The sequence below is a fragment of the Xanthomonas sp. LMG 8993 genome (assembly GCF_009835065.2).
Lineage (GTDB): Bacteria > Pseudomonadota > Gammaproteobacteria > Xanthomonadales > Xanthomonadaceae > Xanthomonas > Xanthomonas arboricola.
The window spans coordinates 688,508-743,984 of the sequence record NZ_QVIF02000001.1 but is presented as its reverse complement, the minus strand read 5'-3'; the positions used below and the strand labels follow the sequence as shown (position 1 = coordinate 743,984).

Sequence of the window (55,477 nt, the reverse complement as noted above, 5' to 3'; positions counted from 1 at the left end):
GGAGCACGCGTTTCCACGATTTCCGCCAGGCGTGCCAACAGGCGCAGATCCGCATCGATGACATCGCCAATGCCGGGGCGGCGGATCTTCAATACCACCGGCGTGCCATCGGCCAGCCAGGCGCGATGCGTCTGCGCCAGCGATGCCGCAGCCAGAGGCTGCTCGTCCAGGCGTGCGAACACGCTTTCCGGCTCCGCGCCCAGGGCTGCGACCAGTTGCGGGCGGATCTGTTCGAACGGCAGCGCAGGCACCGCGTTCTGCAGCTCGCTCAGCTCCTCGATCCACTCCGGCGGCAGCAGGTCCACACGCGTGGCCAGCACCTGCCCCAGCTTGACGAAGGTTGGCCCGAGTTCCTCGAGCGCGCGCCGCACCCGCGTCGCGGCGGACATGCGCAGGCGGCCCTCGGCGTTATGCCAGTGCAGCAGCTTGCCGGCACGTTCGAGCACGTCGGCAAGCCCGATGCGCCGCACCACATCGCCGAATCCGTAACGGATCAGCACCGCGGCGATTTCCTGCAGCCGCCCCAGGTCCCGAACGGTGCCGAGCGCTTCCCACATCAGCACACCGCCTGCGATCGCGCTGCGGCAACAGGACAAATGGCGTTAACGTGCATCGCTGCATGTGTGCCGTCGCTGCGCGCACCCATTGAGCATGCACGACCACGCGCAACCGCCATGGCGGCATGATCGCTTGCGCACACGATGACGCACCGAGCGGCCGCCTCCGGCATCGGTTGCCTGCCGGATGCGCGCAGGCCATCGGGCAACACCGGGACATCGCCAGCAGATCGAGACGGTACGGACAAAAACAACGCATGAGCAAACAGCGGAAGCATCGGCATGCGGGTTGAAGACGGGACCTTGTTTGTAGCCGATCTGCACCAGCCTGTCGCGTCATGAACGTTTGCCGGCTTAGCCGAGGTTGCGCCTACGCTTGCATCCTGGTGGCTTGGCAATGGCGTGCCCAGGTCTTCGAGCCTTCATCCCGTAAGCGCAAGGTCACCCCATACGTGCGCGGCGCGCCCAGACAATCACGACTGCCGGGCAGCAGCGGATCGCGACCAAACGCAGCATCCGTGTAGCTGAGCCCGCCCTTCCGCATCAGGCCGGGGATGACGCCCTGCCGCAGCAGTTCGGTATCGATGCCGCGCGACACCTCGCTGGGAATGGCACCCACCAGAAGCTGGTTGCGAGGAAATGACTGCGCTGAAAGTCGCTGAAGTCCTGGTAGAACAGCGCGGCATTGAGCAGACGGTTGTCACCTAGCCAGCTGGCCCTGGCGCCGAGCTCGTAGCGGTCGACGGATTCGCCGGAATTAGAGTAGTGCGCTCAAGCCCTGCAGCGCGGCAACCACGGTCTGACGCCGCACTGCATCGCGATCGCCAGCGAACTGGAACAACTGCGCAGTGGCATAGCCGCCGCGCCGCTTCCAGCCGATCCATACCGTGCCGACCGGCTTGTCCTCACTGCCGCCACCCGGGCCGGCGATGCCGGTCACCGCCACCGCGATGCTCGCACCGGAATTGACCAGCGCGCCCGACACCATTTCGATCACCGTTTCGCGGCTGACCGCACCATGCACTTCCAGCGTCTGCGGCCGCACGCCCAGCAAGGCCTGCTTGGCCTCGTAGCTGTAGGCGGCCATGCCGCAATCGAACCAGTGCGAGGACCCCGCCACATCGGTGACTGCCTTGGCGATCCAGCCACCGGTGCAGCTCTCGGCAGTGACCAGGCGCTCGCGCGCGGCAAGCAGCTGCTGACCGAGGCGTTCGGCCAGCTGCTGCAGTTCGGATTCGGCGGACATGGACATGGGCACGGCGCATGAAGAAGCAACCGACGTTTTAGCCGAATTCGCCGCGCCTGTCTGCGCTGGCGCCCAATCCGCGCCAGCGACGACGTGGCCAGGGTTCAGTGGCCGTGTGCAGCCGATGGCAACGGGCATCGGCTGCGCTGGTAACCGGATCGCAAGGATATCGGCGGCTGGCGGACATTCTCACGCCTGCACGACTGCTGCAGACACGCATTCGGTCGCCCCAGCAACAGAACCCACCGTCACCCAGCGCGATCGCCACACCGCCGGCAGATATCGGCCTGCCCCGACAACGGCGATCTGCACGGCTGGCACAAGCCGACCGTGCAGCGCCGCTCACGACTCCCAGTCTTCGCGACGATCGGGCAGCATCGCCCGCAGTGGCGCACCGTCGTCGCCGGCAGCCAGGCGCTCGGCCTCGACCATCGGCAGGTCGACCTCCAGCAACCAGCCGTCCTCGTCGGACTGCTCGCCGCGCACCACTTCCAGTTGATGCAACTTCGAGCGCAGACGGCCGGCCGACGGCGGCAACCGCAGTTGCCCGGTCACATGGCGCAGGTCCAGTCGCTGCCCGAGCGCATGCTGCAATTCCTGCAGTCCGCGTCCGTCGCGCGCGGAGACCCACACGCGCTCACGCCGCGCCTGGTCGGGAATGCCGTCCTGCGCATCGTGACGCACCTGCGCGCCTTCGATCTTGTCGATCTTGTTGAATACCAGCAGCTGCGGCAGATCGCCCGCACCCACCGCATGCAACACCTCATCGACCTGCTGGATGCGTTCCTCGCGCAGCGGGTCGGCCGCATCGACGATATGCAACAGCAGATCGGCGTCGCGCGCCTCGGACAAGGTCGAACGGAATGCGGCGACCAGTTGGTGCGGCAGGTCACGCACGAAGCCGACCGTATCGGCCAGGATCGCACTGCCACCGGGCAGCGCGATGCGGCGCACGGTGGGATCGAGCGTGGCGAACAACTGGTCGGCCACGTAGGCCTCCGCACCGGTTAAGGCGTTGAACAGCGTGGATTTGCCGGCATTGGTGTAACCGACCAACGCAATCCGCGGCAGTTCGCTGCGCATGCGCGCACGCCGCATCTGGGTGCGCTGCACCTCGACCTTTTCCAGCCGCTGCTGCAACTGCTCCACCCGCTTCTGCAGCAGGCGACGGTCGGTTTCCAGCTGGGTTTCGCCAGGGCCGCGCAGGCCGATCGAGCCGCCGCGCTGACGTTCCAGGTGGGTCCAGCCGCGGACCAGCCGGGTGGCCATATGCCGCAACTGCGCCAGCTCCACCTGCAGCTTGCCCTCGTGGCTGCGTGCCCGTTGCGCGAAGATGTCCAGGATCAGGCCGGTGCGGTCGATCACGCGCCGCTCCAGATAGCGCTCCAGATTGCGCTCCTGGCCGGGCGACAAGGTGTGATTGACCAACACCAGATCCGCACCGGTGGCCTCGGCGGCGGCCTTGATCTCTTCCAGCTTGCCGCTGCCGATCAAGGTCGACGGGTTCGGTTTGTCGATGCGCGCAGTGAGCGTGGCCGCCACCGTGGCGCCCGCCGACTTGGCAAGGTCGGCGAACTCCTCCAGCACATCTTCTTCGGCAGGCCCACCGGAGTGGGTCTGAATCAACAACGCGTGTTCACCCTTGCGTGAGCGATCAAACACGCACTACTCCATTACTGCTCGACGTCGTCATCTTCCGCCTGGTTGCCTTCATTGGATTGCACATACCCACCACCCGGTCCCACGCGCACATTGCGCGCCGGCACGACCGTGGAGATGGCGTGCTTGTAGACCATCTGACTCACGGTATTGCGCAGCAGGACCACGAACTGGTCGAACGACTCGATCGTGCCCTGCAGCTTGATGCCGTTGACCAGATACACAGAAACCGGCACCCGCTCGCGCCGCAGCGCGTTGAGGAATGGGTCCTGTAAAGATTGCCCCTTAGCCATCGAAAACTCCTCTTCATTATTGTTCTTATAGTCCCGGTCGACACCTGCCATCCCCAGCCGGCCCCGGAAACGGGATGTTACACGCCTGAAGCCTGCCGTACAGCGGGACGTTGGCCGAGGAAGCCGACAAGTGCAGTTTCCAATCGTTGGCGGTCATGCTCCGGGTCGAACCAGCGCGCGTCGAGCTCGCCACGCAGCCAGGTGAGCTGCCGCTTGGCCAGTTGACGGGTGGCCTGCACCGCCTTGTCGCGAAAGTCGGCCAGGCGACCGGCCCCATCCAGGTACTCCCAAGCCTGGCGATACCCCACCGCGCGCACTGCGGGCAGATCCAGCGGCGCGGAGACTGCACGCAGTTGCGGCAGTGCCCGCAGACGTTCCACCTCGGCCAGGAAGTCCTGTGCCAGCATCGTGTCCAGGCGCTGCTCGATGCGTGCATGCAGCACCGCGCGCTCGCGCGGCGCCAGCACCACCTTCAGCACCCGCACCGGCAAACGGGGACCCGACGGCAGCGCCTGCCAGTAGCTGATCGGCCTGCCGCTGATGCGGTAGACCTCCAGGGCGCGCTGGATCCGCTGCGGATCGGTGGCATGGATCCGCGCCGCCGCGACCGGGTCGACGTCCGCCAGTTGTGCGTGCATCCGCGCCCAGCCAAGTTCCCCGGCTTCGGCTGCGATTGCCGCGCGCACCGCCGGATCGGCCTCGGGCAACTGCGACAGCCCTTCCAGCAAGGCGCGGAAGTACAGCCCGGTGCCGCCGGCCAGGATCGGCAGCTTGCCGCGCGCCACGATCTGCTCGATCGCCTGCCGCGCATCGCTGGCGAATTCCGCCGCCGAATAGATCTGCCAGGGCTCGCGCAGATCGATCAGGTGATGCGGCACCGCCGCGCGCATCGCCGCATCCGGCTTGGCCGCGCCGATGTCCAGGCCGCGATACACCAGCGCCGAATCGACACTGACGATCTCGCCGTTCCAGCGCTGCGCGGCGTCCAGTGCCAGCGCGGTCTTGCCGCTGGCGGTCGGCCCCATCAGCGCAATCGCCAGCGGGCGGCGGTCGGCCGGCATCAGTCCTCGTCCGGCCAGCGAATGCTCGGTGCCGCAGGCGCGCTCACGCGCGGCAGCGGAATCGCCGTCATCGCGCTCCACACCTTCAGGGCATCCACGGTGGCGGCCACATCATGCACGCGCAGCAACATCGCTCCGTGTTGGGCGGCGATCAGATGCGCGGCGACCGAGCCGTATACGCGCTCTGCGGCGAGCTGGCGCCCGGTCAACTCACCGATGCTGCGCTTGCGCGACAGCCCCGCCAGCACCGGCAGACCGAATTCCTGCAGGCGCTGCAACTGCGCCAGCACGGTCAGATTGTGCGTGGTGGTCTTGTCGAAGCCGAACCCCGGGTCGAGGATCAAGCGGCGCTTGTCGATCCCGGCCATTTCGGCCGCGAAGATGCGCTCGGCCAGGAAGCGATGCACCTCGGCCACCACGTCGTCATAGTGCGGCGCGTCCTGCATCGCATGCGGCGCGCTGCGTGCATGCATCAACACCACCGGCACCCGCAATTCGGCTGCCGCATCCAACGCACCCGGCGAGCGCAGCGCATGCACGTCGTTGATCATGCCGGCGCCGGCCGCGACCGCCGCGCGCATCACCTCCGGCTTGTAGGTATCCACGCTGATCGGGACAGTGGTCTGCTGCGCCAATGCCTGGATTACCGGGACCACGCGCTGCAGCTCTTCCTCCAGCGATACCGGCGTGGCACCGGGACGGGTGGATTCGCCACCGATATCCAGCACCGCAGCGCCCTGCTCGACCAGCCTCAAACCATGCGCGATGGCGGCGTCGCAGCTGGCGTGCTGGCCGCCGTCGGAAAACGAATCCGGCGTGACATTGACGATTCCCATCACCTGCGGCGCATCCAGTCGCAGCGCGCGACCGGCGCAATCCAGCTTGAGGGCAGTATCGAACATCGGTGGTGTCTCCTTGGATGGTTGCGATCAGCGCCGCCGGGGCGAGGCGTCGCTACAACGCATCAAGGCCGGGAATCGCTTCCCGGCCTTGATGGATGCTGCTGCAGCTGACCGATGCGTCGGTTACAGCTGCTCGGCCGGCCCGGCGATCGGCGGCAACGGACGCGGGCTGCCCTTGTCGTTGTTGTTGCCACCGTCCTTGTCGGACTTGCCCCAACCCGCCGGCGGCGGCGGCTCGCGGCCTTCCATGATGGCGTCGATCTGCGGCACGTCGATGGTCTCGTACTGCAGCAGCAACTGCGACATCGCGTGCAGCTTGTCCAGGTTCTCGGTGAGGATGGCCTTGGTCTTGCTGTAAGCCTTGTCCAGGATCGAGCGCACCACTTCGTCGATCTTGCGCGCGGTCTCGTCGGAAACGTTCTTGTGCTGGGTGACCGAACGCCCCAGGAACACCTCGTCCTCCTCCTCGCCGTAGGCCACCGGGCCGAGCTCGTCGGACAGGCCCCACTTGGTCACCATGTTGCGTGCCATTTTGGTCGCACGCTCGATGTCGTTGGACGCGCCGGTGGTGACCTTGTCGCCACCGAAGATCAGTTCTTCGGCAACGCGGCCGCCGTACAGCGAGCACAGCTGCGACTCGATCGCCACGCGATTCATCGAGTAGCGGTCGCCCTCGGGCAGGTACATGGTCACGCCCAGCGCACGACCACGCGGAATGATGGTGACCTTGTAGACCGGGTCATGCTCGGGCACCAGACGGCCGACGATGGCGTGACCTGCCTCGTGGTACGCGGTGAGCGTCTTCTCGTCCTCGCTCATGGCCATCGAGCGGCGCTCGGCACCCATCAGAATCTTGTCGCGGGCACGATCGAAGTGGTCCATGCGGACTTCCTTCTCGCTGCCGCGTGCGGCAAACAACGCCGCCTCGTTGCACAGGTTGGCCAGGTCGGCACCGGAGAAGCCCGGCGTACCGCGTGCGATGACCATCGGCACCACGTCGTCGGCCAGCGGCAGCTTGCGCATGTGCACACGCAGGATCTGCTCGCGGCCCTTGACGTCCGGCAGGCCGACCACGACCTGACGGTCGAAACGGCCCGGACGCAGCAGCGCCGGATCCAGCACGTCGGGACGGTTGGTCGCCGCGATCACGATCACGCCTTCGCCGCCTTCGAAACCGTCCATCTCGACCAGCAACTGGTTCAGGGTCTGCTCGCGCTCGTCATGCCCGCCGCCGAGACCGGCGCCGCGATGACGGCCCACCGCATCGATTTCGTCGATGAAGATGATGCATGGCGCATGCTTCTTGGCCTGCTCGAACATGTCGCGCACGCGGCTGGCACCTACGCCGACAAACATTTCCACGAAGTCCGAGCCCGAGATGCTGAAGAACGGCACCTTGGCCTCGCCGGCGATGGCCTTGGCGAGCAGCGTCTTGCCGGTACCCGGTGGGCCGACCATCAGCACGCCGCGCGGGATCTTGCCACCCAGCTTGGTGAACTTGGTCGGGTCGCGCAGGAAGTCGACCAGCTCGCCGACTTCTTCCTTGGCCTCGTCGCAGCCGGCGACGTCGGCGAAGGTGATCTTGACCTGGTCCTCGCCCTGCAGCTTGGCGCGCGACTTGCCGAAGCTCATTGCGCCCTTGGCGCCACCGCCACCGCCCTGCATCTGGCGCATGATGAATAGCCAGAAGCCGATGATCAGGATGACCGGAAGGAAATTGAGCACCAACGACCAGAAGCCGGGCCCGGTGGAGGGCTTCTGGCGGGTCATTTCGATGTTCTTGCTATACAGCACGTCGACCAGCTTGTCGTCGCGCGGACCGTAGACGGTGGCTTCGCTGCCGTCGGTGCGCTTGAAGCGGATCGCGTTGACCGCCAGGTTGGTCTCGTCGGTGTAGTCCACCGATTTGACGCGGCCCGAGTCCACTTCCTTCAGGAACTGGGTGTAGGTGATCGAGTCGGGGCCGACACCGCCCGCCATCCGCGGCGAGAAGCTCTGGAAGACGACCATCAGCACAACCGCGACGACCACCCACAGCAGCAGATTCTTGGTCAAGTCGTTCATCCTCATTGGCTCCGGTGCCCTCTACTCTTCAAATTCTTGAAACACGGTGGTCATTGGCAGCTTACTTGATCTGGGCACGCTTGCCCTGACCGAGCGCATAAACTTCCGGGGAGCGCTTGCGCGAGGCCGCCGGCTTGCGAATCGTCACCTTGTCATAGCGGCGGCGAAGCTCACGAATGTAATCGTCGGACCCGACACCCTGGAACAGCTTGATCAGGAACGCCCCGCCCGGTTTGAGGTGGGTATCGGCAAATTCCATCGCCAGTTCCGCCAGGTGCATCATCCGCGGTTGGTCGACCGCATCCATGCCACTCTTATTGGGGGCCATATCGGACAGCACAAGGTCCACCGGCACATCGCCCAGCATCGCCTCGAATTCCGATAGGACGGTTTGCTCCCTGAAGTCGCCGTGAAGGAACTCCACGCCGGCCAGCGGCGGCATCTCCAGGATATCCAGCGCCACCACCCGGCCGCTGTCGCCCATGGACTTGCGCACCTGTTGCGACCAACCGCCTGGCGCCGCGCCCAGGTCGACCACCACCATGCCCGGCTTGAGCAGGCGGTCGCGCTGGAGCAGTTCTTCCAGCTTGTAGGCCGCACGCGAGCGCATGCCTTCGGCCTGCGCCTTCTTGACGAACGGATCGGCGAAGTGTTCCTTGAGCCAGCGCTGGCTGCTTTTACTACGGGAAGGCATCGGCAAAGGGGTCTGAACGGGTCGCCATGATACCCTGAACACCCTTTGCTGCCCTTTGATCCTGCATGTCCATTGTTCTCACCTCCGCCCAGAACCGTTTCCTGCGCGGCCAGGCCCACGATCTCAAGGCACTGCTGCAAACCGGCGGCAAAGGGGTCACGCCGGCATTTCTGGCCGAACTCGAGGAAGTGCTCGAGCGCCACGAACTGATCAAGGTGAAGGTGACATCAGAGGATCGCGAGGCCCGTGACGCCATGATTGCCGAACTGACCGAGCAGACCGGCAGCGCGCTGGTGCAGCGGATCGGCCATGTCGCCATCCTGTACCGCCCCAGCAAGGAAAAGCGTCAGATCGTGCTGCCGCGCGGCTGACCCGACGAGTTCGACATGCCCTTAAGCCAGGAACACCCCGACTACACCTATGCGCTGCGCGCGGCCGATGGCCGCCACGCCAAGGTGAACGATCAGATTCTGCAGCGCAGCTTCATCCTGATGCCCGACGAGCTGGTGGAAGGCTGGCCGGTCTCCGGCCTGGAACAGCTCCAGGTCGCGCATATGGACGCGGTGCTGGCGCTCGCCCCGGCGGTGATCCTGCTCGGCACCGGCGAGCGACAGCAGTTCCCGAAGACGGACGTGCTGGCAGCCTGCCTGACCCGCGGCATCGGCCTGGAAGCGATGACCAATGCGGCCGCGGCGCGCACCTACAACGTGCTGGCCAGCGAAGGCCGCCGGGTAGCATTGGCGATGATTCTGGAAGGCCGGGATTAGGGAGTCGGGATTGGGGATTTGCAACTGCGGGCTGGAGCAGATGTCGCTCTCATGGCAACAGCAGGAGCGACACCTCAAACAATTTCCCAGCCGCTGTCAGCGTCTTGTAAGTAGCGCTGACAGCCCAGCGCCGTTGCCGTCGCGAATCCCAAATCCCGAATCCCGAATCACTTCCTCGGCAGATACAGCAGCGGATCCACCGGCTTGCCGTTGTAGCGGATCTCGAAGTGCAGCATGTCGCGGGCCGCGCCGCTGCGGCCCATCTCGGCGATCTGCTGGCCTGCCTTGACGCTCTGGCCTTCGTTGAGCAGGCGCTTACGGTTGTGCCCGTAGGCGGACAGCCACTGGTCGTTGTGCTTGATGATGATCAGCTCGCCGTAGCCGACCAGGCCGGCGCCGGAGTACACCACCACGCCATCGGCCGCGGCACGCACCGCCTGCCCGCTGGCACCGGCGATGTCCACGCCCTGCTTGGTGGTTTCGCCGCTGACGAAGGTGCCGACCACCACGCCGTCGGCTGGCCAGCGCCACGGAAATCCGCTGCTGACCGGTGCTGCGATCGGGGCACTCGGGCGCGGCGGAACCACCGTACCGGCGCTGGAGCTGCTGCCGCCCGGCCTGCTGGCTCCGGGCGGATAGAGCTTGAGGGTCTGGCCGGGATAGATGGTGTTCGGCGAGGACAGGCCATTCCAGGCCGCCAGATCCGGCGCGGTGATATTGGTGCGGCGCGAGATGGCGTATAGCGTGTCGCCGCGCTGCACGGTGACGGTCGCACCCGGGCGCGGCACCGACGGACGCGGCGCTGTGGACGGACGCGCGGACGCCGAACCACCGCCGGCTCCGGGCGAGCGCACCACCGTGGCGCTGCTGCAGGCGCCCAGCCCGACGGCGACTGCGAGCAGGACTGCTGTCTTACGTACCGAATTCATCTGCAACTTGCTCATCCGTTGGTTGTCTTCCACACCAGCCAGCCTGCTCCCACCGCCAGGACGGCCATGGCCACCCAGCCCAGCGGCTCGATCCAGCGATGCAGCGCGGCCTCGGCACGCGCCCCACCCAGCCGGATCGCGCCGGCCACCAGATACACGCGCTTGCCGCGCCCCACCAGCATGCTGGCAATGAAGGGCAGGATCGGCACGCCGACCACGCCCGAGGCCCAGGTAAAGATCTTCAACGGGATCGGGGTAAAGCCCACCAGCACCAGCGCCCAGAAGGCCTTCCACGGCGAATCGGCGACCAGCGTGCGCAACGTCTCGATCTGCGCCTGGATCTTGGCGCTCCAGCCCAGCCATTCGATCAGCGGCTGCAAGGCGGCGAAGGCGAAATGGCCCAGCAGATAACCGACCAGCGCGCCGCAGACCGAGCCGATCAGGCTCAAGGTGGCGAACCACAGGGCGCGCCTGGGTTCGGCCAGCGACATCGGCGCCAGCATCACCTCCGGCGGTACCGGGAAGATGAAGCCCTCCACGAAACTGAGGCCGGTCAGCAGCGCCGGAGCGCGGCGATTGCGCGACCAGCGAATGGCCACGTCGTACAACGGCCCGAAGATCTTCATCGAAAAACTCTCATGGATTCAATCCAGCATGCCCGACAACAGCGGGACGAACGTGACCGGCGCCAGAACCTGCTGCTCGATCGCGCCGTCGGCAGCGCGCGTGAGTTGCACCAGTGACTGCGACGAGGCGCCACCGACCGGCGCGACCAGCCGCCCGCCGACCGCCAGCTGATCGACCAGCGCGTCGACCAGCGCCGGGGCGGCGGCGGTGACCACGATGGCATCGTAGGGGCCATGTTCGGGCCAGCCGATGCGGCCGTCGTCGTGCTTGCTGCGCACGTTCATGCCCAGATGGCGGAAGCGCTTGCGCGCCTGCCGCAGCAGGTCGCCGATGCGCTCGACGGTGTACACCTCCAGCCCCAGCGCGGCGAGGATCGCGCCCTGGTAGCCGGAGCCGGTGCCCACTTCGAGCACTTTGGTCGGGCCAACCTGCAGCACCGCCTCGGTCATGCGTGCGACCACCCAGGGCTGCGAGATGGTCTGGCCGTGGCCGATCGGCAAGGCGGTGTCTTCATAGGCACGCGAGGCCAGCGCTTCGTCGATGAACAGATGGCGCGGCACGGTGCGCACCGCGTTGAGCGTGGCCTCGTCCTGGATACCGGCCTCGCGCAGGCGCTCGACCAGCCGGTCGCGCACGCGTTGCGAGGTCATGCCGATCCCGACCGATTCCGGTTGCAGCCGCAGCCTCGGCGTCATGCCGGCGTATCCAGCGCGGCGGTCAGGCCGCCCACCCAGCCGGCCACCGTCTCCAGCGCCTGATAGCGGGTCAGGTCGACATGGATCGGGGTGATCGAGATATGCCCGGTGCGCACGGCATGGAAGTCGGTGCCGGCGCCAGCGTCCTGCTCCGGCCCGGCCGGGCCGATCCAGTACACGGTGCGGCCGCGCGGGTCGCGCTGCGGCACGCAGGGCTCGGACCGGTGGCGGTTGCCCAGCCGGGTGACCTCGAAACCGAGCACCTCCGACCAGGCCAGGTCCGGCACGTTGACGTTGAGGATGGTATCGGCGGGCAACGGGTCGGACTTCAGCCGTGCCACGATCTCCACCGCGGCGCGCGCGGCGGTTTCGTAGTGATGCGCTTCGTGATTGTGCGTCACCAGCGAGACCGCCACCGCCGGCAGGCCGAGGAAGCGGCCTTCCATCGCGGCGGACACGGTGCCCGAATAGATCACGTCGTCGCCGAGATTGGCCGAGTTGTTGATGCCGGAGACCACGATATCCGGGTCGTAATCGAGCATGCCGGTCAGCGCCAGATGCACGCAGTCGGTCGGCGTGCCGGCAACCGCGCAGGTCTGCGCGTCGATGCGGCGGGTGCGGATCGGCACATCCAGCGTCAGCGAGTTGCTGGCGCCGGAACGGTCGCGGTCGGGCGCGACCACCATCACTTCATGACCGGCATGGCGCAGCGCCTCGGCCAAAATCTGGATGCCGGGGGCGTCGACACCGTCGTCGTTGCTAACCAGTACGCGCATGGGACTCCTCGGAAAACCGGGTCATGATACCGGATGCGTCCGCGCCCTTCGCGCTTGATCTTCGCTTGCGCCTGAGGTTGGGCAGGTTAGGCTGTGAGCATGTCGCATCCTGAAGACGAAGACGACGGCGCGCTGTTCCGCGCAGCGATCGGCGCGGTGAAGCCGATTCGTGAAGTCGCCCCACCGGCCAATGCCAAGCCGCGCCCCAAGCCGCGCGCACGCATGGCCGAGCGCGACGATGAGGAAGCGCACACCGAATTCGCGCGTCTGCTGCGCGACAGTGCGCCGCTGGAGGCGGGCGATACCGCCAGCTACCGGCGCGAGAATCTTCCCACCCGATTGTTTCAGCGGCTCAAGCGCGGTCAATTCTCGATCCAGGACGAACTGGACCTGCATGGCGCCACCGCCGCGCAGGCGGAATCGCTGCTGCGGCAGTTCCTGCTGGAAGCGCATGCGCACGACCATGGCTGCGTGCGCATCATCCACGGCAAGGGGCTGCAGTCGGACAACGGCGCGCCGGTGTTGAAAAACCTGATGGATCGCCTGCTGCGTCAGCGCAACGACGTGTTGGCGTTTCATTCCGCGCCGGCCACGCAAGGTGGCACCGGAGCATTGCTGGTGTTGCTGGCGCGGCGTTAGCGCCGATTGGGTGACGGGTCGCTGGTGCAGGCATGCGCTTGCGCAAAGGACGTGTTGATGGGCAGGCCTGTCGCGGCCAGGTCCGCTCCTACGGCGGTGACGTGTTTGCCGGGCAGCCGACGACCACTGGATAGACCTAGGCGTCGGGACGCGTGCCGGCGTTGAGACGGCCGGCGTCGCTGACCTCGCCGAGTTCCCACAGCACCGCGGTGGCGTAGCAGCCCGGCGGCAGTGCGAATGCGATCTGCAGGCTGTCCGCATCCAGCCAGCGATACGCCAACTGTTGCGGACGCAAGCGCAGTGCGCGGCGCTCCTGCTTCAAGCCCGCGGCCTCCAGGCCTTGTCGCAGCACCTCCGATTGCGGGTCCGACAACGCGCCCTGCTCCACCGCCGCGGCCTGCGCGGTCGAACGCAGTTCGCCGGCGCCCCATAACGGACCGCTGGGATGGATATCGAAGCGCGCCAGGCGCTCTGCCAGTACATCGGTGAACGGCTCGGGGCCGAACACGCTGCGCGAGCCATCCAGCATCCACGCCTCGCCATCCAGCGCGGCATCCCAATTGCCCTGCTCCACGCGTGCGGTGAGCAGCCGATTGAACAGCGCCGAGCGCGCCGCCGACAGCAGCATCGAGCGTTGATCGTTGCGCAGCCGCCGCCGGGATGCCGGCGCCGCCGACAAGGTGCCGTCGGCATTGGACACATAACCGAACATCGCCAGCGCGGAGGCCACGTTGCCGCCATCGCGGCCGAAGCGCTGTTCGCCAAACCAGTTCGGGATACCGCGCGCGGCGATCGCCTGCAGGCGCTGTTCGATCGCCGCACGCTCGCCGTGCACCTGGCGCAACGTCAACACGAAACGATTGCCCAGCAGTGCGCCGCGTTGCAGCTTGCGGTTGTGCCAGGTACTGGCGATGACCTGCATCTCATCGTCGTCGAGCGCGGCGAGCTCCGGCGCGATGCGCTTGGGCAGATGCACGCTGAAGCGCTGCGTGGTCACCGCATGGCGGTCCTTCAGCCCGGCGTAGCTGACGCCCATCTCGGCGATTCCGGCCCACTGCGCGAGTTTCTTCGCGATATAGGCGGTGTTCTGCCCACGCTTGCGGATGGTGAGCAACAGGTGCTCGCCCTCGCCGGTTGGCTCGAAGGCAGGCAGCTCATCGACCTGAAAATCGTCGGGCGTGCTGCGCATTGCCGCGCCGAGGACCGCAGCGCCATGCGCGCGCGGCAGAACAGAGGTGTCGCTCATGCTGTGATTTACCTTCGCGCCGACAGGTCGTGCGCTATGTGCCGAATGCCTCGGCGCGGTGATGTCGCGGTGCGACGCCAAGACGAGCCCGGCGCAGGTAACCGCGATCTGGAGCGGCTGGAACAGCTAGCCGGCAGTGGCCGGATGCGTGGACGGCAGGCTCAGCACTGCAGGGTATGCGGGATGATCGCCATGCCCGGCACCTTCCATGCCACCGACGGTGCGCAGGCGTCTGTGAGCCGCGGTCAGCCGGCGATCCTGCCGAGCAAGACTGCCGCTTGCGCAGCGATGCCCTCGCTGCGGCCGGTGAAGCCGAGTTTTTCGCTGGTGGTGGCCTTGACGCTGACCGCATCGAGTTCGATCGCCAGCAGGCCGGCGATGCGTTCGCGCATCGCCAGTGCATGCGGGCCGATCTTGGGACGCTCGCAGATCACGGTGACATCGGCATTGCCGACCCGCCAGCCACGCTCGCGCAGCAAGTGATCGCAATGTTGCAGGAACTGCGCGCTGTCGGCGTCCTTCCAGCGCGCGTCGGACGGCGGAAAGTGCTGACCGATATCGCCCAGCGCCAGCGCGCCCAGCATCGCATCGCATAGCGCGTGCAGCACCACGTCGCCATCGCTGTGCGCGAGCACGCCATGGCTGTGCGCGACGCGCACGCCGCCCAGCATCACGTGGTCGCCCGCACCGAACGCGTGCACGTCGTAGCCCTGACCGATTCGAAAATTGAAAGACATGGTAATCCGTGGTGATTAGGGAGCGTCGGCGTCGTGGTGCGCGCCAGCGGACAGCGCATCGGCGTGGCCAACGACCGCCCCGGCGCGCGGGTCGGTTGCAGGCGACTGGGCATCCACTGCAACACCTCGGCGCGCCAGTTCGAATTCGAAGCGCGCCAGATCCGTTGGCGTGGTCACCTTGAAGTTGTCTTCGGCACCTTCCACCAGCAACGGGCGCAATCCCAGCCGCTCCATCGCCATCGCCTCGTCGGTCACGTCCACCCCGGCCGCCGACGCCTCGGTGAGGCCGCGGATCAGTTGATGGCGACGGAACAGCTGCGGGGTCAGCGCACGCCACAGCCGCTCGCGTGGCTCGGTGGCATCGATGCCGCCATCGTCGCCGGCACGCTTGAGCGTGTCGCGCACCGGCGCAGCCAGGATCGCGCCGACCGGATCGCCGCGGCCGATTTCCAGCAGACGCTCCAGATCGGCCAGCGCCAGATTGGGCCGCGCGGCATCGTGCACCAGCACAAAGTCGTCGGCCCGCACGCTCTCCGGCAAGGCCAGCAATCCGGCCAGTACCGATGCCGCACGTGTCCCGCCGCCGACGCAGGTCAGCACCGGCTTGCCCTGCACCGAGCTCCAGCCCGGCCAATCCGCATCGTCGGGCGCGATGGCCACCACGATGCCGGCCACCACCGGATGCGCGGCAAGCGCCGCCAGCGTGTAGGCCATCAGCGGTTGCCCGGCAGCGCACAGATATTGCTTGGGGGTCTGCCCACCAAAACGCGTGCCGCGCCCGGCGGCCGGCACGATCGCCCAGATCGAACCGGTCATGGCTGTTCCGCCGGAGCGTCAGGCTCGACGGGCGCAGCGGACGGCGCGGCCACTGCGGGCGGCAGCGGCGGTGCATCCTCGACCACGCGATAGAACGTCTCGCCCGGTTTGATCATGCCCAGTTCGCTGCGCGCGCGCTCTTCGATTGCCGCCTCGCCGTCCTTCAAATCCTTCACCTCTGCTGCCAACGCCTGGTTGCGTTGGCGCAGACCTTCGTTGTCCTGTGTCTGATGCGCAACCTGGGCTTCCAGCATCATCACTTCGCCGGAATTCCCAGGCCCGAACCAGAAGCGGTACTGCAGCCAAGCCAGCAGCACCGCCAGCACCAGCAGTAGCCAGCGCCAGTTGCGCACGGCTTAGCGCTTGAGCGAAACGAACGCGTCGCGGCCGGCGTAACGCGCGCCGGAGCCCAGCGCCTGCTCGATGCGCAGCAACTGGTTGTACTTGGCGACGCGGTCGCTGCGGCACAGCGAGCCGGTCTTGATCTGCGTGGCGGTGGTGGCCACGGCGATGTCGGCGATGGTGGTGTCTTCGGTTTCGCCCGAGCGGTGCGAGACGATCGAGGCATAGTTGGCCGCATGCGCCATCGCAATGGCTTCCAGCGTCTCGGTCAGCGTGCCGATCTGGTTGACCTTGATCAGGATCGCGTTGGCGGTGCCCGAGTCGATGCCCTGCTTGAAGATCTTCGGGTTGGTGACGAACAGATCGTCGCCGACCAGCTGCACCTTCTTGCCGACGCGGTCGGTGAGCAGCTTCCAGCCGGCCCAGTCGTCCTCGGCCAGGCCGTCTTCGATGCTGATGATCGGGTACTGCGCGACCCAGTCGGCCAGGAAGTCGACGAACTGCTCGCTGGTCAGGCGCTTGTTCTCGCCGACCAGGTTGTACTTGCCGTTGTCGTAGAACTCGCTGGACGCCACGTCCAGGCCCAGCAGCACGTCTTCGCCGGCGGTATAGCCGGCCTTGCCGATCGCCTCGAGGATGGTGTCCAGCGCTTCGACGTTGCTGCGGAAGTCCGGCGCAAAGCCGCCTTCGTCGCCCACCGCCGTGCTCAGGCCGTGACCCTTGAGCACCGACTTGAGCGCGTGGAAGATTTCGGTGCCGGCACGCAGCGCTTCGGAGAACGAGCTGCAGCCGACCGGCAGCACCATGAACTCCTGGAAGTCGACGTTGTTGTCGGCATGCGCGCCGCCGTTGATGATGTTCATCATCGGCACCGGCAGTGCCACGTCGGACTCGGTGATGGTGGACAGGTACTGCCACAGCGGCTGCTTGCGCGAGGCGGCCACCGCATGCGCGGCGGCCAAAGAAACCCCCAGCAGCGCATTCGCGCCCAGGCGGCCCTTGTTCTCGGTGCCGTCCAGGTCGATCAGGCGGCGGTCCAGACCCTGCTGGTCGGCCGCGTCAAAGCCCTTGAGCGTCTCGGCGATGGTGCCGTTGACGTTCTGCACCGCGTGCAGCACGCCCTTGCCCAGGTAGCGGGTCTTGTCGCCATCGCGCAGTTCCACCGCTTCCTTGGTGCCGGTCGAGGCGCCCGAGGGCACGGCGGCGCGGCCGAACGAGCCGTCGTCCAGCGTGACTTCGGCCTCCAGCGTGGGGTTGCCGCGGGAGTCGAGGATTTCGCGGGCGAGGATCTTGGCGATAGTGGTCATAGGTCGATCGGTTACCAGTAAGGGGGAAGTACACCGGAAACAAGCTGCGGGATTATCGCCGCACACCGGCACATTGCCAAATCGCGCGAAGCTGCAACACGCAACAGGCCGGCACACATGCTGCTAGGCCATCAAGCCCAGCAGCGGTAAACCAGACAGCAGCAGCAAGACCGACAGCAACACCAACGCAAAGATCGCTGCGCCGGATTGGCGAGCCAGCCGCAACGCCAGCGGTCCGGCGATCAGGCAACTTGTGATCGCGACTGCGGCCAGCAGCAGCGTGACCAGCATTGGCACCCGCGTGGCCTGCATGGCATGGTCGCCGTCACCCGGCATGCCGATGCTGGCAGCGACCAGAAACACCATCGCGGCCATGCACGCCCACGCGGCGATCGATGCGACCAGCGCGATCCAGCCCCAGGGCCAGTGGCGCCACTGCCGAGGCTGGCGCTGCGAAGCGGCCAGCGCCCAGGGATCGGAACTCATGCGAAGCGCGCGAACCCGTGCTTCTTGGTGACGGCATCCAGTTCCATCAGGGTCTCGAGCAGCTCTTCCATGCGGTCCAGCGGCCAGGCGTTGGGGCCATCCGACAAGGCCTTGGACGGATCCGGATGGGTTTCGGCAAACAGGCCGGAAATGCCCACCGCCACCGCCGCGCGCGCCAGCACCGGCACGAATTCGCGCTGGCCGCCGGAACTGCTGCCCTGCCCGCCCGGCAACTGCACCGAATGGGTAGCATCGAACACCACCGGGCAGCCGGTGTCGCGCATGACGCTCAGCGAGCGCATGTCGCTGACCAGGTTGTTGTAGCCGAACGAGGCGCCACGCTCGCAGACCATGATCTGCTCGTTGCCGGTCGACTTGGCCTTGTCCACCACCGGCTTCATGTCCCACGGCGCCAGGAACTGGCCCTTCTTGATGTTGACCGGCTTGCCGGCGGCGCAGACGTTCCTGATGAAATCGGTCTGGCGCACCAGGAAGGCCGGGGTCTGCAGCACGTCGACGACGGCAGCGACCTCGTTCATCGGGGTGTATTCGTGCACGTCGGTCAGCACCGGCACGCCGATCTGCTGCTTTACCGCAGCCAGCACCTTCAGGCCCTCTTCCAGGCCCGGGCCGCGAAAGCTGGTACCGGAGGTGCGGTTGGCCTTGTCGAAGCTCGACTTGAAGATGAAGTTGATCCCCAGCTTGCCGGTGATCTCCTTGAGCTTGCCGGCCACGTCGAGCTGCAGCTGCATCGACTCGATCACGCAGGGGCCGGCGATCAGGAACAACGGCTGATCCAGGCCAACGTCAAAGTCACACAGTTTCATCAGGTCACCTATTGATTAAAGCCCCTCTCCCGTCGGGAGAGGGGTTGGTGTGCGGGTACGGTTGCGAAGCGCTGCTGACGTGCGATGGTTTGCCCTGAATGACGCGTGGCGACGCGTCCGTCATGGCTGCCAACTTCCGGTGCGTTGCGGCGCCCCTCATCCGGCGCTGCGCGCCAGCTTCTCCCGACGGGAGAAGGAGTGGCTCAGGCACGCGCTTCCTTCAACAACTTCCCGCCCGCCTTCTTCTCGCGCGCAGCGCGCACGAAACCGATGAACAGCGGATGCCCGTCGCGCGGGGTGGACAGGAATTCCGGATGCGCCTGGCAGGCCAGGAACCACGGGTGCGCATCGCGCGGCAGCTCCACCATCTCCACCAGCGTGTCGTCCATCGACTTGCCGGAGATCACCAGGCCGGCGTCTTCCAGCTGGGTGCGGTAGCGGTTGTTGAACTCGTAGCGGTGGCGATGACGCTCGGCGACCACGTCCTTGCCGTACACCTCGCGCGCCAGCGTGCCCGGCTTGAGCCGCTGCTCCTGCAGACCCAGCCGCATGGTGCCGCCCAGGTCGGACTTCTCGTCGCGCTTTTCCACTTCGCCGGTGGCGGTGCGCCATTCGGTGATCAGGCCGATCACCGGGTGTGGCGACTGGCGATCGTTCTCGGTGCTGTTGGCTGCGTCCAGATCGGCCACGTGGCGGGCATAGTCCACCACCGCCGCCTGCATGCCGTAGCAGATGCCGAAGTACGGCACCTTGTGCTCGCGCGCGTACTTGGAGGTGAGCACCTTGCCTTCGAAACCACGGTCGCCGAAGCCGCCCGGCACCAGGATGCCGTCGATATCCTGCAGCGCAGCCATGTCGCTGCCTTCCAGATCCTGCGCTTCCAGCCACTTCAGGTTGACCTTGGTGCGCTGGCGCAGACCGCCGTGACGCAGCGCTTCGGCCACCGACTTGTAGGCGTCCTGGTGATCGACGTACTTGCCGACCACCGCAATGGTGACCTCGTCCAGCGGGTGCTTGACCGCATCCACCACCGCAGCCCATTCGGACAGGTCGGGCGCAGCCACCTTGTCGCGCAGCTTGAACTGATCGATGACCAGTTCGTCCAGGCCCTGGCGACGCAGCTCCAGCGGCATGCCGTACAGCACATCGATATCGGGGCAGCTGATCACTGCGCGCTCGGAGACGTTGGTGAACAACGCGATCTTGCGGCGCTCCGAATCCGGCACCGCCTGCTCGGAACGGCACAGCAGTACGTCCGGCTGGATGCCGATCGAGCGCAGCTCCTTGACCGAATGCTGGGTCGGCTTGGTCTTCAACTCACCGGCGGCGGCGATGTACGGCACCAGGGTGAGGTGCATGAACATGGCCTTTTCGGCACCACGCTCGGTGCGCACCTGGCGGATCGCTTCCAGGAACGGCAGCGACTCGATATCGCCGACGGTGCCGCCGATCTCGATCAGCGCCACGTCGAACCCGGCGGTGGCCTCGTCGATGCAACGGCGGATCTCGTCGGTGATATGCGGGATCACCTGCACGGTGGCGCCCAGGTAATCGCCGCGACGCTCCTTGCGGATCACGTTCTCGTAGATCCGGCCGGTGGTGACCGAGTTCTTGCGCGACAGCCGCGTGCGCACGTAGCGCTCGTAGTGACCCAGATCCAGATCGGTCTCGGCGCCGTCGTCGGTGACGTAGACCTCGCCATGCTGGAACGGGCTCATCGTGCCCGGGTCCACATTGATGTACGGGTCCAGCTTCATCATCGTGACCTTCAGGCCACGCGCTTCCAGAATGGAGGCAAGCGAAGCGGCGGCTATGCCCTTGCCTAGCGAGGACACTACGCCGCCGGTAACAAAAATCAGGGGGGTCATGGGGCTTGAAGCCTCCCGGAAAGCCATAGTTTAGCGGGTGTCGGGCGAATGCCCAAGGGTTGCGTGACGATCATGTCGTCACAGCGGCGAAAAACGCGCTGCGCCTGGCGCTCAAATGCAGACGCCCCGACCAAGGCCGGGGCGTCCGTGTGGCGTTGTGCCGTCGCGCGATGGAATCAGCGCGCCGGCTTTTCTTCTTCCTCTTCCTCGCGCGTGGCGGCGTCGGCCTTGGGCTTGTGTGCAGCGGCGGCGGCGCGGCGCTCGGCCTTGCGCTCGGCTTCGGTCTTGGCCCTGGCGTCGTCGGCCTTCTGCGCGCTGGCACCGGCGCCCTGCCCGGTCTGCTGGGGAGCGGCCTGGGCCATGGCAGGAAGCGCGGCCACTGCGGCAGCACCGAGGGTGAGCATCAGGATGTGCTTGAACTTCATGGTGTCCTCCGGGTTCGGTGACATCCTCAGGTGGGGACGTTTGGTTCCGAATCCAACGCAATGGTATCCAGCCGCACCCCGCCCTGCACTGAACGCCTGTCGCGTGCAAAAAATCGGCTCAGCCCCCACACTTGCGCGTCGTTTCACGTGCCAACGAGATGCATGAACACCCGTTATAACGCCGCCGATATTGAAGTGCTGTCGGGCCTGGACCCGGTCAAACGCCGCCCTGGCATGTATACCGACACTGCGCGCCCGAACCATCTGGCGCAGGAAGTGATCGACAACTCGGTCGACGAGGCGCTGGCCGGTCACGCCAGGCAGGTCGAAGTGACCCTGTACAAGGACGGCAGCTGCGAGGTGTCCGACGACGGTCGCGGCATGCCGGTGGACATGCACCCGGAAGAAAAGATTCCCGGTGTCGAGCTGATCCTGACCCGGCTGCATGCCGGCGGCAAGTTCAGCAACCGCAACTACACCTTCTCCGGCGGCCTGCATGGCGTGGGCGTGAGCGTGGTGAATGCGCTGTCGACCAAGGTCGAGCTGTTCATCAAGCGCGAAGGCAGCGAGCACCGCATGGAGTTCCGCGACGGCCACGCCGCCTCCAAGCTGGAAGTGGTCGGCACCGTCGGCAAGAAGAACACCGGCACGCGGCTGCGCTTCTGGGCCGATCCGAAGTACTTCGACACGCCCAAGTTCAACGTGCGTGCGCTGCGCCATCTGCTGCGCGCCAAAGCCGTGCTGTGCCCGGGCCTGACCGTCAAGCTGCACGACGAGGCCACCGGCGAGCAGGACAGCTGGTACTTCGAGAACGGCCTGCGCGACTACCTCAAGGGCGAGATGGCCGCGCACGAGATGCTGCCGGCCGACCTGTTTGTGGGCAGCCTGAAGAAGGACACCGAGATCGTCGACTGGGCAGCGGCCTGGGTACCGGAAGGCGAACTGGTGCAGGAAAGCTACGTCAACCTGATCCCGACCGCGCAGCACGGCACCCACGTCAACGGCCTGCGTTCGGGCCTGACCGATGCGTTGCGCGAGTTCTGCGACTTCCGCAACCTGCTGCCGCGCGGGGTCAAGCTGGCGCCGGAAGACGTGTGGGACCGGGTCACCTTCGTGCTCAGCCTGAAGATGACCGACCCGCAGTTCTCCGGGCAGACCAAGGAGCGGCTGTCCTCGCGCCAGGCCGCCGGCTTCATCGAAGGCGCCGCGCACGATGCCTTCAGCCTGTATCTGAATCAGAACGTGGAGATCGGCGAGAAGATCGCGCAGATCGCCATCGACCGCGCCAGTGCGCGCCTGAAGACCGAAAAGCAGATCGTCCGCAAGAAGGTCACCCAGGGTCCGGCCCTGCCCGGCAAGCTGGCCGACTGCATCAGCCAGGATCTGTCGCGCACCGAACTGTTCCTGGTCGAGGGCGACTCGGCCGGCGGCTCGGCCAAGCAGGCCCGCGACAAGGACTTCCAGGCGATCCTGCCGCTGCGCGGCAAGATCCTCAACACCTGGGAAGTGGCATCGGGCAGCGTGCTTGCCTCCGAGGAAGTGCACAACCTGGCGATCGCGATCGGCTGCGACCCGGGCAAGGACGACATCACCGGGCTGCGTTACGGCAAGGTAGTGATCCTGGCCGATGCGGACTCCGACGGCCTGCATATCGCCACCTTGCTGACCGCGCTGTTCCTGCAGCATTTCCCCGCGCTGGTCGCGGCCGGCCACGTGTTCGTGGCGATGCCGCCGCTGTTCCGCGTGGACGTGGGCAAGCAGGTGTTCTACGCGCTGGACGAAGAGGAAAAGACCACGCTGCTGGACAAGATCGCGCGCGAGAAGCTCAAGGGCCAGGTCAGCGTCACCCGCTTCAAGGGCCTGGGCGAGATGAATCCGCAACAGCTGCGCGAATCGACCATCCACCCGGATACGCGTCGCCTGGTGCAGCTGACCATCGACGATGGCGAACAGACCCGCTCGCTGATGGACATGCTGCTGGCGAAAAAGCGCGCCGGCGATCGCAAGCAGTGGCTGGAGACTAAGGGCGATCTGGCGTCGCTGGAGGTTTGAGTTCGCTGAAATTCTGAAAACACCAAGCAGCGAAAGCCCCCCCCCCAGCGGGGCGAGAAGGCACTGCTTGCGCAGGTCTCTTCGAGCGCCCGCGCTGCCAGCCCGGGCCGGGGGTGCGAAGCGGAAGTTGGGGTGAGGGTGAAGCCGATCCCCACCCTTCGGCTCAGACGGCCACCTGCAGTGGCACATGCTGCTTCTAGCCAGGCAGGCCACGTCGGCCAACGCGACACACATGCCTTTGTGCACATCCATCCGACGCCATCGGCGGCCTAGCATCGTCGCTCCCTGCCGAATCTCCGATGCTCATGCCCTGCCTCCTCCGTGCCAGCCTGCTGGCCTGCGTCCTGCTCAGCGGAACCGCGCTGGCCGACGCGCCCGACAAGAACGCTGCAAAAACCGACACCAAATCCGATGCCGCGGCCGCCAAACCCGTGCCACTGCCGGCCGATGCCAGCGTGCGGCAAAGCACCCGCGTGGGTGGGCGCACGCTGAGTTACACCGCAACCGTCGGCACGCTGCCGGTGCGCGATGCGCAGGGCAAGACCACCGGCGAGGTGGTGTTCACCGCCTACACCGTCGATGGCAAAGACCGCCCGGTGACCTTCGCGCTGAATGGCGGCCCCGGTGCGTCGTCGGTGTATCTGAACATGGGCGCGATCGGACCCAAGGTGGTCGGTTTCGGCGCCGAAGGCGACAGCGCCTCCGCGCCGGCGGCGCTGCGCGATAACCCCGGCACCTGGCTGGACTTTACCGACCTGGTGTTCATCGACCCGGTCGGCACCGGCTTCAGCCGCGCCCTGATCGGCGACGACGAAGCCAAGAAGCAGTTCTACAACCCGCAGGCCGACGTGGAATATCTCTCGCGTGTGGTCTACGACTGGCTGCTGAAGAACCGCCGCCTGCAGGCACGCAAGTACCTGGTCGGCGAAAGCTACGGCGGCTTCCGCGGCCCGCGCATCACCCAGTACCTGCAGACCCGGTTGGGCGTGGCGATGAACGGCGTGGTGCTGGTGTCGCCGTATCTCAATCCCACCCTGGACGACAACAGCGATGTGTCGCCGCTGGCCTGGATGATGACGCTGCCCTCGATCGCCGCCGCACACCTGGAGCGCCAGGGCCAGCTCAGCGACACGGCGATGCGCCAGGTGATCGATTACACCCGCGGCGACTACGCGGTGGCACTGATGAAGGGCCGCACCGATCCGCAGGCGACCGAGGCGATGCTGCAGCAGGTCACCCGCATGACCGGGCTGGACGCGACCTACGTGCGCCGCTCCGGCGGGCGCCTGGAAACCCAGGCCTACCTGCGCGAGGTGTTCCGCGACAAGGGCGAGCTGGGCAGCCGCTACGACGCCAACGTGACCGCGTTCGACCCCTTCCCCAACGATCCCGAGCAGCGCGCCAACGACCCGCTGCTGGACAGCATCATCGCGCCGACCACCACCGCGATGGTGGACTTCGTCACCCGCGTGGTCGGCTGGAAGGTCGATGCGCGTTATCAGGCGCTCAATTACGACGTCAACACGCTATGGGACTGGAACGACGAACTGCGCAAGGGCGCGGTCACCCAGCTGCGCCAGTCGGTGGCGATCGACCCCAAGCTACGTGTGTTGATCGCACATGGCTGGAACGATCTCTCCTGCCCGTTCATGGGCTCGGTGCTGACGGTGGACCAGATGCCGACGATGGGCAGCGACCCCAAGCGCGTACAGGTGCGCGAATATCCCGGCGGCCACATGTTCTACAACCGCGCCGACAGCCAGGCCGCATTCCGCAACGACGTCAAGACGATGTACGAAACCCGCTGAGCACCACCATCGCCGGCTGCACACGCGGCAGGCGATGCATCACGCCAGCGGCAACTAAATGCGCAACCAGCCGCGCTGCCACCAAGCAGCGCAATCATCCTCCCGACGCCGCGCACACGCATTGCACCGCCAATCCGAAGGGCACCAGGCGCCGCTGAATCAAATCAGCCGCACATATCAGGCAGCGCACCAGCTGCTACGAATCCCGAATCTCGAATCCCGATTCCCCATTCCCGATTCACAACGCCCCAGCCCGAACAGCCTCCACATTCCACCCCAGCCACTCGTAAACCCGATAGCGCGCAATGCCCAGGTACTCGTGCAAGGCGACATCGGCCACGGTGAAGTTGTAGCTCTGCGGCAACCACGCCCAGGACGCGGTCAACCAGTCCGAGCGCACCGGCGTGGCGTCGATGCCGAAGTGGCGGAAGTACAGCTCGGCACGCCGCAGATGTGTGGCCGAGGACACCAGCACGACCCGCTCGGGGCGGTACTGGCGCAGCAAGGGCTGGCTGAACTGTGCGTTCTGCCAGGTGTTCATGCTGGACGGCTCCATGATCAGGTCGGCCTGCGCGATGCCCAGCCCGATCAGCACCTTTCGATACACCACCGCCTCGGACAGGCCCAGCCCGCGCGCGTCGCCGCCGCTGATCTCGATCTTGCAGTCGCCGCCGTGCGCACGGCACTGCCGGTACAGCCGCGCCGACTCGACGATGCGGCCGTAGGCGAACATGTTGGCCTCGGCGGTGGCGTCGGGGCCATCCGGCCGCACCGTGCCCGCGCCCAGCAGTACGATCATGTTGCGTGCGCGCCAGTCGTTGAAATCGTTGACGCCGGTCTGCTGCAGCCCGTGCAGCATCCAGCTCGCCAACGGGCCGCAGCCGACCAGCAGCAGCAACGCCAATGTGGCCGCTGCCAGCGCACGCGCACTGCGCAACCAGCGCCGGCGGCCGATCAGCCAGGACAGCAAGAACAGCACGCACACCAGCGCAAGCATCATCGGCGCGTTTCCTCAGGCAGGACGCGTTGGCACATCAGGGTCGAACAGGGGGCCTGCAGGGCACGCCGCGGTTGGCGCGCATGCTCGCCCACCGAGGTGACCACAGCACGACATCGCTCAGGTCCAGCCGAACCATTCGAAGCAGCGCAGGATCAGATACGCCACTCCGCCGGCGGCCGGGATGGTCAGGATCCAGGCCCAGACGATCCGCTCGATCACACCCAGCCGCAGCGAGCGCGGGTTCTTGGCAAAGCCCACGCCCATGATCGCGGTGGAAATGCTGTGGGTGGTCGACACCGGCATGCCGAAGTGCGCGGCCACGGTCAGCACGGTGGCCGAGCTGGTTTCTGCGGCAAAACCGTGGATGGGATGCAGCTTGACCATCTTGTGGCCGAGCGTCTTGATGATCTTCCAGCCGCCCGAGGCGGTGCCGGCGGCCATCACCACCGCACAGGTCAGCACGATCCACATCGGAATGCCGGCGCCCGCAGCCAGGCCGGTGCCCGGATGCAGGAACGACAGCCAGCTCGGCAGATCGTCCAGCGCACCGGCCGACTGCGCGCCGATCAGGGTCATCGCGATGATGCCCATGGTCTTCTGCGCGTCGTTGTGGCCGTGGGCATAGCCCATGTAGGCGGCCGAGGCGATCTGCGCCTTGCCGAAGAACGCATTGACCCAGCGCGGACGCGCCAGCCGCCCGATCGGCCCGCCCAGCCGAGCCATGCCGGCGATGATCGCCCACAGCAACAGCATCACCACGATGCCGAGCAGGAAGCCGGCGATCGGCGAGGTGATCATCGGCACGAACACCTTCCACAACAGGCCCTTGTTCTTGGCCCAGTTGCCGATGTTTTCCGACCAGATCAAGGCGTTCCAGTTGTTGTGCGCGGCCGCCAGGCCGGCGCCGCACAGCCCGCCGATCAAGGCGTGCGAGGACGACGACGGCAGGCCCTTCCACCAGGTGATCAGGTTCCAGATGATGCCGCCCAGCAGCGCGCACAGGATCACCTGCGGGGTGACCTCGACCACCTCGGTGTTGAGCAGGCCGGAGGCGATCGTCAATGCCACCGCGGTGCCGGTGAGCGCGCCGATCAGGTTCATGCCGGCGGCCAGCATCACCGCCCAGCCCGGCGACAGCACCTTGGTGGCGACCACGGTGGCGATGGAGTTGGCGGTGTCGTGGAAGCCGTTGATGAACTCGAACACCAACGCCGCCAGGATCACCACCAGAACTAAGGTAAGCACGCGGCGACCTCAGCTGTTCTTCAATACGATCTGGTACACCACCACCCCTGCCTCGCGGCAACGGTCGATGGCCTTTTCCAGAATCTCGAAGAATTCCTTGAGCAGGAACATCTGCAGCGTGTCCAGGCGACCGGAATAGATGTCGCGGTACAGCTCGAGCATCAGCCGGTCGGCTTCGTTTTCCAGCATGCGCAGCTTGTCGTTGAGCGCGGTCATGCGATCGATGTTCATCTGCGGCAGGTCGGCCACCATCTCCACCACCACCGCGGCGGCCTGTTCCAGCATCGCCGCGCGCGGGGCGAAGTCGATGTGCTCCAGATGCTTGGTGGCCAGCGAGTAGCGGTCGGCGAACTTCTCGACCTGCTTGGGAATCTTGTACAGCGCCGAGCCCAGCGCTTCGATGTCCTCGCGCTCGATCGGGGTCATGAAGCTGTCCACCAGCGCCTGGCCGATCTTGTCCGAGGCGGCGCGTTCGCGCAGGCGGGCCAGCTTGAAGGCGTCCAGCGCGGGTTGGCGGTCGGACGCGCGCATCATGGCGTGCAAGGCCTTGGTGCTGTCGTAGGCGGCCTGCGCCGCTTCGTTCAGAAGCGCATAGAACTGCTTGCCGGAGCCGAAGATGGTCTGCAACGAGAACATGGGTGGAAAACTTCCTGCCGTCGAGGGAGAGACGGACGCCAAGCGCGAATTATGACCGTTCCATGACCTGTCTGGGTATCTCGGCGGCGCAGGCGGCCTTCACATCGGCATTTCCCGGCTCGAACCACCCTGTGGTTTGCTAACATGCTCCCGCGCCCTCGGGTGCACCCTATGGAAGACGACCCTATATTCCCCCGTTGCCGCCCCGCCCCCGTGCGCGCCGGCCAACCCAGTGCTCGCCCGCCCTCCCCTTCACTGACCGGGGAAGACGCCCGTGGTTGAGTTTCTGATCGTCATCGCGCTGATCCTGTTGAACGGCTTCTTCGCGATGTCGGAAATGTCCCTGATGACCTCGCGCAAGAGCCGGCTGAAGCAGATGGCCGGCTCCAGCAAGCGCGCCGCCCGTGCCCTGGCGCTGGCCGAAAGCCCGGAAAACTTCCTGTCCACGGTGCAGATCGGCATCACCCTGATCGGCATCCTGACCGGCGTGTTCGGTGGCGAGGCGATCGGCGAGGCCATCAGCAGCTGGCTGCAGGGGCTGTTCCCGGCGCTGTCGGCCTCGTTCGAGCTGGTCGGCAAGCCGCGCCCGTATTCGGTGGTGATCGGCAGCACGCTGGCGGTGGCCCTGATCACCTTCCTGACGCTGATCTTCGGCGAGCTGGTGCCCAAGCGGCTGGCGCTGCGCAACTCCGAGGACATCGCCGGGGTGGTGGCGGTGCCGATGGCGTGGCTGGCAAAGATCGCCGCGCCCGGCGTGTGGGTGCTGGCGCGCTCGACCCGGCTGGTGCTGCGCATGCTCGGCATGGGCAAGGACGAATCGGCATCGGTGACCGAAGAGGAGATCCGCATGCTGGTGGCCGAAAGCCACGAGGCCGGCGTGATCGATGCGCACGAGCGCGACATGATGAACCGCGTGATGCGGCTGGGCGACCGCACCGCCGACAGCCTGATGACGCCGCGCAACCGCATCGCCTGGCTGGATGCCAATGCCGAGCCGGAACGCAATCTGCTGGTGATGCGCGAACACGAATTCTCGCGTTACCCGGTCTACCGCGGCAGCGACCAGGACATCGCCGGGGTGCTGGAGGTCAAGTCGCTGGTCACGCGCATGGACGGACACGGCGCGCAGCTGTTCCAGGCGCTGCGCGACACCTTGTTCGTGTCCGAATCCACGCATGCGATGAAGCTGCTGGAGATCTTCCGCGAGGAACAGCAGTCAATGGCGCTGGTGGTGGACGAATACGGCGAAATCCGCGGGCTGGTGACCATCAGCGACCTGATGGGCGCGGTGGTCGGCCGCCTGCAGGCGGTGGAAAACACCGACGAGGATGCGCTGGTGGTCACGCGCGCCGACGGCTCGCTGCTGATCGACGGCTCATTGCCGGTGGAGGAACTGCGCGAAGTGCTGGGCGCCGAACTGCCGGAGGCCGACGAAGGCGACTACCACACGCTCGCCGGCCTGTGCATCTACTACTTCGGGCGCATTCCGCAGGCGGGCGAATTCTTCGATTGGGCCGGCTGGCGCATCGAGATCGTCGATCTGGATGGCGCACGCGTGGACAAGCTGCTGCTGAGCCGCGTCAGCGACGAGGGCAGCGATGACATCGTCGGATAACCGCGTACCGCCATCGGATGGAGCGGACGGCGCGCAGATGCGCTATCGCAACGAAGGCATCCGTAGCCTGCTGGCGGCCTTCAGCGAGGGCGATCCGGAGCATGTGCTGCGGGTGCGCGAGATCCTGGCCGATCTGCAGCAGAGCGCATTCGGGGTGTTCCTGTTCCTGGCGATCCTGCCGTCGTTCATTCCGATTCCCGGCCTGGCCGGCGGCATCAGTGGCCCGCTGACGGTATTGATCGGGCTGCAGATGATGTGCTGCCTGCGCAAGCCGTGGGTGCCGCGTTTCATCGGCGATCGCGGGCCGCGCCGCAGTACCAGCCAGCGTTTCGTCGCGCGGCTTGCGCCGACGTTGCAGCGCCTGGACCGGCTGCTCAAGCCGCGCCTGCACGGCATGCTGGACCGGATGCCGGCGCAGATGGTCACCGGCGCGCTGCTGGTGCTGGTCGGCATCCTGCTGACGCTGCCGATTCCGTTCACCAACTACATCTTCGGGCTGATCCTGCTGCTGTTTGCGCTGGCCCTGCTCGAGCGCGACGGCGCATTGCTGCTGGTCGGCTGGGCCGCTGCGCTGATCTCGGTGGCGGTGTTCGGCGTCACCTCGGACCAGTTGCTGGACCTGATCCGCGGTTGGTGGCCGGCCGCCTGGCGCTGAGCGCGCGACGGCCGGCGCACCTGGAGCGCAGTTACTTCAAATCGACCACGCGGTTGTCCGACAGGCTGCCGGTATCGTCGGTCACGGCCGTCATCACGAAGTACAGCGCCTTGCCGAGCAGCCCGCTCGGGCCATCCCAGTATTCGGCCGACTCGGCGCGCACATGGATCAGGCGCAGGTTCGGGTCGTCCTTGCCGCCGGGGAAGAACACCTTCATCCCCGGCGACCACAGCTGCTCGATCTTGGCGCGGTCATCGACCACGCGTGCGGTACCGGCGACCGAGACGTAGCTGTTCTTCGAGGCCGAGGCATAGGCCACGTTGACGCGCGGATCGGCGGCAATTTCGGCCACCTTCGGGCTGTCGGCGGCGGTGGCGAACCACAGGTCGCCATCGAATTCGACTTCCTGCGTTCCCAACGGCCGGCTCACCAACTTGCCGTCGGCCGACACGGTCGTGAACATCGCGATGTCCACGCCGCGGATCAATTCCGCCAACTGCTTGATGCTCTCGCTGCGTTCCTGAAATTGCATGCTGGTGTTCCCAATGGAGGTGCATGCATCTGAGCGGATCGCCGCGCAAAGCGACGTGAATCACGCAGGAGTCACGTCCAGCTCGCGGCAGGCCATGGCGGCGATTTCGAACGAACGCAAACGCGCGGCATGGTCGTAGATGTTGGCGGTGAAAAGCAGTTCGTCCGGGGTGTGGCGCTCGATGAACTCGGCCACGCCCCGCGCGATCTGCTCGGCATCGCCCAGCACCGTGCATGCCAACGCACGCTCCACGCCGGCACGTTCGTGCGGCTGCCAGAAGCTGTCGATATCGTCGATCGGCGCGGGAATCTTGCCCGGCTTGCCGCGACGCAGGTTGACGAAGCTCTGCTGCTGGGTGGTGAACAGGCGGCGTGCCTGCGCTTCGGTCTCTGCAGCCACCACATTCAAGGCCAGCATCACGTGCGGCTTGGCCAACTGCGCGGACGGACGGAACTCGCGGCGGTAGATCGCCACCGCCTCGTCCATCGCATCGGGCGCAAAATGCGAGGCGAACGCGAACGACAAGCCCATCGCCGCGGCCAGCCGCGCACTGAACAGGCTGGAACCCAGCAGCCACACCGGCACGTCGAGACCGCCCCCCGGCACTGCCTGCACCAGTTGCCCCGGCACCACCGGCGCGAAGTAGCGCAGCAACTCGGCCACGTCCTGCGGGAAATGGTCGGCGCTGTCGAAATAGCGGCGCAGGGCGCGCGCGGTCGGCTGGTCGGTGCCGGGCGCGCGGCCCAGGCCCAGGTCGATGCGCTGCGGGTACAACGAGGCCAGCGTGCCGAACTGTTCGGCCACCTGCAGCGGCGCATGGTTGGGCAGCATGATGCCGCCGGCGCCGACGCGGATGGTCCTGGTGCCGCCGGCGACATGGCCGATCAGCACCGCGGTGGCGGCGCTGGCGATGCCCGGCATGTTGTGGTGCTCGGCCAGCCAGTAACGCTGGTAGCCCCAGCGCTCGGCGTGCTGGGCCAGATCGAGCATGTTGGCGAAGGCGTGGGTGGTGTCGCTGCCTTCGCAGACCGGCGCCAGGTCGAGCACGGAAATGGGCGTCATCGGATGACTCCGGGGAATGAGTGATGTGCAAGAGATGGGGCTGGCCAGGCGGCTTTGCCACCTGCCCAGGTGGCGCTGGGGGGATTACAGCATTCCAGTGGTCAAACAACGGGAGGATCTGCAGCTGGGCACTGCCCCGCTCCGTGCCCAGGCCCGCGCCTCGTTGCACAGGCGCTGCAACGCAGGCGCGGCAATGGCTTGCAAACCATGCATGCGCCCTGGAGAGCGGGCCTTCGGGCCATGCGCGATGGCTGTTGATGTCTGGCGCTCGCCGGATCGCCTGCGAATGCAGTTGCCTGACCGCGAAGCGCGGGCGCCGGGTGACAGGGCTGCTGGCTATGATGGACACCGCACTGGCAGCGCCTGCATGACGATGGCTTCGACCGCTCCGCTCGACCCCGCTTCCGCCACCCTGCACATCGCCGCGCGGATCGACCGGCTGCCGGCCAGCGTCACGCTGTGGCGGCTGGTCGGCCTGCTCGCGCTGGGTGGATTTTTCGAGTTGTACGACCTGTTCCAGACCGCCTACATCAGCCCGGGGCTGATCCGCGACGGCATCTTCGCCAGCGCTGCCGATGGCGCGTTCGGCATGTCCGACCAGGCCGCGTTTGCGGCGGCGACGTTTCTGGGCCTGTTCGTCGGCGCCGCCCTGCTGAGTCCGTTTGCCGACCGCTTCGGGCGCCGTCCGGTGTTCACCTTTGCCCTGATCTGGTACACCGCCGCGACCGTGGCGATGGGCCTGCAGCACACCGCCACCGGGGTCATCGTGCTGCGCTTGGTGGTCGGGATCGGCCTGGGCATCGAGCTGGTCACCATCGACACCTATCTGTCCGAGCTGGTGCCGCGGCATATGCGCAGTGCGGCGTTCGCATTTGCGTTCTTCGTGCAGTTTCTGGCGGTGCCTGCGGTGGCGCTGACTGCCTGGCTGCTGGTGCCGCATGCACCGCTGGGGGTGAGCGGCTGGCGCTGGGTAGTGCTGCTGAGCGGGGTGTTTGCGCTGGCGATCTGGTGGCTGCGCAGCCGGTTGCCCGAATCGGCCCGCTGGCTGGCGGCGCAGGGACGCCATGCCGAAGCAGATGCGGTCGTGACCCAGCTCGAAGCGCGCTGCGTGCGCGATCTGGGTGCGCCCCTGGCCGCACCGCAGCCGCTTGCCCCCTCGCCGGCCGGCGACATGCAGACCGCAATGCTGTGGCGTGCGCCGTATCGCGGGCGCATCGGCATGCTGGTGGTATTCCATATCTTTCAGGCGATCGGCTTCTTCGGCTTCGGCAACTGGTTGCCGGCACTGATCTCGGCGCAAGGCACCGGCGTGACCAGGAGCCTGGGGTATTCCTTTGCGATTTCGCTGGCCTACCCGCTGGCGCCGCTGCTGTTGCTGCGCTTTGCGCAGCGCTGGGAGAACAAATGGCAGATCACCGCATCGGCCCTGGGCGCAGTGCTGTTCGGCGTGCTGTTTTCGCTGCAGCATCAGGCGCTCGGCATGGTGCTGTGCGGGGCGATGATCGCGTTCTGCAATGCCTGGATGAGCTTTGCCTATCACGGCTATCAGGCCGAGCTGTTCCCCACCGGCTTGCGCGCGCGGGCGGTGGGCTTTTGCTATTCCTTCAGCCGCCTTTCCACGGCGGTGAGCAGCGTGCTGATCGGTTGGCTGCTCGCCCAGGTCGGCAGCCATGGCGTGCTGGCCTTTATCGTGATCAGCATGTCGATCGTGGCCAGCGTGATTGCGCTATTGGGCCCGCGCACGCGCAATCGGGCGCTGGAAGAGATTGCCGGCTGATCGCGGCGCCGACGCCACCACGCCACCTGGCATCACGCATCTGAGCGTGCAATCGCATCGGCGTGGGCAGCGGTCTGCGCCGCCACTGCGGTGCCAAAGACAACCGTGCGATCGGCCATTGTCGCCAGGCTGGTGCGATGCGAGATCACCACCAGCACGGTCTGCGGCAGGCGTTGCCGCAGCATGCACAACACCTGCTGTTCGGCCTCGGCATCCAGTGCGCTGGTGGCCTCGTCCAGCACCGCCAGGGTCGGCTTGCGCAGCAGCACCTGCGCCAGCAGCAGGCGCTGCGCTTCGCCACCGGACAGGCGCCCATCCGGGCCGTTGATCGGGGTATCCAATCCCTGCCCGTCGCGCTGCAGACGCGCGCCCAGGCCGACGTCGGCCAGCACCTGCCACATGCGCGCATCGCTGGTGCCGGGCAATGCCCAGTCCAGACAGGCGCGGACCGTGCGCTGCCACGGCCGCACCCCCTGGCCGAGGTAGGCGCCATGCCGCACCAGGGCGCGATACGCGGCAAAATCCAGCCGGCGCCCGGCCATATGCGCGGTGAACTGTGCAGGCGTGGTCTGACCCGAGAGCACGTCCATCAGACTGCTCTTGCCGATGCCGGAGGGACCGACGACCAAGGTCAGTTCGCCGGGCAGCAACAGCAGCGGATCGAGAGCGAGCCTGGGCAACGGCGGTGCCAGGCCGATGTGTTCGAGATGCAGGGCTGCCGGCAACGGTTGTGCCGGTGCGGCCGACGCCGGTGGACGCGTCGTGCCCAGCGCCACATAGCGCCGCCACAGCTGCAACGCCGGCCACGCCGAGCGCAGTTGCTGCACGCTCTGCCGGGTGCTGACCAGATACGGCAGCAGGCGCCCGAGCAGCAGGCTGACGGTGATCAACGCAGCGCGGTCCGCGCCCTGCCACAGGTTGGCCAGCACCAGGATGCCGGCGATGGCAGCCACTGCGGTGGCCTCGAGCATCAGCCGGCTGCCCGCCACCAGTGCCTGCTGCTGCGCATAGCCCTGCCCCAGCCGTGCGGAAATGCGCTCGTAATGGCGGGTTTCCAGTGCTTCGCGCTGGAACGAACGCACATGCCGCAGGCGACGCGGGAAATCTTCGCTCAGCCAGAACAGCTGCGTCATGTCGGCCACGTAATCGCGGCTGATGCGCGCCTGGGTGCCGCTGCTGGAGATGCGCAAGCCCAGCCACGCCAGTGCCAGCAGCAACGGCGTCGCCATCAGCAACGCGGGGGCGATCATGACCGCGATGCAGATGCTCACCAGTGCGGTCATGCCGGCCACCAGCAGCTGCAAGGCGGCACTGAAGCCCTGGGTGGCGATCTCGATGTTGTAGGTCAGCACATTGGCGATTTCCGCCGAGCTGGCACCGGACAGGGCCGGCAGCGGCGCATCGATCAACGCCGCATGCACGCGCTGCCGCAGCCCGATCGCGTAGCGGCTGGTCAGCCGTGCGGCCAGCCGTGCGCCATGCCAGCGCAGTGCGGCAAACACCAGACTGACACCGGCAAACAGCATCACCCGCATCGCCAGACCATCTGGTAACGCCAGCGCGTAGCCGGCCAGGCGGACGGCATGACCAGGCTGCACCAGTGGCACCAGGCTGACCGCGACCAGGCTGCCGGCCAGTGCGGCCAACAGCGACAAGCCCACATAGAGTGCGATGGTCGAGACATCCGCCGGCACCAGCGTGCCGACGAAATCGCGCCATAGCGCGCGCATGGGCTTGCGGTCTGCAGACGCGCGCATCTCAGTCACGCCTGACCCTCACGGTGGAATGCGGCATGGCGTCGGCCTGAAAGAGGCCGCGCTGCTGCCGCGTTGCCGGCGCGCTCACCGCAACACCTGCAGCAGCGCGTCCAGCGCGGCCTGCGGATGCGCTCCACGGCGCAGGGTGAACATGCCGATGCGCTGTACCTGTTGGATAAAGCGCTGCCAGCCCGGTTGCCCGGCCGCATACGGTTGATCGTCTGCCAGGCAAGCGGCGATGCGTTCGGCCGGCATCGCCAGCAATGGCTGCGCGGGATCGCTCGCCGGCGTTGCCGACAGCATCACCACCGCACACAGTTGCAAGGGCGCGCGCGCCAGCTGCGCACGGCCGTGACGGATGTCGATCTCGAACTTTTCCACGCCGCTGCGGCGACGGATGGTTGGCGAGGCACTGATCCACGCGCGGGTGTCCGCATCGACCAGGCCCAGCGCGTCGGCGCGCAGATGCAGGAAGTTGGCAACACCGGTGGTGAGCAGACTCTCCGGCGCCACGAACACACCGTCTTCGGCGATGAAATCCAGGCCATGCAGCAGGCTGTGCAGCGCCAGGGTCGATTTGCCGGCGCCACTGGCGCCGAGCAACAGCACACAGCGTCCCTGCCGGCCCACGCAGGCGCCATGCAACGGCACCAGGCCCATGCCGCGCGCCGCCAGCAGGAACACCGAAAATTCAATCAGCTCGTAACGCACGTGGTAGGCGTGGGCGAGCATGTCGTCGGAAACCACCAGCATGGCGCGGCGCGCGGGCACCGACAACATCAGGTAATTGCAGGCATCCATGACGCCGCACAGCAATCCGCCGCTGGCACGGGTGCGCACCGGTGGCGGCGCTGCGCTCGAAGACGCGTGACCACGCGCCACCAGATCCAGCGTGATATGGAATTCCGGCGCACCCGGCAGGCGATGCGCAGGCAGGCCGGCGTAGGCCAGGTCCACCAATGCCAGCAGCGCTTCGCTGTCGCTTTCGAAGTGGAACAGTGCGCCGAGGATCTGCCGGCGCACGCACTGCCGACGCGGCCGATGTTCGCCGAACGGATCTGCTGCCACTGCCGCCGCATCCGGCGCACCAGGGCGAGCGTCATCGCCCACCGGCATCAATTGCGCCAACGCAGCCGACTGCGGCATGCCCTTCCACCCATTGCATCGATCAGCCGGTGTGTGCCGAACGGCACCAGAAAGGTTGCCGCATCGACATCGGCACGCGTGCCCAATGCACGCCAACGGCGGCATGCCGATCGGCGCAACCAAAGCCACCTGCATCCGCACCTACTGCCGAGCCGAATGCCGGTGCCTGCGCACGCCGCCGCTGCGCGCATCTGGCGACAGAACGAGAGCCTTGTGCAGATGCTAAAGATCCAGGTCAGTCATTCGTATTTCCTGCGTTACGACCCCAAGCAATGGGAGCGCGGCAAGCCGTATCCACCGCTGGCAACGCTGCAGGTTGCCGCGTTATTGCGCGAGCGCGGCCATGCACTGAGCCTGTTCGACGCGATGCTGGCCGACGATGTGCAGGACTACACCGGCGCCTTGCACGCTGCGCAACCGGATCTGGTGGTGTTCTACGAGGACAACTTCAACTTCCTCACCAAGATGTGCCTGAGCCGCATGCGCGAGGCGGCCTGCCAGATGATTGCGCAAGCGCGCGCGGCCGGCTGCCGCGTGCTGGTGGCCGGCTCCGATGCATCCGACAACCCGGATGTATTTCTGGCTGCCGGCGCGCACGCGGTGTTGATCGGCGAAGGCATTGCACCACTGCTCGAACTGGTGGCGCGCGTCGAACAAGATCCCATCATCGATACAGACGCCTGGCTCGCGGGCGTTGCACGTATCGCCGTCAGCGCATCTGCTGCAGCACACGTGCATCGTGGCGCACAACCGCCGGACGCGCGCCTGAGCGGCCTGCCGGCCTGGGACCTGGTCGACATGCCGCGCTATCAGCGTTTCTGGCGGCAACGGCACGGCTATTTCAGCCTCAACATGGCCGCCTCGCGCGGTTGTCCGTTCCGCTGCAACTGGTGCGCCAAACCGATCTGGGGCAATCACTACAAGCGCCGCGACGCGGAAGACGTGGCTGCCGAAATGATCCATCTCAAGCGCAGCTTCCAGCCCGATCACCTCTGGATGGCCGATGACATCTTCGGCTTCCATATCGATTGGGTGGAAACCTTTGCGCAGCGCCTGAGCGACGCCGATGGCGCGATCCCGTTCACCATCCAGACCCGCGCCGACCTGGCCAGCGAGCGCATGGCTGCCGCGCTGGCGCGCGCCGGCTGCGCCGAGGCCTGGCTGGGTGCCGAAAGCGGCAGCCAGCGCATCCTGGACAAAATGACCAAGGGCACCGAGGTTGGCGAGGTCATCGCCGCACGCCGGCGCCTGGGTGCGCACGGGATCCGCGTGGGCTTCTTCATTCAACTCGGCTACCTGGGCGAAGAACTCGAAGACATCCTGGCCACGCGCGCACTGGTGACGCAGGCCAACCCGGACATCATCGGCGTCAGCGTGTCCTATCCGCTGCCCGGCACCAAGTTCTACGAGGAAGTGAAAAACCAGCTGGGCGGCAAGACCCATTGGCAGGACAGCGACGACCTGGCGATGATGTTCCACGGCGCGTACGACTCGGAGTTCTACCGCAGCGTGCGCGATCTGCTGCATACGCAGGTGGACCTGCAACAGGCGCGCGCCACGCTGGGCGCCGATGCGTTTGCACAGGCCTCGGACACGCTGGAAGCACGCTGGTCCGCCTTGATCGCCAGCGAACAGCAACATCGCACCGCGCCGCTTGCCGGCGCTGCCGCACATCAACCACGCCAGTTGGCCAGCGTGCTGGTCGGCTGACGCGCAACCCGCCGACCTCGCTTCCCGACATCACGTTGCCTTTCTCGGAATCTCCGCCGCATGCAGCCTTCCCTTCGCACCATCAAGCACGGCCTGCAGACGGCCACCGAACGGCTGGCCCGGGAATTGGCGCAGCCCGGCGAGGCGGTGCCGCAGTGGGACCGGCTGCAATGGCAGCTGGCCGCGGCTGCGGCGGCCGCGCATGGGGTATCGCCGCTGCTGCAACGCCGTTCGCTATGGCAGGACGCCGACTGGACCGCGTTCCTGCACGAGCAACGCAGCCATGTCGAAGACCGCCATCGGCGCATCGCGCTGCTGCTGACGCGCATCGACGCGGCAGCGCGTGCGGCGGGCATCGCCCTGGTCGGTCTCAAGGGCACCGCCCTGCATCGGCTCGGCGTCTATCTGCCCGGCGATCGCCCGATGGCCGATATCGATCTGCTGGTGGCGCCGGAGGATGCGCCCGCGGCGACGGCACTGTTGTGCGAACTCGGTTACGTGGCCTCCTTCGAACAATGGAAGCACCAGGTGTTCAAGCCGCTGCAGGGCGAGGCGGTTGCGGGACTGGGCGAGCATCGCGATGCGCCGATCAATCTCGAGCTGCATACCCGCATCCAGGAACGCCTGCCGCTGAGCAGCGTGGACATCACCGCGCGCATCCTGCCGGAGCGTGCGCAGCCGGGATTGAACCCCTACCCGTCGGTCGGCGCGCTGATGTGCCATCTGCTGCTGCACGCAGCCGGCGGCATCTGCCAGCGCAGCATCCGCCTGATGCATCTGCATGACCTGGCATTGCTGGCCACGCGCATGGGCCCGCGCGACTGGGAACAGTTGTGGGACGACCCGGCCATGGCGCCGTGGTGGGCGTTGCCGCCGCTGTTGCTGTTGCAACGTTATTACCGCAGCGTGGTGCCGCCGGCGGTGATGGCGCGGCTGCAGGCCGATTGCCCGCGCCTGCTGCGCATGCGTGCGGCCCGCCAGACCCTGACCACCGCATCGTGTTCCAACCTGTGGTTGTCGGCCCTGCCCGGCATCGAATGGTCACGCTCGCTGGGCGAAGCGCGGCAGTACCTGCGCAACCGGGTGGTGCCGTCGGCCGAGAGCCGCAAGGAACGTGCGGACATGCTGCAGACCCAGTTGTGGCTTCAGGACCAGCCATGGGTGCGGCAGACCCAGCTGCGCCGGATGATGACGCGCCTGACCCGGCCGGTGCCGCGCACCGACATGCTGTATGTGGTGCGTGCAGCGCTGGACGGCTATCTGCAGCCAGTCTGAGCGCGGCTGACAACGCTGCTGCGCTCACTGCCGCGCCGGCGCGGCCGATGCCCGGAGGCGGCAGGTATCAGCCGCACAGTCCGATTCCGGGCGCGCCGTCCGCATCCATCCATCGGCCGATCGCGACGTCTTGTTGGTGATTCCAGGACTGCAGCAGGCGTGCACAGGCTGCCGCTTTTCAGCCGATCGCCCTTGCGAGGATGTCACCAGGTTCGGCCTGGCAGCCTCGTTGCTGCACCGCGCGTATTGCATGGCGGCCGATGCAGGCTGCGTCCCCTGCGAGCGCAGTCAGCGCAGCGGACGCGCCTCGCACAGTTGCCGATACAGCTGCTCGAACAACCGCGTGGTCAACGCCGCGTCCTCGCGTACCGCACGGCATTGCGCTGCCCAGGCCAGGCGCAGGCGCAGCTCGTCGTCGGCCAGGACCTGGCGGACGGCTTCTGCCAGCCCGGCCCAGTCGCCCGGCGGCACAGCGAGCGCACACACCGGTGCCCACTCGACCAGATGCCCGACTGCAGTACCGACGGTGGGCACGCCGGCGACCGCCGCTTCCAGCAGCACCAGCGGGCCGGCTTCGTGCAAGGACGACAGCACCAGCAGGTCGGCCGTCTGCATGATCGGGCGCAACTCGCGCTGGGTCTTGAAACCAAGAAAACGCACCTGCCCGCCCAGGTCCAGCTGGTGCACCAGGCGCTGCATGGCACCATCCAGCGTATCGACGCCGACCATGTCCAGGGTAAAGGCGACACCGGCGCGTTTGAGCGCCGCCATCGCCTGCAGCAAGGTGGTCTGGTCCTTGACCGGATTGAGGCTGGCCACATGCAGCAAGCGGGCGATGCCGCCGCTGCGTGCACGTGGCGCCGCCGGCGGCCAGGCCCGCAGGTCCACGCCCAGCGGCACCCGCTGCGCGCGGATGCCGAGCGCCGTCAGCGACTCCAGGATGGGCGCGCTGGCCGCGGTGACGCGATCGGCCAGGCGCAGGATCACCGCTTCGCGCAAACGCCCGCGCCAGCGCTGCCGGCCGCCGTAGCCGATGCCATGCAATGCGACCAGTTCGCCACCGGCGATATGCACCACGCTTGGACGGCGCAACAGCCTTGCCGCGGCGACCGCGATCAGGCTGCAATAGCCGGAAAAGATCGCCTGGATCACATCGAAGGGAGCACGCCGGTGCTCGCTGGCAATGGCGGCGATCGCGCGCGTGCGGGTGCGCCTGGCGCCGATGTTGTGCACGGTGGCGCCGCGCAATGCCCAGGTCCCGGGCAGCGGCTCCTGGTGCAGCACGAACACATGCACCTGGTGATGGCGCGCCAGCCATTCGATCAGGGTCAGGAACACCGGGATCACGCGGACCTCGCCGCTGCGGTCCACGCCACCCGGGACCACCAGGGCCAGTTTCATGCGCCCCGCCCTGACGCGGCCAGCAACCGGGTGTACGCATGCTTCCAGCGTTGCCCCACCGCGGCAAACGACAGCCGTGCATCGAAATGCGCGCGCACCTGTGCGCGGTCGGGGCGTTGCCGGAAGAGCCGCAACAGCAGTTCCGCCAGGGCCGAGGCATCGCCCACCGGCCACAACGCGCCGACTGCGCCGCCATCGCTGAGCGCACGGAAGGCCGGGATATCGGTCAAGAGCGGCAAGGTGCCGCAGGCATAGGCTTCCACAGCCGCGTAACCGCAGCTCTCCGCATGGCTGGCGGAGACGAACAGGTCGCAGGCACGCAACAGGGTTTCCACGCGCGCATGCGGCACCTTGCCCAGCAACTGCACGCAGCGCGCCAGCGACGGATCGGCGCGCAGGCGCTGCTGTACCTGCTCCAGCAACGGCGCCTGGTCGAACACGCACCACAGCCGCAGGCCCGGCAACACGCGTGCGGCCAGGGCGACGGCATCGAGCACGCACAGCGGATCCTTGGCCGCGCTCAGATGCCCGACCCACAACACGCAGGGGTCGCCATGCAGGCGGGTGTGCTCGCGTGCCTGCAGGCGATCGCCCGGCGAGAAGCGGCTGCTCGATTCGGGAATCGCAAACAGCTGCGTCCTGGCCTTGAACAGGCGCGCCTGTGCGAACGGCTGCGCCATGTCTAGCGAGGTGAACGCGATCCCGGCGGCGGCAGCGTAGCGACGCCGCCACACACTCCGGGCCCACCAGCGCGGCGGGCGGTTGGCGTGATCCTGCAGCAGGATCGGCGTATGCGGCAGCAGGCGGGCAAGACGGCGTGCATCGCCGGCAAATTCCAGACCGTGGACATGGACCACATCGGCGCCGATCTCGCGCAGCATCGCCGCCAGCAGCGCTGCGCGCTGCGCACTGCCGCGCGCACCCAGCTCGACGAAGCGGTAGTCCACGCCCTGGCGGGTGAGCCGCAGGTTCAGTGCGGAGGCCTGGACCACCGCCACGCGCACCCCGGCGCTGGCGACGGCCTCGGCGATATCGGCCAGCGATGGCCATTGCGCGAACACCTGTTCTGCCGTCAGGCCGGCCGGCGTCGGCACCAGGTTGAGTTGCGCCACCCGCAAGCTCATGACAGCGACCACGCCCGGATTGCACGGCCTGCAAGCGCGATCCAGCCACGTGCCGCGCACTGCGCGGCGCGCGAGCGGCAAGACTTGCCCGCGGCCGAGGTGCTGCAGGCACATGCCAGCATGGCCGCCACGGCGCTCATGCGATGCGCCGCAGCCGCAGCACCAGCGCGACCGGCACCTGCAGCGCGGCCTGATCGAACCGTGCACCGGGCGCGATGTCGGCCGGGTCCAGCATCGGCTCGGCCACCGCATCGATCTCCATCCCCAGCGCCGCACAGGCCGCATGCCAATGGCTGTAGAGATGTTGCGTGTGCCGCACCGCGTACTGCCGGCCATCGGCCTTGAAGTCGCGCCGCCAGCCCAGCGCATGGCCGATCGGATGCACGTCGCTGCACAGTACGATGCCGCCGACGCGGGTAACCCGATGCAGTTCTTCCAGCGCCGGCCATAGCCGCTGCAGATGGCCGACCACCAGGCCGCAGACGCTGAGATCGGCCACCGCATCGTCCAGCGGCAGCTGCTCCAGGCTGCCCTGTTGCAGGCGCATGCGCGCCGCTGGCCAGTGCTGCGACAGCTCGGCGTGCGCACGCTGCAGCATCTGCGGCGACAGATCCACGCCGGTGACCTGCAGCGCGCCGCGCCGCAAGGCATGCAGCATGTAGCGGCCACTGCCGCAGCCGGCGTCCAGCACGTGCTGGCCCTGCAACACGCTCGGCATCAGCGCGAGCATGGCGCGCTCCTCGGCCAGCATCACCGGATTGTGCGCATGCGGCGGATACGCCTGCGCCCACAGCGCATACGCCGCTGCCGGCTCCAGCGTCGGCACTGCGCTCACGACAGCGCACCGCTGGCGGCCATGGCCACACCGGGCCGGTGCGCAGCCTGCGCCACGCGCTGCAGGCCCGGTTCCAGTGCCAGCACCGCCGGATCGGCCAGCGTGGCATCGAGCAGTTTGGGGCGGCCATCCAGCAGTACCGGCACGGTCTGGACACCTGCAGCGTCGAACCAGTCGGCAAAATCCGGGTCGGCGATGCGCGGGACGCCATCGCGTATCACCGCGCGCAGGTCGCTGCGTGCGCAGCCCACCACGCTGTCGGCCGGGTCGCCACCGCGGTCGCGCACGATCACCAGATCCGCCGCCGCCCCTGGCGCCAGGCGTCCACGCGTGGCCATGCGCAGGATGCGCGCCGATTGATGGGTGACCAGGCCGAGCAGCAGATCCGCAGCCAAGCCGCTGCTGGCGGCAATGCGCAGTTCTTCCAGCAGATCGCGCGAACCGCTGACGCGCGAATCGTTGCCCAACGCGAGCCGGCCCGCCATGCACAGGCGCCAGGGGTCGAGCGTGCGACCCAGCAGCGCAAGATTGCTCGACGGGCACCACACCACCGCCGCGCCGCGTGCGATCACCCGCTCGATATCGCACTCGCCCATGCCCACACCGTGGATCAGCACGCTGTTGGAGGCCAGGCAACCAAGCCGATCCAGTTCCTCCAGCTCGGCGGCCGCCGCCGCGTCGGTGCCTTCGGCCAGGTGGATCATCCAGGGATGCTCGGGCGAGGTGGCGACAAAGCTGCCCTGCACCGGTGGGCCATAGCCGGTCCATCCCAGTGCATAGCTCCAGCCGAACTCGCGCAGCAGGCCAACCGGAAAGCCGGCCTCGTCCAGGGTGGCGTGCCACGGGTCGTGCTGCGCCACGCAGGTGACGCCGGCCAGCAGATTCTTCAGTCCACCGTGACGCAGACGCACCGCCTTGGGCACGCGCAGGGCCGCGGCCACCTCGGGATGCTGGAAATGTGCCTGGAATGCCTCGATCCACGCATAGCTGTTGGGAAACGCCGCGCCCTGCGGCAGCGGCGGCACGCAGTTGACCTGCAGATGATCGTGCGCATTGATCAGGCCGGGCGCCAGCACATGCCCCTGCAGGTCCAGGCGCAGGCTGCGCGTGCCGAGCGTGCCGCCGAAGCGCCCCGCGCGGATGGTCAGCGGCGCGCGCGAAGGGCCGGCCAGGGTGATCGAGCGCGCGCCCTGCAGACAGACATCGGCCATGGACATCGGCGTCTCCACTCAGCGCTTGCGCATCACGATCAGGAAGTGGTCGCCCATGTCGCGCAGCAACGGCAGGCCGCCCAGCCGGTCGTCGCACTGCCCCAGGCGCGCGGACAGGCGCGGATGCCGTTCGCAAAAATCCACCAGGTACGGCGGCGGCAGGAACAGGCTCAACGCGCGATAGCGGTCCAGGACGAAGTGCTTGGCGAAGGCACGGTAGAACTCGCGCGGCAGGTGGTACCAGGTCCAGATGGTGTGGCCGTTCATGCCCACCGCGGTGACCCCGCGCGCGGCGCGCACCGCGGCGCGTTTGAACCGCCCGCGCACGCCGTAATGGCCGATTTCCCAGGGGCAGATGCGCCCGATCACCGAGAACACCAGGCAGCCATCGGCGCGCAGCAGACGCGCGCATTCGGCCGCCACCGCCGGCAGATCCGGCGCGCAGTTGAGCGGGCCGAAGTTGGAATACATGCCGTCGAAGCTGCCCTGCAGCTGGTCGAGCTGCTGGATGCCGACATGGGCCGCGCTCAGGCGCTCTTGCAGGCCGTGCGTGGCCGCGCGGTGGCGGGTGCGCTCGACCATCGCCGGCGACCAGTCGGTGGCCAGCACGTGGTAACCGCGACGTGCGAATTCGCCGGCATCCAGGCCGGTACCGCAGCCCAGGTCCACCAGGTGCGAGCCCACCGGCAGTTCGGCCGCGACGGTGTCCCACAAGGTGGTGCGCATGCGCTGGATCAGCGCGTTGTTGCCGCGTGGGCCGTCGTAGTCGGGCGCAACGCTGTCGAACGCGCGTTGCGTCTCCAGCAAGCGCTCCGGGGCCACCGTGCCACCGCGCGCCGCATGCTCATTGACCACCGACATGCGCAGCCTCCCACACCGATCCAGCTGTTCTCACGACACTCTCCAGGCGCGACACCGCCAACGCGGCATCGCTTGATTGACCGGTGAGTGCCACGTGCCGGCGGTTTGGTTGCAGCGTGGGCAGCCTTGCGCAGCGTGCCGCACGACGCTGCGCAGATCAGCCGGCAGCGCGCGGGGTGGCCACCGCGCGGCGCCGCCATGCATTGCGCAACACCGCCGCCAGCACCGCCAGCCCCGCCCCGCCGAGCAGACCGGCGGCCCAGGTGGTGACGGCGTTGGGAAACGCCTGCTGCTCGGGCACGTACAATGGCCACGCCAACGAGGTCTGATAGGTGTAGCGCGTGGTCAGGCGGGCAATCAGATCGTCGCGTTCGCTCTTCAATGCGCGCACGGTGGTGTTGCTGTCGGTCAACAGCACGCCTGCCAGAACCTGGGCCGGCGTGGCCGCGGCGGCGCCCTGCCCGGCCTGCACCTGCTGCTGCAACCGATCGCGGTTGCGGATTGCCGCGCGTAGATCGTCGGTGAGGCCTTGCAGGCGTGTACGCGCCAGTGCGAGCGCCACGGCATTGGTGTCACCGTGCAGGCCCTGCAAGGCGGTCACCGTCGCCATCGCCAGCTTGCGCGCCTGCGCCGACGATTCGGCCCGGATGGTCACCCCGATCAGATTGGCATACGGGTCCGGGTCCGGCTTGAGGCTGCCGCGGTACAGCTGCGCAGCGCGGCTTTTCAGCGGCACGCCGGCCTGGCGCAGCACCGCATCCTGGAACAGCCGCGTCTTCATGCGGTCGATCACGCGCTGGAACGGTTCGACCTTGGGGTCGCGCCCGGCCGGCGTGGGGCCGATCTCGCCGACCTGGATCCAGGCGGTGGCCTCCCACTGCGGCCGGGCCAGGCGGGTGAAGGCCAAGGTCAGTGCTAGCACCACCAGCAGTGCGGCCAGCGCCCAGCGCCATTCGCGGCGCGCGATGCGCCACAGGTCGATCAGATAGATATCGTCGTGTTGAGTCATGGTGCACCGGCTCTGGAACAGGGTGAAGCGAAGCGGCCGCGCATTACGCAGCAGCGGTGGGTACGGCATTGCGGACAGGCAACAGCACCGTGCAGGCATGCAACACCAGGCACAGCGCGACGAAGCCGAAATTGGTCCAGGTGAAGGCCTGCGGCGCAAATGGCGACATCAGGCAGGCATAGGCGATGCGCAGGAAGATCAGCACATGGAAGATCGACAGCGAGCTGTTGAGCAGGCGCACGCTCCACACCAGCCCTGCATACAACGCCAGCAGCGCCAGCAACGCACCCGGCGCCCCCCAGGCCATCAGGAACGGGAAGAATTCGGTCCCTACATTGATGTTGGGCGCGTCCAGCGGAATGCTGGTGCCGGCAGTGGCGATCGAGCCACTGAACGGCACCAGCTGATTGACCAGGAAACTGGCGTTGACATAGCCCTTGGCCAGGATTGCGCCGAAGTTGTACGGCCCGGCGCTGATGTACAGCAGCAACCACTGCACGCCCTGCGGCATGGCGCGATACAAGGCACTGAACGGCAGGGCCACGGTGGCCAGCGAGCCGGAACGCAGTGCGCCGAGGATGGAAAACACCCCGCCACCGGCCAGCACCAGCAGGCCGATGGTCTTCCACGGCAGGCGACGTGCCGGATCGCGGCGCAACAGCATCACCAGCACGAACGAAAACAGCCCCGCAAAGATGCGGTTGCGGTCGATCACCACGATCGGAAACACGAATCCCAGCGTCAGCATCGCCGCACGCAGCCCGCGATGGCGCACGCACAGCAACGCGATCGGCGGCAGGATCCAGCACATGTTGGAGATGTGCCGCACATGCGCGCGCAGCGGGCTCAAGGTGGCATACGAGGACGGATCGCTGAATAGCGGAATCGGAAACAGCGCCACATCCACGATGCAGAACAGCGTCACCACTGCCGCCAGCGTCATCACCAGGAAGGCATCACGGGTGCCGGCGTAACGGTAGGCGCGAAAGCGCTCCACCGCAGGCAACTGCACGCGCAGCACGGCGTCCAGTACACAGGTCGCGGCGGCGGCGGCGGCCAGCAGCGCGATGCCGTCCGCGTAGTCGCCGGGCAGCGCATAGGTCAGCAAGGTCAGCGCGCAGCTGAGCAGCATCGGCAGTGCCAGATAGGTCACCGGCCGGCGTAGCAGCGTGCTCATGCCGGTTTCACCGTGCTGCGCGCCTGCCTGGGCCGCCACCTGGCCGGCAGCGACACCCAGGCATAGGCGAGCAGATGCCCGATCACCCGGTGCGGCCGGCGCTGCAGGAACGCCACCTTTGCGGCGATGTAGTGCGACTGCGCGTGCAGCAAGCTGCGCTCGGGCGCATCGAACAATTCCGCACAGCGCCGTGCCACCTGACGCGACTCGCTCAGGTTGGCGATGCGCGCGCGCACGTCCACGGTCTTGCTGAGGTTGTGGCCATGCAACCGGTACGCGCACACCGGCACGTCGACAAAGCCCAGCGCATCACGCGCGGCCAGACGCAGGAAGAAATCCCAGTCTTCGATCCGCAGCGACTCGTCCCAGCCGGCGCGCGCATCGAAGGCACTGCGGCGCAGCAGCGCCACCGCGCCGCCAACCGCCCACTGCTGGATCACCGCGCGGCGGATGCCGGATGCGGAGCGGTACAGGTCCACATCCACCCGATGCAGGTCGCGCATGGCGCTGCCGTGCAGCAGCTGCCCATGCTGGTCGACCACACAGGCATCGCCGATCACCGCCAGTTTCTGCGGATGCGCGCGCAGGTAGCGCACCTGTGCATCCAGCCCGCCGGCCAGCAGATAATCATCGCTCGCGCCCAGCCGCAGGTACTCGCCGCGCGCACGCAGCGCCAGCTCGTTGAGTGTGGCCGCCACCCCGCGATTGGCGCGCTGTACGAACTGCACCGGCAGCCGGTGGCCATGGCTGGCGATCCACTGCGCAATCTTCTCTCCGGTCGCATCGCTGGAGCCATCATCGATGATGACCAGCTCCTTGCACGGGTACGGGTCCTCCAGCACGCTGTCCAGACAGCGTTGCACGAAGCGTTCGTGGTTGAAGGCCGGGATCAGCACCGAGACCAGCGGCCAGCGCGCGCGCCCGGCGGGTTGGGTGGAATCGCTCATGCCGGCTGCACCAGATAGCGCCGCACCACCACGATGTTGAACAGCAGATACAGCACGTAGTTGGCGAGGAAGGCATACATCGCGCCGATCAGCCCCCATTGCGCGGTGAACAGATACACCAGCGCCAGGTAGCTGGCGGCAAACACGCATTCGGAGATCACGAACAGCCGCGTCATCGCCTTGGCCAGCATCACGTACGACAGCACGAAGGCGGCGATCTTGATCACATCGCCCAGCAGCTGCGGGGCATACAGCGGGGTGGCCTGGGCAAACCGGGCGTCGAACAGCAGCCAGGTCAGCCAATCGCGACACAGGTAGACGCCCAGCGCCATCACGATCACCGCCGGCAGCACATGGCGATACGCGGCGCGCAGCTCGCGCCCGAGCGCTACACGCTCCTGCAGCGATGCCAACTTGGGCAGGTAATACACGTTGATCGCGGTCGTGAAGAACAGCAGATACGCATCCGACACCCGGCTCACCGCCTGCCAGTACCCCACCTGCTGCCAGCCGAACTGCAGCGCCAGATGGTCGCGCACCAGCATGGCCACCAGCTGCGGCACCAGCGTGGAGGTCAGCGTCATCACCGAAAACGCCGCCAGCCTGCGCGTCATCTGCGCATCGAAACGCATGCGCAACATCTCGCGTCGAAAATAACCGCTGCGCCGCAGCGCCGGCACGCCGGCCAGCAACCACAGCACCTGCCCCAGCACCAGCGCCAGCAAGGCGCCCTGCAGCTGTGCCCGGCTGGACAGCCATGCCACCAGTGCCGTGCTCAGCACCGCACCGCTGACCTGCACGAATGCCAGGCGGCGCACATCCATGAAGCCGTTGATCACCGCCAGGACGTAGTTGACCAGTGCGATGCCCAGCTGCGCCACCGCCGCCACGCAGATCAGCGGCCGGTACGCCACATCGCCAAGCAGGCGCTCGGCGATGGCGCCACTGAACAGCAACGCCAGCACCGCCATCACGCAGGCCGCGCAGAACGCGTACCACAGCGCCGCGCTGAGCAGACGTGCCAGCGCAGCCGTATCGTCGCGGTACTCGGCCACGTACTTGACGATGCCGGCACTGATGCCGCCACCCGCCAGCGCCGCCAGCACCGACATCAGATTGAGGAACTGGCCCAGCCGGCCGACCCCTTGCGGGCCGGCGTAGACCGCCACCAGCTTCACCACCACCAGCGCGGCCAGCAGCTTGGCCAGCGTCGCAACGCCGGTGTAGGCGCTGCTGCGCACGACATTCATGCGGGGGCGCCAAACGACTGGCATGCGGCAATCACGCGCGCAACCGACGCATCGTCCAGCGCAGGCCCCATCGGCAGGCTCAGCACCTCGCGGTGCAGCCGCTCGCTCACCGGCAGGCAGGCATCGCCCAAGGTGGTGTAGGCCGGCTGCCGATGCGGCGGCACCGGGTAATGGATCTGGGTATGGATGCCCGAGCGCAGCAGATGCGCCTGCAAGGCATCGCGCTGGGCGCTGCGCACCACGAACAGATGCCAGACGTGCTGGGCTTCGGCCACCACCGTCGGCAAGGTGATCAGGGGGTTGTCGATGCCGTGCAGGTAGCGCTGCGCCACCGCGCGGCGGCGGGCGATCTCATCGTCCAGATAGCCCAGCTTAACCCGCAGGAACGCCGCCTGCATCTCGTCCAGCCGCGAGTTCACGCCCTGGCAGAGGTGGTGATACTTCACCTGCGAACCGTAGTTGCGCAGCGCGCGGATGCGCTCGGCCAGGCGCGTATCCGAGGTCACCACTGCGCCGCCGTCGCCGAGTGCGCCCAGGTTCTTGGTCGGGAAAAAACTGAACGCCGCCGCATCGCCGAAGGCGCCGGCACGTCGCCCGTGCGCACTGGCACCATGCGCCTGCGCGGCATCTTCGATCAGCAGCAGCCCGTAGCGATGCGCCAGCGTCTGTAGCGCCGCCACATCCACCAACTGCCCATACAGATGCACCGCCATGATGGCGCGCGTGCGCGGGCCGATCGCCTTCTCCACACTGGCCGGGTCGATGTTGAAGGTCGCAGGGTCCGGCTCCACCGGTACCAGCACCAGGTGGTTCTGACTGATCGCAAGAAAGGTGGCGATGAAGGTATTGGCAGGCACGATGATTTCGTCGCCCTCGCGCAACACGCCCAGCTCGCGATAGCCGCGCAGGATCAGCGACAACGCATCCAGCCCGTTGCCCACACCCACCGCCTGCGCAGCGCCGCAGTAGCTGGCGAATTCTTCCTCGAAGGCGGCCAACTCCTGCCCAAGCACATACCAGCCGGCATCGATCACCCGCGCCGCAGCGACCTTCAGCTCATCCGCATACCGCGCATTGACCGCGCGCAAATCCAAGAACGGCACATCCATTACAGCATCCACCGATAAAAATCCTGTACCACGGCGCGTGCGCCGAAACGTTCCTTTTGTTCGACCAGACCGTCGTTGAGCACCTGGCCGGCCTGCTCGGTCGAGATACCGAAGCTGAAGTAATGGCGCTGCGCATACACCTGGGTGATCAGCTCGGCCAGCAGCAGGCTCAGCGCATCCAGCTGGCGACCGCGCGCGGACACCGCCAGATACTGGGTATGCACACTGCGACCGAAATCCAGCACCAGCGCTGCCGCCAACAGCTCCCCTTCGGCTCGCGCCTCATGCAGCACGATCTGCTGCGGAAACCGGCGTTGCAGCAATTGCAGCTCGTCCAGCCGATGGGTCGGCGCCACGTGGTGGCGCTGCAACACCTCGGTCAGCAGGGCATGAAATTCATCGAGTTGGGTGCCGACCTGGATCTGCATACCGGCCTTGCGTGCCTTGCCCAGCGAGCGTCGACGTTCGGCGCTGAACGCAAACGGCTCGCGCAACGCGATCGCCGAGGACAGATCGCGCCGGTACAGCTGCGCGCCCACGCGATGCAGGGCATACAGGTCTTCTTCGGCCGGATATGCGTGAAAGATATGCGGCACCGGCTTGTACACAAGCTCGCGCACCCCGCGCGCGCGATAGTGCGCGGCGATCTGTTCGAACACCTGCAAGGTCGCACCCGCGCGCAAGGCCGTGGACGACAGCAGGCCCGCATAGGTCAGGCCGGCGTGGCTGCTGACACAGTCGCCCTCCACGTTTGCCGGCAACACCGCCACCACCTCGCCACCGCGCTCGATCAGCAACGATGCGTCCACGAAGCGGTCGGCGTGATAGTCCATGTAGCCGCGCCGATGCAACACATTGCCATTGCGCGAGGACGCCACCAAGGCATCCCAGGCAGGCGCATCGCCGGGCAGATACGGCCTAACCGAAAACATGGCGCCCCTGCAGGTCCGGCGGCAACGCTGCATCGGCCAGGCCGAAGCCGGCCTGGCCCATCGCATTGCCGTTGTAGAACATCAACAGCCGATCATGCTGCTGGATCAAGGCCGGGTAACAGAGTGTTTGCGCATCCCAGCCCTGCTCGGACAGCTGCAGCCCCAGCTGACTGTCATCGCGCTGCCACTGCACACCGTCGCGACTGGCCGCGAAACCCGGGAAATAACCGCCGTGCGTATCGCCGCGGGTGAAATACATCAGATAGCGATCACCCAGGCGATACACGCGCGGACGGCCGATGCGGTATTCGTCGCCCTGCGGACGCAGGCACACCACATCGTCGGCAGGGATGCAGCGCAGATCGTCGGTCTCCGCATAGCGGATGTGGTAGCGCGGATACGGCTGGCCGCCGATGGTTTCCCAATCGTCGCCCACCGCGTACCACAGCCGCCACCGCCCCTCCTCGAAACGTGCCGAATGCACCGCGGCAATCGTGCTGCGCCCGGGCGCGCGATCCAGCAGCGGTGTGTCCTGCAAGCGCTGGAAACGCTCGCCGCCGTCGCGGGACAGCGCAAGCCCGGTGAAGGCCAGGAACTTGGCCTTGGCCACACGCTGGAAGCCGACATAGAACATGTACAGCCCATCCGGCCCGGCCACCACATCGCCGAGAATCATGCCGTTGTCGTCGAAACAGCCAGCGCGGCCGATGTCCAGCACCGGCTGCCGGCTGACACCGACGATCTGCGTCGGTGCGTCGGCGCGTACGTCCACATAACCGATCCGGCTCACGCCCTGCGCATCGCGAAAGCCCGCATAGACACGCAGCACCTGCGCCGACAACCGGTAGGGCGTCGGCGTCAGCGCGGCGTGCTGCATCCAGCCACCCACGCCATCGCGTGCGACGTCGAACACCAGGCCGCGCTTGGTCCAGGCAAACATGCTCACAGCTCCACGTCGAAGCTGGATCTACCGGCCACCGCGCGCGCCGGCGAGCCGACGTAGACACGCTCGGCATCGGTGTGCCGGGTGACCAGCGCACCGGCGCCGATGATGTTGTCGGCGGCGATGCGCACCTTGTCGCTGAGCGTGGCGTTGACACCGATGAAGCTGCCGCGCCCGATCTCGCAATAGCCGGAAATCACCGCGTGCGAGGCGATGAAGACATTGTCCTGCACCACCGTGCGGTGGCCGATATGGTTGCCGCTCCACAGGATGCAGTTGTCGCCGATCCGGGTGAACGGCTGGATCACGTTGCCTTCGAACAGGAAACAGTTGGCGCCGATCTGCGCATTGCGCCAGACGAACGCACGCGAGCTGACATAGCTGGCGCAGCGATAGCCACGCCGCAGCATGTCCTGGAAAAAGCGCGTCCGCAGGCGATTGAGCTGGGTGGCCGGGATGGCGACGAAGACCTCGTACTGTTCGGGCGGATAGCGCTGCTCGAGCTCTTCGTAGGCCACCACCGGCAACTCGGCCAGCGTGGGCCGCAACAGGAAATCGCGCTCCACGCTGAAGGCCACCACCGTGTAGTCGCTGTCGTGCTGAAAATACTCGCAGGCGATCTGCGCAAATTCGCCTGCGCCCACGATCACCAGGGGCTTGTGCACGCTCATGCTTCCAGCCTGCGTGCGTCCAGACCGCTGCCAGCGCGCACTTCGCTGAGGAACTGGTCGTAATCGAGAATGTAGTCGGCGGGATCGTAGAACTGGTCGGCCAGCACCATCAGCACGCAGTCGGGGCTGAAGCGATGCAGGTCGCGCCACACCATGCGGCCGAGCAGCAGGCCCTGCGATGGATCGTCCAGCACCACTTCCTGCTGGCCGTGGCCGTCGCCCTGATCCAGCAGGATCGTCACCGAGCCGTGCAAGGCCACCGCCAGCTGGTTGAGCCGCCGGTGCGCATGCTGTCCACGATGGACGCCGTTGCGGGTGCCGAACAGGTAATACACACGACGTATCTCGAACGGGACATTGCGCTGCTGCTCCAACGAGATGAGCAGCCCGCGATCGTCGCCGTGGGTATGCAACTGGATGCGTTCGATGGCCATGATCGGAAGGGCGTAACCGCTGACTGCACGTAGTGCGACATGCCTGAGTGCGCCGGCATGCGCGAAAGGTTGCGCGGCGTCACGGCGCTGCGAACCCAGGTGCGCGCAAGCGCAGTCGCTGCCGCCAACACCGTGCCAAGGCACGTCATCCGCGTACGGCGATGCAACCTTTCAGCGGCCGCACCGCACATATCGGTGCACGTTCACGTGGCCGCAGTTCGGCCGGCGTGGGGAGCCAGGCCTGGCAGCGCACCGCGCACTGCCGGATCCAACGACACCAGCGCAGGACACCGATCGATGAGTTCATCCCCCCACGCGCCCGACGCGGTTGCAGCCGACAGTGCCAGTGCGCTGCCGGAGCAGACCGCACTGCCGGCGCGCGTCATTCCGCTGCCCAGACCGATGCGCGTATTGCATTGGCTGACAGTGTTCTGCCTGGCCATGGCGGCCGCGCTGATCCTGCTGCGCGCCGAGCTGGAAGGACGCGCCCTGCGGCAGTGGCTGATGGAAGGCCATCGCCACTTCGGTTTGATGGTGCTGCTGCTGTTCGTCCTGCGGGTGGGCCTGCGCATCCGGCTGCGCGCGTTGCCGCCCGGCCCGCCATCGCCGTTGCCGATGCGGCTGGCTGCAGGCGCCACCCACCTCGCGCTGTACGGCTTGATGGTCGCCTTGCCACTGATCGGCTGGTCGTTGAGCAATGCCTACGCCAAACCGGTCTATCTGTTCGGACTGACGCTGCCCAATCTGGTTGCGCCGGATGAAGACCTGGCCGACACCCTGAGCACCTGGCACTTGAATGCCGCCTGGGTGTTGCTGGCCTTGGTGATTGCGCATATCGGCGCCGCCCTCTGGCACCACCTGGTGTTGCGCGATGGCCTGCTGCACCGCGTGCTGCCGGGAAAACGCCGATGAGCTCCGCCGTGTTGCCCGCCGTCTCCCACTCCCGCCGCGCCGAACCCCGTACCGTCGAACAAGGACTTTCCATGCCTACTCCCCAGCCCGCTCCGCGTCGCACCACTGCCACGCGCACCGCTTCCCTGACCTCCTTGTTGTGCGTGTCCGGCCCGTTGCTGCTGCTGGCCAGCACCCAGGCGCAGGCGATTCCCTCGTTCGCACGCCAGACCGGTTCGTCGTGCGCGGACTGCCATGTCGGCTCCTACGGTCCGTCGCTGACGCCGTACGGCATGCGCTTCAAGCTCGGCGGCTTCACCGATACCGACGGCAACGGCACCAAGATCCCGGCCTCCGGCCAGGTCACCTGGACCCGGCGCAATCCCAGCCGCGGCGACAGCAGCGCACGCATCAACGAAGCGGACCTGTATCTGGCCGGACGGGTCAACGACCACGTCGGCGGTTACTCCAAGATCCGCTCCAACAACGGCGGCAACGACACCTTCAACACCCAGCTCGACGATGTGGATTTGCGCTTTGTCAGCAAGCCGTTCCAGCTGGCCGGTAAGGACGCGATGGTCGGCGTCAGCATCAACAACAATCCCGGCGTGTCCGACCCGATCCAGGTGCTGCCCAATGCATCGACGTTGAGCCCGGTGTCCAACGCCGGCTCGGCCAGCATGCTCAGTTCGTCCTCGCTCTCCAACCGCGTGATCGGCGCCACCGTGTACGGCCTGTTCGACCGCAACTGGTACGGCGAAGTCGGCAGCTACAGCGCGCTGTCCACCGACGCGCAGGACCACCTGGGCTGGAACCCCAACGGCGACCCGGGCAAGCTCAGCGACACCGGCTATGCGCGCCTTGCCTACATGAAGGACATGAAGCGGCAGTTCTTCTCGGCCGGCCTGACCGCCATGACCACGCGCCGCCAGCGGCTGCGCAGCGGCGGCCCCAGCGATGACCTCACCGACTTGGGCTACGACCTGACCTATCAGTTCCTCGGTACCCGCGAGCACGTGCTGTCGCTGGCCTACGTCAACATCTACGAGCGCCGCAAATACGGCAGCCCGCTGCTGCCGACCGACCCGAGCATGTCCCCGCGCGATCGCGGCAGCGTGCGCGACCAGAACATCAGCATGAACTACGCGTTCAAGCAGACCTACGGCGTGCTGGCGGCGCATCTGATCAACAGCGGCTCGTTCGATGTGGCGCGCTATCAGCCCTACGGCATCCCCGACACCACCGCCAATCTGATCCTGCTGTACTGGACCCCGTTCGGCAAGGAAGGCACCTACACCACCAATGCCAACGTGCGGTTCGCGGCAACCTGGTTCCGCTTCGACAAGTTCAACGGCAGCACCAGCAATGTGTTCGGTGGCGGCATCCCGATCACCAACCCGCGCGATCTCGACAGCTTCGCGCTGTCGGTCAATGTCTCGTTCTGATCCC

At 67.0% G+C, this 55,477-nt stretch carries 55 protein-coding genes (1 of these 55 only partly in view); 12 read left to right on the top strand and 43 right to left on the bottom strand.

Going from position 1 to position 55,477, the window contains the following annotated elements; translation table 11 throughout:
- From ubiB to rlmE, 9 genes are all read right to left on the bottom strand, one after another.
- A protein-coding gene (ubiB, locus tag DYQ94_RS03235) for a 2-polyprenylphenol 6-hydroxylase (protein WP_054591131.1) crosses the window boundary here: on the bottom strand, window positions 1-557 show its beginning. It extends 1,120 nt beyond the left edge of the window; the window shows 557 of its 1,677 coding nt (coding positions 1-557); its start codon is at window positions 555-557; its stop codon lies off the left edge, out of view.
- Window positions 558-927: 370 nt separating this feature from the next.
- Window positions 928-1,176 (bottom strand): hypothetical protein, encoded by a 249-nt coding sequence (locus DYQ94_RS03230; RefSeq protein ID WP_126965767.1) that lies wholly within the window; start codon window positions 1,174-1,176, stop codon window positions 928-930.
- Window positions 1,177-1,314: 138 nt separating this feature from the next.
- Complete coding sequence (locus tag DYQ94_RS03225) at window positions 1,315-1,809, bottom strand: CinA family protein (protein ID WP_160955169.1); 495 nt, start codon at window positions 1,807-1,809, stop codon at window positions 1,315-1,317.
- A gap of 336 nt (window positions 1,810-2,145) precedes the next feature.
- The gene (gene hflX, locus DYQ94_RS03220) at window positions 2,146-3,465 is read right to left on the bottom strand and encodes a ribosome rescue GTPase HflX (protein ID WP_024939578.1); all 1,320 of its coding nucleotides are present in this window, start codon (window positions 3,463-3,465) and stop codon (window positions 2,146-2,148) included.
- A gap of 11 nt (window positions 3,466-3,476) precedes the next feature.
- Window positions 3,477-3,755 carry an RNA chaperone Hfq gene (gene hfq, locus DYQ94_RS03215; RefSeq protein ID WP_005915027.1) on the bottom strand — a complete coding sequence of 93 codons (279 nt, stop codon included), beginning with the start codon at window positions 3,753-3,755 and terminating at the stop codon, window positions 3,477-3,479.
- 77 nt (window positions 3,756-3,832) lie between these two features.
- Window positions 3,833-4,816, bottom strand: coding sequence for a tRNA (adenosine(37)-N6)-dimethylallyltransferase MiaA (miaA, locus tag DYQ94_RS03210; protein ID WP_126965841.1), 984 nt, complete (start codon window positions 4,814-4,816; stop codon window positions 3,833-3,835).
- Entirely contained in the window at window positions 4,816-5,718 is a 903-nt protein-coding gene (gene folP / locus DYQ94_RS03205; RefSeq protein ID WP_126965765.1) for a dihydropteroate synthase, read from the bottom strand. Before folP ends, miaA begins: the two co-directional genes overlap by 1 nt.
- Before the next feature lie 123 nt (window positions 5,719-5,841).
- A complete protein-coding gene (gene ftsH, locus DYQ94_RS03200; RefSeq protein WP_024939575.1) occupies window positions 5,842-7,782 on the bottom strand; it encodes an ATP-dependent zinc metalloprotease FtsH in 1,941 nt (646 codons plus the stop codon).
- A 61-nt stretch (window positions 7,783-7,843) separates the two neighbouring features.
- On the bottom strand, window positions 7,844-8,476 hold the full coding sequence (gene rlmE / locus DYQ94_RS03195) for a 23S rRNA (uridine(2552)-2'-O)-methyltransferase RlmE (RefSeq protein WP_016904005.1): 633 nt from the start codon (window positions 8,474-8,476) through the stop codon (window positions 7,844-7,846).
- A gap of 65 nt (window positions 8,477-8,541) precedes the next feature.
- Here rlmE and yhbY point away from each other — a divergent pair, with 65 nt between their 5' ends.
- Both yhbY and DYQ94_RS03185 read left to right on the top strand, forming a co-directional pair.
- Complete coding sequence (gene yhbY / locus DYQ94_RS03190) at window positions 8,542-8,847, top strand: ribosome assembly RNA-binding protein YhbY (RefSeq protein WP_024939574.1); 306 nt, start codon at window positions 8,542-8,544, stop codon at window positions 8,845-8,847.
- Between the two features lie 15 nt (window positions 8,848-8,862).
- Window positions 8,863-9,243, top strand: a complete 381-nt coding sequence (locus tag DYQ94_RS03185) for an Mth938-like domain-containing protein (protein ID WP_016904007.1) — start codon at window positions 8,863-8,865, stop codon at window positions 9,241-9,243.
- Window positions 9,244-9,410: 167 nt separating this feature from the next.
- Here DYQ94_RS03185 and DYQ94_RS03180 read toward each other — a convergent pair whose 3' ends face one another.
- From DYQ94_RS03180 to surE, 4 genes are read right to left on the bottom strand one after another with little or no spacing between them, the layout of a single operon-like run.
- Entirely contained in the window at window positions 9,411-10,187 is a 777-nt protein-coding gene (locus DYQ94_RS03180; protein ID WP_065032325.1) for a peptidoglycan DD-metalloendopeptidase family protein, read from the bottom strand.
- On the bottom strand, window positions 10,184-10,798 hold the full coding sequence (locus tag DYQ94_RS03175) for a YqaA family protein (RefSeq protein WP_016904009.1): 615 nt from the start codon (window positions 10,796-10,798) through the stop codon (window positions 10,184-10,186). The genes DYQ94_RS03180 and DYQ94_RS03175 overlap by 4 nt, the downstream gene beginning before the upstream one ends.
- A gap of 18 nt (window positions 10,799-10,816) precedes the next feature.
- Entirely contained in the window at window positions 10,817-11,494 is a 678-nt protein-coding gene (locus DYQ94_RS03170; RefSeq protein WP_016904010.1) for a protein-L-isoaspartate(D-aspartate) O-methyltransferase, read from the bottom strand.
- Window positions 11,491-12,270, bottom strand: coding sequence for a 5'/3'-nucleotidase SurE (gene surE / locus DYQ94_RS03165; protein WP_024939572.1), 780 nt, complete (start codon window positions 12,268-12,270; stop codon window positions 11,491-11,493). Before surE ends, DYQ94_RS03170 begins: the two co-directional genes overlap by 4 nt.
- 99 nt (window positions 12,271-12,369) lie before the next feature.
- Between surE and DYQ94_RS03160 the strand changes: the two genes are divergently transcribed.
- On the top strand, window positions 12,370-12,909 hold the full coding sequence (locus DYQ94_RS03160; protein ID WP_160955170.1) for a Smr/MutS family protein: 540 nt from the start codon (window positions 12,370-12,372) through the stop codon (window positions 12,907-12,909).
- Window positions 12,910-13,045: 136 nt separating this feature from the next.
- Here DYQ94_RS03160 and truD read toward each other — a convergent pair whose 3' ends face one another.
- The 9 genes from truD to DYQ94_RS03115 all read right to left on the bottom strand — a co-directional run bounded on the left by truD (window position 13,046) and on the right by DYQ94_RS03115 (window position 20,963).
- A complete protein-coding gene (gene truD, locus DYQ94_RS03155) occupies window positions 13,046-14,155 on the bottom strand; it encodes a tRNA pseudouridine(13) synthase TruD (protein ID WP_126965762.1) in 1,110 nt (369 codons plus the stop codon).
- Between the two features lie 245 nt (window positions 14,156-14,400).
- Entirely contained in the window at window positions 14,401-14,892 is a 492-nt protein-coding gene (ispF, locus tag DYQ94_RS03150; RefSeq protein ID WP_065032327.1) for a 2-C-methyl-D-erythritol 2,4-cyclodiphosphate synthase, read from the bottom strand.
- A gap of 15 nt (window positions 14,893-14,907) precedes the next feature.
- Entirely contained in the window at window positions 14,908-15,708 is an 801-nt protein-coding gene (gene ispD / locus DYQ94_RS03145) for a 2-C-methyl-D-erythritol 4-phosphate cytidylyltransferase (protein ID WP_160955171.1), read from the bottom strand.
- Window positions 15,705-16,061 carry a cell division protein FtsB gene (gene ftsB, locus DYQ94_RS03140; protein ID WP_016904016.1) on the bottom strand — a complete coding sequence of 119 codons (357 nt, stop codon included), beginning with the start codon at window positions 16,059-16,061 and terminating at the stop codon, window positions 15,705-15,707. Before ftsB ends, ispD begins: the two co-directional genes overlap by 4 nt.
- A gap of 3 nt (window positions 16,062-16,064) precedes the next feature.
- Window positions 16,065-17,357: a phosphopyruvate hydratase gene (gene eno, locus DYQ94_RS03135; protein ID WP_016904017.1), complete on the bottom strand. Its 1,293-nt coding sequence runs from the start codon at window positions 17,355-17,357 to the stop codon at window positions 16,065-16,067.
- Between the two features lie 123 nt (window positions 17,358-17,480).
- Window positions 17,481-17,723: a hypothetical protein gene (locus DYQ94_RS03130; RefSeq protein WP_024939566.1), complete on the bottom strand. Its 243-nt coding sequence runs from the start codon at window positions 17,721-17,723 to the stop codon at window positions 17,481-17,483.
- Window positions 17,724-17,839: 116 nt separating this feature from the next.
- Window positions 17,840-18,670: a 3-deoxy-8-phosphooctulonate synthase gene (kdsA, locus tag DYQ94_RS03125; protein WP_126965759.1), complete on the bottom strand. Its 831-nt coding sequence runs from the start codon at window positions 18,668-18,670 to the stop codon at window positions 17,840-17,842.
- A gap of 203 nt (window positions 18,671-18,873) precedes the next feature.
- Window positions 18,874-20,538, bottom strand: a complete 1,665-nt coding sequence (pyrG, locus tag DYQ94_RS03120) for a CTP synthase (RefSeq protein ID WP_024939564.1) — start codon at window positions 20,536-20,538, stop codon at window positions 18,874-18,876.
- Window positions 20,539-20,714: 176 nt separating this feature from the next.
- The gene (locus tag DYQ94_RS03115) at window positions 20,715-20,963 is read right to left on the bottom strand and encodes a hypothetical protein (RefSeq protein ID WP_184429154.1); all 249 of its coding nucleotides are present in this window, start codon (window positions 20,961-20,963) and stop codon (window positions 20,715-20,717) included.
- A gap of 162 nt (window positions 20,964-21,125) precedes the next feature.
- On the opposite strand from DYQ94_RS03115, the gene parE reads away from it, so the two are divergent.
- Together parE and DYQ94_RS03105 are read left to right on the top strand one after the other, a co-directional pair.
- Window positions 21,126-23,015, top strand: a complete 1,890-nt coding sequence (gene parE / locus DYQ94_RS03110; RefSeq protein ID WP_046342354.1) for a DNA topoisomerase IV subunit B — start codon at window positions 21,126-21,128, stop codon at window positions 23,013-23,015.
- A gap of 305 nt (window positions 23,016-23,320) precedes the next feature.
- Window positions 23,321-24,823, top strand: coding sequence for a S10 family peptidase (locus DYQ94_RS03105; protein WP_184429157.1), 1,503 nt, complete (start codon window positions 23,321-23,323; stop codon window positions 24,821-24,823).
- A gap of 238 nt (window positions 24,824-25,061) precedes the next feature.
- On the opposite strand, the gene DYQ94_RS03100 is transcribed toward DYQ94_RS03105, so the two are convergent.
- The 3 genes from DYQ94_RS03100 to DYQ94_RS03090 form a co-directional block, all read right to left on the bottom strand.
- Entirely contained in the window at window positions 25,062-25,823 is a 762-nt protein-coding gene (locus tag DYQ94_RS03100; protein ID WP_005914990.1) for a YdcF family protein, read from the bottom strand.
- Window positions 25,824-25,940: 117 nt separating this feature from the next.
- Window positions 25,941-27,068 (bottom strand): inorganic phosphate transporter, encoded by a 1,128-nt coding sequence (locus tag DYQ94_RS03095; RefSeq protein ID WP_024939559.1) that lies wholly within the window; start codon window positions 27,066-27,068, stop codon window positions 25,941-25,943.
- A gap of 9 nt (window positions 27,069-27,077) precedes the next feature.
- On the bottom strand, window positions 27,078-27,704 hold the full coding sequence (locus tag DYQ94_RS03090; RefSeq protein ID WP_184429159.1) for a DUF47 domain-containing protein: 627 nt from the start codon (window positions 27,702-27,704) through the stop codon (window positions 27,078-27,080).
- Between the two features lie 274 nt (window positions 27,705-27,978).
- Between DYQ94_RS03090 and DYQ94_RS03085 the strand changes: the two genes are divergently transcribed.
- Window positions 27,979-29,319, top strand: coding sequence for a hemolysin family protein (locus DYQ94_RS03085; protein WP_016902067.1), 1,341 nt, complete (start codon window positions 27,979-27,981; stop codon window positions 29,317-29,319).
- Complete coding sequence (locus DYQ94_RS03080) at window positions 29,303-29,974, top strand: exopolysaccharide biosynthesis protein (RefSeq protein ID WP_160954960.1); 672 nt, start codon at window positions 29,303-29,305, stop codon at window positions 29,972-29,974. Before DYQ94_RS03085 ends, DYQ94_RS03080 begins: the two co-directional genes overlap by 17 nt.
- Before the next feature lie 31 nt (window positions 29,975-30,005).
- On the opposite strand, the gene DYQ94_RS03075 is transcribed toward DYQ94_RS03080, so the two are convergent.
- Window positions 30,006-30,506, bottom strand: coding sequence for a pyridoxamine 5'-phosphate oxidase family protein (locus DYQ94_RS03075; RefSeq protein ID WP_160954961.1), 501 nt, complete (start codon window positions 30,504-30,506; stop codon window positions 30,006-30,008).
- Window positions 30,507-30,566: 60 nt separating this feature from the next.
- Window positions 30,567-31,568, bottom strand: coding sequence for an LLM class flavin-dependent oxidoreductase (locus DYQ94_RS03070; RefSeq protein ID WP_160954962.1), 1,002 nt, complete (start codon window positions 31,566-31,568; stop codon window positions 30,567-30,569).
- Window positions 31,569-31,935: 367 nt separating this feature from the next.
- On the opposite strand from DYQ94_RS03070, the gene DYQ94_RS03065 reads away from it, so the two are divergent.
- The gene (locus DYQ94_RS03065) at window positions 31,936-33,345 is read left to right on the top strand and encodes an MFS transporter (RefSeq protein WP_160954963.1); all 1,410 of its coding nucleotides are present in this window, start codon (window positions 31,936-31,938) and stop codon (window positions 33,343-33,345) included.
- A 32-nt stretch (window positions 33,346-33,377) separates the two neighbouring features.
- Here DYQ94_RS03065 and DYQ94_RS03060 read toward each other — a convergent pair whose 3' ends face one another.
- A complete protein-coding gene (locus DYQ94_RS03060) occupies window positions 33,378-35,075 on the bottom strand; it encodes an ABC transporter ATP-binding protein (RefSeq protein WP_184429172.1) in 1,698 nt (565 codons plus the stop codon).
- Between the two features lie 111 nt (window positions 35,076-35,186).
- Window positions 35,187-36,248, bottom strand: coding sequence for a phosphoenolpyruvate carboxykinase (ATP) (locus DYQ94_RS03055; RefSeq protein WP_160954965.1), 1,062 nt, complete (start codon window positions 36,246-36,248; stop codon window positions 35,187-35,189).
- A gap of 156 nt (window positions 36,249-36,404) precedes the next feature.
- Here DYQ94_RS03055 and DYQ94_RS03050 point away from each other — a divergent pair, with 156 nt between their 5' ends.
- Together DYQ94_RS03050 and DYQ94_RS03045 are read left to right on the top strand one after the other, a co-directional pair.
- The gene (locus tag DYQ94_RS03050) at window positions 36,405-37,958 is read left to right on the top strand and encodes a B12-binding domain-containing radical SAM protein (RefSeq protein ID WP_160954966.1); all 1,554 of its coding nucleotides are present in this window, start codon (window positions 36,405-36,407) and stop codon (window positions 37,956-37,958) included.
- Window positions 37,959-38,018: 60 nt separating this feature from the next.
- Window positions 38,019-39,233 carry a nucleotidyltransferase family protein gene (locus DYQ94_RS03045; RefSeq protein WP_160954967.1) on the top strand — a complete coding sequence of 405 codons (1,215 nt, stop codon included), beginning with the start codon at window positions 38,019-38,021 and terminating at the stop codon, window positions 39,231-39,233.
- 288 nt (window positions 39,234-39,521) lie between these two features.
- On the opposite strand, the gene DYQ94_RS03040 is transcribed toward DYQ94_RS03045, so the two are convergent.
- The 14 genes from DYQ94_RS03040 to DYQ94_RS02975 form a co-directional block, all read right to left on the bottom strand.
- The gene (locus DYQ94_RS03040) at window positions 39,522-40,634 is read right to left on the bottom strand and encodes a glycosyltransferase family 4 protein (RefSeq protein ID WP_160954968.1); all 1,113 of its coding nucleotides are present in this window, start codon (window positions 40,632-40,634) and stop codon (window positions 39,522-39,524) included.
- On the bottom strand, window positions 40,631-41,758 hold the full coding sequence (locus DYQ94_RS03035) for a glycosyltransferase family 4 protein (RefSeq protein WP_160954969.1): 1,128 nt from the start codon (window positions 41,756-41,758) through the stop codon (window positions 40,631-40,633). Before DYQ94_RS03035 ends, DYQ94_RS03040 begins: the two co-directional genes overlap by 4 nt.
- Before the next feature lie 136 nt (window positions 41,759-41,894).
- Entirely contained in the window at window positions 41,895-42,593 is a 699-nt protein-coding gene (locus DYQ94_RS03030; RefSeq protein WP_160954970.1) for a class I SAM-dependent methyltransferase, read from the bottom strand.
- A complete protein-coding gene (locus DYQ94_RS03025; RefSeq protein ID WP_160954971.1) occupies window positions 42,590-43,810 on the bottom strand; it encodes an amidohydrolase family protein in 1,221 nt (406 codons plus the stop codon). The genes DYQ94_RS03030 and DYQ94_RS03025 overlap by 4 nt, the downstream gene beginning before the upstream one ends.
- 12 nt (window positions 43,811-43,822) lie before the next feature.
- A complete protein-coding gene (locus DYQ94_RS03020; protein ID WP_126965646.1) occupies window positions 43,823-44,665 on the bottom strand; it encodes a class I SAM-dependent methyltransferase in 843 nt (280 codons plus the stop codon).
- 157 nt (window positions 44,666-44,822) lie between these two features.
- Window positions 44,823-45,674, bottom strand: a complete 852-nt coding sequence (locus DYQ94_RS03015) for a Wzz/FepE/Etk N-terminal domain-containing protein (RefSeq protein ID WP_126965645.1) — start codon at window positions 45,672-45,674, stop codon at window positions 44,823-44,825.
- A gap of 43 nt (window positions 45,675-45,717) precedes the next feature.
- Window positions 45,718-46,851: a hypothetical protein gene (locus tag DYQ94_RS03010; RefSeq protein WP_160954972.1), complete on the bottom strand. Its 1,134-nt coding sequence runs from the start codon at window positions 46,849-46,851 to the stop codon at window positions 45,718-45,720.
- Window positions 46,848-47,798 carry a glycosyltransferase gene (locus DYQ94_RS03005; protein WP_126965643.1) on the bottom strand — a complete coding sequence of 317 codons (951 nt, stop codon included), beginning with the start codon at window positions 47,796-47,798 and terminating at the stop codon, window positions 46,848-46,850. Before DYQ94_RS03005 ends, DYQ94_RS03010 begins: the two co-directional genes overlap by 4 nt.
- Window positions 47,795-49,048, bottom strand: a complete 1,254-nt coding sequence (locus DYQ94_RS03000; RefSeq protein ID WP_126965642.1) for an O-antigen translocase — start codon at window positions 49,046-49,048, stop codon at window positions 47,795-47,797. Before DYQ94_RS03000 ends, DYQ94_RS03005 begins: the two co-directional genes overlap by 4 nt.
- Window positions 49,045-50,157 (bottom strand): DegT/DnrJ/EryC1/StrS family aminotransferase, encoded by a 1,113-nt coding sequence (locus DYQ94_RS02995; RefSeq protein ID WP_126965641.1) that lies wholly within the window; start codon window positions 50,155-50,157, stop codon window positions 49,045-49,047. Before DYQ94_RS02995 ends, DYQ94_RS03000 begins: the two co-directional genes overlap by 4 nt.
- Window positions 50,157-51,068 carry a GNAT family N-acetyltransferase gene (locus DYQ94_RS02990; protein ID WP_126965664.1) on the bottom strand — a complete coding sequence of 304 codons (912 nt, stop codon included), beginning with the start codon at window positions 51,066-51,068 and terminating at the stop codon, window positions 50,157-50,159. The genes DYQ94_RS02995 and DYQ94_RS02990 overlap by 1 nt, the downstream gene beginning before the upstream one ends.
- Window positions 51,069-51,075: 7 nt before the next feature.
- On the bottom strand, window positions 51,076-52,029 hold the full coding sequence (locus DYQ94_RS02985; RefSeq protein WP_126965640.1) for a glycoside hydrolase family protein: 954 nt from the start codon (window positions 52,027-52,029) through the stop codon (window positions 51,076-51,078).
- Between the two features lie 2 nt (window positions 52,030-52,031).
- Window positions 52,032-52,703, bottom strand: coding sequence for an acetyltransferase (locus DYQ94_RS02980; RefSeq protein WP_016902086.1), 672 nt, complete (start codon window positions 52,701-52,703; stop codon window positions 52,032-52,034).
- The gene (locus DYQ94_RS02975) at window positions 52,700-53,137 is read right to left on the bottom strand and encodes a sugar 3,4-ketoisomerase (RefSeq protein WP_016902088.1); all 438 of its coding nucleotides are present in this window, start codon (window positions 53,135-53,137) and stop codon (window positions 52,700-52,702) included. Before DYQ94_RS02975 ends, DYQ94_RS02980 begins: the two co-directional genes overlap by 4 nt.
- Window positions 53,138-53,434: 297 nt before the next feature.
- On the opposite strand from DYQ94_RS02975, the gene DYQ94_RS02970 reads away from it, so the two are divergent.
- Window positions 53,435-54,049 (top strand): cytochrome b, encoded by a 615-nt coding sequence (locus DYQ94_RS02970; protein WP_160954974.1) that lies wholly within the window; start codon window positions 53,435-53,437, stop codon window positions 54,047-54,049.
- A 71-nt stretch (window positions 54,050-54,120) separates the two neighbouring features.
- Complete coding sequence (locus DYQ94_RS02965; RefSeq protein ID WP_024940349.1) at window positions 54,121-55,473, top strand: hypothetical protein; 1,353 nt, start codon at window positions 54,121-54,123, stop codon at window positions 55,471-55,473.
- The last annotated feature ends 4 nt before the right edge of the window (window positions 55,474-55,477 follow it).

What these genes read in the sequence shown, in the direction of transcription:
- DYQ94_RS03005 (WP_126965643.1), bottom strand. Translation starts at nt 47,798, where the DNA reads ATGAGCGATTCCACCCAACCCGCCGGGCGCGCGCGCTGGCCGCTGGTC.
- hfq (WP_005915027.1), bottom strand. Translation starts at nt 3,755, where the DNA reads ATGGCTAAGGGGCAATCTTTACAGGACCCATTCCTCAACGCGCTGCGG.
- DYQ94_RS02980 (WP_016902086.1), bottom strand. Translation starts at nt 52,703, where the DNA reads ATGAGCGTGCACAAGCCCCTGGTGATCGTGGGCGCAGGCGAATTTGCG.
- DYQ94_RS03015 (WP_126965645.1), bottom strand. Translation starts at nt 45,674, where the DNA reads ATGACTCAACACGACGATATCTATCTGATCGACCTGTGGCGCATCGCG.
- truD (WP_126965762.1), bottom strand. Translation starts at nt 14,155, where the DNA reads ATGAGCGACACCTCTGTTCTGCCGCGCGCGCATGGCGCTGCGGTCCTC.
- ispD (WP_160955171.1), bottom strand. Translation starts at nt 15,708, where the DNA reads ATGACCGGTTCGATCTGGGCGATCGTGCCGGCCGCCGGGCGCGGCACG.
- parE (WP_046342354.1), top strand. Translation starts at nt 21,126, where the DNA reads ATGAACACCCGTTATAACGCCGCCGATATTGAAGTGCTGTCGGGCCTG.
- folP (WP_126965765.1), bottom strand. Translation starts at nt 5,718, where the DNA reads ATGTTCGATACTGCCCTCAAGCTGGATTGCGCCGGTCGCGCGCTGCGA.
- DYQ94_RS03090 (WP_184429159.1), bottom strand. Translation starts at nt 27,704, where the DNA reads ATGTTCTCGTTGCAGACCATCTTCGGCTCCGGCAAGCAGTTCTATGCG.
- DYQ94_RS03170 (WP_016904010.1), bottom strand. Translation starts at nt 11,494, where the DNA reads ATGACGCCGAGGCTGCGGCTGCAACCGGAATCGGTCGGGATCGGCATG.
- DYQ94_RS03100 (WP_005914990.1), bottom strand. Translation starts at nt 25,823, where the DNA reads ATGATGCTTGCGCTGGTGTGCGTGCTGTTCTTGCTGTCCTGGCTGATC.
- DYQ94_RS02965 (WP_024940349.1), top strand. Translation starts at nt 54,121, where the DNA reads ATGCCTACTCCCCAGCCCGCTCCGCGTCGCACCACTGCCACGCGCACC.
- ftsH (WP_024939575.1), bottom strand. Translation starts at nt 7,782, where the DNA reads ATGAACGACTTGACCAAGAATCTGCTGCTGTGGGTGGTCGTCGCGGTT.
- miaA (WP_126965841.1), bottom strand. Translation starts at nt 4,816, where the DNA reads ATGCCGGCCGACCGCCGCCCGCTGGCGATTGCGCTGATGGGGCCGACC.
- DYQ94_RS02985 (WP_126965640.1), bottom strand. Translation starts at nt 52,029, where the DNA reads ATGTTTGCCTGGACCAAGCGCGGCCTGGTGTTCGACGTCGCACGCGAT.
- yhbY (WP_024939574.1), top strand. Translation starts at nt 8,542, where the DNA reads ATGTCCATTGTTCTCACCTCCGCCCAGAACCGTTTCCTGCGCGGCCAG.
- DYQ94_RS03185 (WP_016904007.1), top strand. Translation starts at nt 8,863, where the DNA reads ATGCCCTTAAGCCAGGAACACCCCGACTACACCTATGCGCTGCGCGCG.
- DYQ94_RS03130 (WP_024939566.1), bottom strand. Translation starts at nt 17,723, where the DNA reads ATGGTGTTTCTGGTCGCTGCCAGCATCGGCATGCCGGGTGACGGCGAC.
- DYQ94_RS03045 (WP_160954967.1), top strand. Translation starts at nt 38,019, where the DNA reads ATGCAGCCTTCCCTTCGCACCATCAAGCACGGCCTGCAGACGGCCACC.
- surE (WP_024939572.1), bottom strand. Translation starts at nt 12,270, where the DNA reads ATGCGCGTACTGGTTAGCAACGACGACGGTGTCGACGCCCCCGGCATC.
- DYQ94_RS03020 (WP_126965646.1), bottom strand. Translation starts at nt 44,665, where the DNA reads ATGTCGGTGGTCAATGAGCATGCGGCGCGCGGTGGCACGGTGGCCCCG.
- DYQ94_RS02970 (WP_160954974.1), top strand. Translation starts at nt 53,435, where the DNA reads ATGAGTTCATCCCCCCACGCGCCCGACGCGGTTGCAGCCGACAGTGCC.
- DYQ94_RS03050 (WP_160954966.1), top strand. Translation starts at nt 36,405, where the DNA reads ATGCCGGTGCCTGCGCACGCCGCCGCTGCGCGCATCTGGCGACAGAAC.
- DYQ94_RS03025 (WP_160954971.1), bottom strand. Translation starts at nt 43,810, where the DNA reads ATGTCCATGGCCGATGTCTGTCTGCAGGGCGCGCGCTCGATCACCCTG.
- DYQ94_RS03080 (WP_160954960.1), top strand. Translation starts at nt 29,303, where the DNA reads ATGACATCGTCGGATAACCGCGTACCGCCATCGGATGGAGCGGACGGC.
- pyrG (WP_024939564.1), bottom strand. Translation starts at nt 20,538, where the DNA reads ATGACCCCCCTGATTTTTGTTACCGGCGGCGTAGTGTCCTCGCTAGGC.
- DYQ94_RS03160 (WP_160955170.1), top strand. Translation starts at nt 12,370, where the DNA reads ATGTCGCATCCTGAAGACGAAGACGACGGCGCGCTGTTCCGCGCAGCG.
- DYQ94_RS02995 (WP_126965641.1), bottom strand. Translation starts at nt 50,157, where the DNA reads ATGGATGTGCCGTTCTTGGATTTGCGCGCGGTCAATGCGCGGTATGCG.
- kdsA (WP_126965759.1), bottom strand. Translation starts at nt 18,670, where the DNA reads ATGAAACTGTGTGACTTTGACGTTGGCCTGGATCAGCCGTTGTTCCTG.
- DYQ94_RS03035 (WP_160954969.1), bottom strand. Translation starts at nt 41,758, where the DNA reads ATGAGCTTGCGGGTGGCGCAACTCAACCTGGTGCCGACGCCGGCCGGC.
- DYQ94_RS03175 (WP_016904009.1), bottom strand. Translation starts at nt 10,798, where the DNA reads ATGAAGATCTTCGGGCCGTTGTACGACGTGGCCATTCGCTGGTCGCGC.
- DYQ94_RS03010 (WP_160954972.1), bottom strand. Translation starts at nt 46,851, where the DNA reads ATGAGCACGCTGCTACGCCGGCCGGTGACCTATCTGGCACTGCCGATG.
- DYQ94_RS03115 (WP_184429154.1), bottom strand. Translation starts at nt 20,963, where the DNA reads ATGAAGTTCAAGCACATCCTGATGCTCACCCTCGGTGCTGCCGCAGTG.
- DYQ94_RS02975 (WP_016902088.1), bottom strand. Translation starts at nt 53,137, where the DNA reads ATGGCCATCGAACGCATCCAGTTGCATACCCACGGCGACGATCGCGGG.
- DYQ94_RS03225 (WP_160955169.1), bottom strand. Translation starts at nt 1,809, where the DNA reads ATGTCCATGTCCGCCGAATCCGAACTGCAGCAGCTGGCCGAACGCCTC.
- eno (WP_016904017.1), bottom strand. Translation starts at nt 17,357, where the DNA reads ATGACCACTATCGCCAAGATCCTCGCCCGCGAAATCCTCGACTCCCGC.
- DYQ94_RS03070 (WP_160954962.1), bottom strand. Translation starts at nt 31,568, where the DNA reads ATGACGCCCATTTCCGTGCTCGACCTGGCGCCGGTCTGCGAAGGCAGC.
- ispF (WP_065032327.1), bottom strand. Translation starts at nt 14,892, where the DNA reads ATGTCTTTCAATTTTCGAATCGGTCAGGGCTACGACGTGCACGCGTTC.
- DYQ94_RS03075 (WP_160954961.1), bottom strand. Translation starts at nt 30,506, where the DNA reads ATGCAATTTCAGGAACGCAGCGAGAGCATCAAGCAGTTGGCGGAATTG.
- DYQ94_RS03180 (WP_065032325.1), bottom strand. Translation starts at nt 10,187, where the DNA reads ATGAGCAAGTTGCAGATGAATTCGGTACGTAAGACAGCAGTCCTGCTC.
- DYQ94_RS03055 (WP_160954965.1), bottom strand. Translation starts at nt 36,248, where the DNA reads ATGCCGCAGTCGGCTGCGTTGGCGCAATTGATGCCGGTGGGCGATGAC.
- rlmE (WP_016904005.1), bottom strand. Translation starts at nt 8,476, where the DNA reads ATGCCTTCCCGTAGTAAAAGCAGCCAGCGCTGGCTCAAGGAACACTTC.
- DYQ94_RS03060 (WP_184429172.1), bottom strand. Translation starts at nt 35,075, where the DNA reads ATGCGCGCGCTATGGCGCGATTTCGTCGGCACGCTGGTGCCGGCGGAT.
- DYQ94_RS03065 (WP_160954963.1), top strand. Translation starts at nt 31,936, where the DNA reads ATGACGATGGCTTCGACCGCTCCGCTCGACCCCGCTTCCGCCACCCTG.
- DYQ94_RS03000 (WP_126965642.1), bottom strand. Translation starts at nt 49,048, where the DNA reads ATGAATGTCGTGCGCAGCAGCGCCTACACCGGCGTTGCGACGCTGGCC.
- DYQ94_RS03105 (WP_184429157.1), top strand. Translation starts at nt 23,321, where the DNA reads ATGCCCTGCCTCCTCCGTGCCAGCCTGCTGGCCTGCGTCCTGCTCAGC.
- DYQ94_RS03040 (WP_160954968.1), bottom strand. Translation starts at nt 40,634, where the DNA reads ATGAAACTGGCCCTGGTGGTCCCGGGTGGCGTGGACCGCAGCGGCGAG.